Raw genomic sequence first — 54,589 nt, 5'->3', positions numbered from 1 at the left:
GATCGCGGGCATCGAGCGCACCCCCGAGTGGTGGCACCGGCTCTACGACAGCCTCGCCGGGGTGGACCCGGACCGGCTCTCCGGCCTGCCCGTGCCGCTTGCCGACGGGCGCACCGCGATCGGGCCGCGCCACCTCCTGCTCCCCGGCTCCGACACCCCCGAGGGCCTGGCCCGCCTCGGGCTCAAGGTGGCGCACCCCGACGCCGCGCACCCGCTGCTGGAGAAGCTCGGCGCGCTCCCGGCGACCCCGCGCGCGGTCCTGACGACCCCGCAGGTGCGGGCGGCGGTCGCGGCCTCCCTGGACGCGGGGGAGATCTGGGACGAGGACGCGCCGGACGCCGACGAGCTGGCCGAGATGGTCCTCACCCTGGTCCGCGACGCCGGCCTGGAACCCGGTGACGAGCCGTGGCTGGGCGCCCTCGCCCTGCCCGACGAGGACGGCGAACCGACCCCGGCGGGCGAACTGCTGCTGCCCGGGTCCCCGCTGGCATCGGTGGTCCGCGAGGACGAGATCCCGTACCTGGACGCGGGCTTCGCCGAGCGGTGGGACGCCGAAACCCTCACCGCCGTCGGGGTACTGGGCACCTTCCAGCTGGTCCGCGCCACCGACGTGGTCCTGGACCCCGACGAACTGGAGCCCCGCGACGGGGACTTCGCCGAGCCGGACGACGCGGGCCTGCTGGACGCCGTCGACGTGTGGTGCGAGGACCTGCTGGACCAGCTCCCGGACACCCCCCTGCCGCCGGTGGCCACCGAACTGATCGGCGTACGGGACCTGGACCTGGTCGATGACGACCGCTGGCCCGAAGCCCTGGCCATGCTCGCGCAGCCCCCGCTGCGCGACGCGCTGACCCAGCCCGTGCGGGTGCTGCTCCCCGACGGCACCACCCGCTCCGTGCGCCCGTACACCGCCTGGTGGCTGCGCGACCACCCGGTGCTCGACGGCCGCCGCCCGGCCGGTCTGCGCGCGGCGGGCGGCGACCCGCTGCTGGCCGGGCTGTACACGCCTGCCGACGCCACCGGCTTCGAGGACGAGCAGGTGCTGCGTGCCCTGGGCGTACGGACCACCGTGCACGCCCTGCTGGACGAGCCCGGCGGCGCGGCCGAGCTCCTGGGCCGGCTCGCCGACCCCGCCCGCGAGGTGTCGGACCGCCAGCTGCACGCCCTCTACGGGGCGCTGGCCGAGCTGGACCCCGAGCAGGTGACCCTCCCGGACGACTTGCGGGCGGTGGTGGACGGCGAGGTCCGGGTCGTGGACGCGGCCGACGCGGTGATCGCCGACGCCCCCGACCTGCTGCCGCTGACCGCGGGCCTGCCCCTGCTGCCGGTCGCCCCCGCGCGGGCCGCCGACCTCGCGGAGATGCTCCAGGTGCGCCGCCTGTCGGACACCGTCCCCGCGGAGGTCACCACGCCGGGCGAGGAGCACGAGGTCCCGGAGGCGGTACGGATCCTGCTGGGCCCCGCGACGCCGCGGACGTACGTCGAGCACGGGGAACTCGTCGCGGGCGGCACGGAACTCGACTGGCGCCGCACCCCGGACGGCACCCTCCACGCCGCCACCCTGGAGGGCGTCGCGGCCGGACTCGCCTGGTCGGCGGGCCAGTGGCCGCGCCGCTTCGAAGTCGCGGCCCTGCTGGAGGACCCCTCCCGCACGGCGGAACTGGCCCGCGACCGCTGGTTCGACTGACCGGGGTCGGGCCGGGGGCCAAGGGGTGTCCGGCGGAGCACGGCCGGGCCGCTGTCCGGCCCTGATCCGCCGGAGACCCCTAAGCCGGGAACCTGCGGTCGACCCAACGGAAGGTGAACTCGATCAGCGCGGACGCCACGACCGCGACGGCGACCGCCGTCCAGGGCAGCACCGTGCCCTCCAGCCGCAGCTGGAAGAAGGTCTGGAGCCAGGGCACGACCAGGACCAGGAGGAACGCCCCGCCCATCGCACCGACCAGGGCGATCCGCCACCACGTGTACGGGCGGGCGATGATCGCCAGCACCCACATCGAGGTCAGGAACAGGGTCAGCGTCGCGGCGCTGGTCTCGGCCTCGAGGCTGTCGGCGCCGGTGTAGTGGTGGCGGGCGATCAGGTACGTCACGAAGGTGGCGACCGCCGCGATCACCCCGCCCGGGATCGCGTACCGCATCACCCGTCGCACGAAGTGCGGTCTGGCCCGTTCCTTGTTGGGGGCGAGCGCGAGGAAGAACGCCGGCACGCCGATGGTGAGCGTCGACAGCAGCGTCAGGTGGCGCGGCAGGAACGGGTACTCGACCTGCCAGCACACCACCAGGATGGCCAGCAGCACCGAGTAGACGGTCTTCACGAGGAACAGGGTGGCCACCCGGGTGATGTTGCCGATGACCCGGCGGCCCTCGGCGACCACCGAGGGCAGGGTGGCGAAGCTGTTGTTCAGCAGCACGATCTGGGCGACCGCGCGGGTGGCCTCCGAGCCGGAGCCCATGCTCACCCCGATGTCGGCGTCCTTGAGGGCGAGGACGTCGTTTACGCCGTCGCCCGTCATGGCCACCGTGTGCCCCCTGTACTGGAGCGCGCCGACCATGTCCCGCTTCTGCTGCGGGGTGACCCGGCCGAAGACCGCGTTGCCGTCCAGGACCTCGGCCAGGCCCGCCGGTTCGGCCGGCATTTCGCGGGCGTCGACCGTGTTCTGTGCGCCGGGCAGCCCGAGCTTCCCGGCCACCGCGCCGACGGAGACGGCGTTGTCGCCGGAGATGACCTTGGCCTTGACGTCCTGGTCCGCGAAGTAGCGCAGCGTGTCGGCGGCATCGGGGCGCAGCCGCTGTTCCAGGACGACCAGGGCGGTGGGCCTGACCCCGTCGGCCACGGCCGGGTCGTCCAGTTCGCGGGCGGAGCGGGCCAGGAGCAGGACCCGCAGGCCCTGTTCGTTGAGGGCGTCGATCTCCTCCAGCGCCGGGTCCCCGGCCGGCAGCAGCACGTCCGGGGCGCCGAGCAGCCAGGTGTGGTTCTCGCCGTCGCCCTCGCTGAAGCTGGCGCCGCTGTACTTCCGGGCGGAGGAGAACGGCAGCGATTCGGTGCAGCGCCACTCCGCGCTGTCGGGGTAGGCGTCGATGATGGCCTGGAGGCTGGCGTTGGGACGCGGGTCGGACTCCCCGAGCGCGCCGAGCACCTTCCCGACGTACGCGCCGTCCTCGCCGCCGAGCGGGCGCAGTTCGCTGACGTCCATGCCGCCTTCGGTGAGGGTGCCGGTCTTGTCGAGGCAGACGACGTCGACACGGGCGAGGCCTTCGATGGCGGGCAGTTCCTGGACCAGGCACTGCTTGCGGCCGAGCCGGACGACCCCGATGGCGAACGCCACGGAGGTCAGCAGCACGAGCCCCTCGGGGATCATCGGCACGATGCCGCCGACGGTCCGGGCGATGGAGTCCTTGACGTCGGAGTTCTCGACGGTGAGCTGGCTGACGATGAGGCCGATCGAGGTCGGGATCATCATCCAGGTGACGTACTTGAGGATGGTGGAGATGCCGGTGCGCAGCTCGGACTGGACGAGCGTGAAGCGGGAGGCCTCTTCGGCGAGCTGGGCGGCGTAGGCCTCGCGGCCGACTTTGGTGGCGGTGAACGCGCCGCCGCCGGCGACCACGAAGGAGCCCGACATGACCTGGTCTCCGGGCCGCTTGAGCACCGGGTCGGCCTCGCCGGTGAGCAGGGACTCGTCGATCTCCAGGCTTTCGGCCTCGCCGAGGACGCCGTCGACGACGACCTTGTCGCCCGGTCCGAGCTCGATGACGTCACCGAGGACGATCTCCGAGGTGGAGATGTCGCCGGTCCTGCCGTCGCGGCGGACGCTGGGTCTGGCCTCGCCGATCACGGCGAGCCCGTCGAGGGTCTTCTTGGCCCGCAGCTCCTGGACGATGCCGATGCCGGTGTTCGCGATGATCACGAAGCCGAACAGGCTGTCCTGGATCGGTGCGACGCACAGCATGATCACCCACAGGACGCCGATGATGGCGTTGAAGCGGGTGAAGACGTTCGCGCGGACGATCTCGGAGGTGGAGCGCGAGGAGCGCACGGGCACGTCGTTGACGTCGCCGCGGGCCACGCGTTCGGCGACCTCCGCGGCGCTCAGGCCGCCCGCCTTGAACCGGGGCGCCGGTGGGCGCATCGGGTGGACCGGGTCCAGCTCGGCCCCCGCGTCGATGGCCGTGCCGAACGCGGGCGTGCCACCGCCGCTGCCGCCCGGCTCCGGTCCGTCGGTTTCGGTCTGCGCCCGCTGCGTCATGCTTTCGACGGTAAAGGGCCTGCGGACGCTCCACCCGCCGAGCGGTCGGAAGATCCGACTTCGGGATGAGCGGAATCGTCCCCTGGTGGCCCCGCGCCGTCAGTCCGCCGATGGACCGGGCGACGGGCCTCCGTCAGGCTTCGGGCCGGAGCTCCGCGGCCTCCGCGGCCTGCTGTTCCTTGTGCCGCTTGATGGCGGCCTCGCGGCCGCGGGCGTACCAGATGCCGAACAGGCCGAGGGCGGTGCCGGCGGCCGGGGTCCAGACCCACCACAACAGGTTCCGGTCCGCGAACCAACCGTAGAAGGGGAGCTGACCGAGGAAGAGGACGAACCAGATGACCGTGCCGCCGACGACGGTCGCGACGACGGGGCCCTCCAAGGGCTCGGGGGCCTCGTGCTGTGCGGTCCATTTCGCCATGCGGCCAGTCTAGGCGGGCCGGCCGGACCGGCCGAAGAGAGGCCGCCCCCCGGGGCACCCCGCTCGGTCTACGCGCGGAGATGGACGGCTCTTCCCTCATGTGTTCATACTGAAACGGTTTGCCTGCGACCGGTTTTATTCGTATGAATAACCAAATGACCCTTTGAGGACCGCATGAGCACCTCGGCACCCGCCGCGGCCCCCACCAACGCCACGGACCGCTTCTTCAAGATCTCCGAGCGCGGCTCGACCGTCGGCCGGGAGATCCGCGGCGGCCTCGCGACGTTCTTCGCGATGGCCTACATCATCGTGCTGAACCCGATCATCCTCGGCAGCGCGAAGGACATGTACGGCCACCAGCTGAACGGCGGCCAGCTGGTCACCGCCACCGTCCTGACGGCCGCGTTCTCCACCCTCCTCATGGGCGTCATCGGCAACGTCCCGATCGCGCTCGCGGCCGGCCTCGGCGTCAACACCGTCGTCGCCCTCCAGCTCGCGCCCCGGATGAGCTGGCCCGACGCCATGGGCATGGTCGTGCTCGCCGGCTTCGTGGTGATGCTGCTGGTCGCCACCGGCCTGCGCGAGCGGGTCATGAACGCCGTCCCGCTCGGCCTGCGCAAGGGCATCTCGATCGGCATCGGCCTGTTCATCCTGCTGATCGGCCTGGTCGACTCCGGCTTCGTCTCCCGCATCCCCGACGCCGCCCACACCACGGTGCCCCTCCAGCTCGGCACCGACGGCCACCTGCACGGCTGGCCCGTGCTGATCTTCGTGATCGGCGTGCTGCTCACGCTGACCCTGTTGATCCGCAAGACGCCCGGCGCCATCCTGATCTCCATCGTGGCCATGACCGTGATCGCGGTCGCCGTCCAGATCATCACCGACCTGCCGGCCACGGCCTGGGGCCTGACCGTGCCGCAGTGGCCGGGCAATCCGGTGGCCGCGCCCGACTTCGGACTCGTCGGCCAGGTCAGCCCGTTCGGCGGCTTCGGGAAGGTCGGCGTCCTCACCGGCATCCTGTTCGTCTTCACCGTGCTGCTGTCCTGCTTCTTCGACGCGATGGGCACCATCCTGGGCGTCGGCGACGAGGCCAAGCTGACGAAGCCGGACGGCACCTTCCCCGGCATCAACCGGGTCCTGCTCGTCGACGGCCTGGCCGTCGCCGCGGGCGGCGCCACCTCCTCCTCGGCCACCACCTGCTTCGTGGAGTCCACCGCCGGCGTCGGCGAGGGCGCCCGCACGGGCCTGGCCAACGTGGTGACCGGCGCGCTGTTCACCGTCTCGCTCTTCCTCACCCCACTGGCGACGATGGTCCCCTCCCAGGCGGCGACGCCCGCACTGGTGGCGGTGGGCTTCCTGATCCTGGCCGGCTCGGTCCGGGACATCGACTGGAGCGACTTCACCATCGCCGTCCCCGCCTTCCTGGCGATGGTGATGATGCCCTTCACCTACTCGATCACCAACGGCATCGGCATTGGCTTCATCAGCTTCTGCGCCCTGCGCCTGGCGACCGGCCGCGGCCGGGACGTCCCGGTGGCCATGTACGTGGTCGCGGCCGTTTTCGTCTTCTACTACGCGATGCCGGCCCTCGGCCTCACGTAGCAACGGCACCGTGCGGGCTAGGTGAGCCCGTAGAACTTCTCCGTCTCGTCGACCGCCGCTTTGAAGCGCTCGTCGAAGTCATCGCGAATGAGCGTCCGGACGACATAGTCCTGGACGCTCATTCCGCGTTTTGCGGCATGAGTCCGGAGGCGGTCGAGCAGTTCCCCGTCTATGCGCATGCTCAGCACATGAGTCCCCATGCCGCACAGAGTCGGTGCACCACTGCGGAACGCGGGTCACTTTCCGGAAGCAGCTCACCCGGACGAGTGACGGAACCCGCGCGGTGTCCGATGGTGTGACGCGTGACGCCCGGAAACCGGTGTTCTTTAGAGAGAGTAATGAGTTATTCTAAAGAACATGCACGACCTTTCCCATGGCGACGACGCTGCCGCCGTGAACGACCTCCGCTCCGCCGTCATGCGGCTGGGCCGCCGGCTCAAGCACCAGCGCGTCGACGAGTCACTGAGCCCGACCGAGATGTCGGTGCTCGGCACCCTCGCCCGCTGCGGCCAGGCCACTCCCGGCGAGCTGGCGCGGCGCGAGCACGTCCAGCCGCCGTCGATGACACGCATCGTCGCGCTGCTGGAGGCCAAGGGACTGGTACGGCTGGAGCCGCACCCGGACGACCGCCGCCAGAAGGTGGTCAGCCAGACGGAGGAAGCCGAAGCGATGCTCGAAGAGAGCCGTCGCAAGCGCAACGCCTTCCTGGCCGGGCTCGCGGCCGAGCTCACCGAGGACGAATGGGCCAAGCTGCGTGCCGCGGCGCCCGTCCTGGAGAAGCTCGCGCACTTGTAACCGTCAGACGCCAGGAGGCGAACGCTTTTGAGTACGGGAACCGGAGCAGACTCCGCACCCGGCCACACATCCACCACTACGCGACCCGCGAGCCGGAACTCCATGTTCAGCTCGCTGAAGATCCGGAACTACCGGCTCTTCGCCACGGGACAGGTCGTCTCGAACACCGGCACCTGGATGCAGCGCATCGCTCAGGACTGGCTGGTCCTGTCCCTCACCGGCTCGGCCTCCGCGGTGGGCATCACCATCGCGCTGCAGTTCCTGCCGATGATGGTGTTCGGCCTCTACGGAGGCGTACTCGCCGACCGGCTGCCCAAGCGGCCGCTGCTGCTGGCCACCCAGGGGGCCATGGGGCTGACGGGCGTCGCACTCGCCGCGCTCACCCTGGCCGGACACGTCCAGGTCTGGCACGTGTACCTCGCCGCCTTCCTGCTCGGCCTGATCACCGTCGTCGACAACCCGGCGCGCCAGACGTTCGTCCCGGAGATGGTCGGCAAGGACCAGCTCGCGAACGCGGTCAGCCTGAACTCCGCCAACTTCCAGTCCGCGCGGCTGGTCGGCCCGGCGATCGCCGGTGTGCTGATCACCGCCGTCGGCTCCGGCTGGGCCTTCCTGCTGAACGGACTGTCCTTCGCCGCGCCGATCGCCGCGCTGCTCATGATGCGTACGCGCGAACTCCACCCGGTGGAGCGGCAGCCGCGCGGGAAGGGCCAGCTGCGGGAGGGTCTGCGGTACGTCGCAGGGCGGCCCGAGCTGATCTGGCCCATCGTGCTGGTCGGCTTCATCGGGACGTTCGGGTTCAACTTCCCGATCTGGCTGTCGGCGTTCGTGAACAAGGTGTTCCACGGGGACGCCGGTACGTACGGCCTGTTCAACACCCTGATCGCGGCGGGCTCCCTGGCGGGCGCCCTGCTGGCGGCCCGGCGCGGCCACTCCCGGCTGCGGCTGTTGGTCGCGGCGGCGGTGCTCTTCTCCGTCCTGCTGGTCGTGACGGCGTTCGCGCCGGGGCTGTGGCTGTTCGCGGTGCTGCTCGTGCCGATCGGGATGTTCGGCCTGACGGTCAACGTCACCGCCAATTCGAGCGTGCAGATGGCGACCGACCCGGAGATGCGGGGCCGGGTCATGGCCCTGTTCATGATGGTCTTCACGGGCGGCACCCCGCTCGGGGCCCCGCTGGTGGGCTGGATCACCGACACGTACGGCGCCCGGATCGGCATGGCCGCGGGCGGCGCGGTCTCGCTGGCCGCCGCCCTCGCGATCGCCCTGGTCCTCTCCCGCGTCGGCAACCTCAGCGTCCGCCTCTCCCGCCGCGGCGTCACCTTCGTCCCCGCCCAGCGCGCCCTGGTCAAGGCGGCCTGACGCCCGTTCCCGGCGGGGCTGATCAGCCCCGCCGGGGCAACCCTGCCTCGGCGGGCAGGATCAGCACCGCCGCCGTTTGAGGCGGTCTTTCCAGCCCCGCCGGCGTTTGCGGCGCGGGGTCGGGGCGGAGCGCCGGGAGCCCGGCGCACCCGGGGCCGCTCCGTGCAACGGCGCCGCACCGGCAACGCGACCCGGCACCCGCACGCGCGACCGCGGCTAGGGTCACCCCATGAGGCTGTTCGCCGCCGTGCTGCCCCCCGCCCCCGCCGTCGCGGAACTCCGCGAAGCCGTCGGGGCGGCACGGGCCGCGTCACCCCCCGCCCCCCACCTCCGCTGGACCGCCGAAGCGTCCTGGCACTTCACGCTCGCCTTCATGGGCGAGGTCCGCGAGCCGCTCCTCCCCGAGCTGCACGCCCGCCTCGCCCGTGCGGCGGCCCGTACCGAGGCCTTCCCGCTCCGCATCCACGGCTGCGGCCACTTCGGCGACAGCGCCCTGTGGGCCGGCGCCGCCGGGGACCTCGACCGGATGCGGCTCCTCGCCGAGCGCGCCGACGCCGCCGCCCGCCGGGCCGGGGTCCCGATGGAGCAGCACCGCCGCTACACCCCGCACCTCACCCTCGCGCGGGGCTCGCACGGCGGCACGCTGCGCCCCCACCTCGACGCCCTCGCCCCCTTCGAGGGCACGCCCTGGCAGGTCGACACCCTCAGCCTCGTCCGCAGCCACCTCCCCACCAGCGGCGTCCCGGGCGAGGGCCCGCGCTACGAGGTCGTCGGCGCCTGGCCCCTCGCCGTCAGCGCCCCGCGTACGTGATCGTCACGTAGAGGCACTCGTCCAGCAGCTTCGCCGCGGAAGCCCCGGCTGCGCCGCCGGCCCGGCCTCGTCCGGCCCCCGCTCCGCCGGCGCGGCCCGCGCCCCCGCCGGGCCCGTCGCCAGGTGGCGGGCGAACGCCCGCGCGTCGGGGCCGCCGTACCGGCGGCGGCGATCGCCGCGTCCCACGGCACGACCGTGTCCGGCAGCAGCGCGAACAACGCCTTCGCGGCGGCCGTCGGCCCCAGCATGCGCCGTCCCCGGGGCAGCGCGGCCGGCTCCCCGTACGCGGCCGCCGGCACCCCGATCTGCGCGTCCGTCAGTGCCGCCGGCCGCTCACCGGGCAGCCGGTGCCCGGCCCGCCACCGGCGGTCCGGCTCGGCTGCGCGCGGGTGACGCAGGCGGCAGCCCCGGGAGTTCAGCCACCGGTGCGGCGCCTCCCGGTGCTCCGGCACCGCCGGATCCAGTCCCGGAGCGGTGTCCGCCCGCAGCGCGAGCCGGCTGCGGTGCACGCCGGGGAAGGCGCCGGACACCTCGGTCGCGGCCCGCAGCCGGGCGGCCCGGGCGCAGCGTCCACCCCGCCCTCCGGGTGTCCCCGGGCGACCCGCGCCGGCACGCACGGCCGCCAGGCGTCGGTGACCGGCTCGGCCGGCTCCGCCGAGATGTTCCTCCGTACGGGGCAGGGCGAGCGGGAGCCGCCGGACGCCCTCCACGGTCACCGTGCGAGCGGTCTCGCAGCCCCACGCCCGGGAGCCGCCGACCGCCGCGTTACGCTCGACGGGTGGATCCGAAGACCAGAAACCGTGTCATGGCCGGTGTGCTCGTGCTGATGTTCGTCGTCGTCGCCGTGGCGGCCGCCGTCGGCCAGTAACCCGCGCCCGCCGTTCGGCGCCCTCGCCCTCTTGCCTGGAGTCGACTCGAAGCAGTTGGCTTGGGTCCCATGAAGTACACGCAGCTCGGACGCACCGGACTCAAAGTCAGCCGACTCGTCCTCGGCACGATGAACTTCGGTCCGCTGACAGACGAACCGACCAGCCACGGCATCCTGGACGCCGCGATCGACGCGGGGCTGAATTTCGTGGACACCGCCAACGTCTACGGGTGGGGTGAGAACAAGGGCCGCACCGAGGCGATCATCGGAACCTGGTTCGCCCAGGGCGGCGGCCGCCGGGACAAGACGGTCCTGGCCACCAAGGTCTACGGGAACATGGCAGGCGACGGCGACCCCTGGCCCAACCACGACAAGCTGTCGGCCCTCAACATCCGGCGGGCCGTCGACGCGAGCCTCAAGCGGCTCCAGACCGACTACATCGACGTCTACCAGTTCCACCACGTCGACCGCCTGACGCCCTTCGAGGAGATCTGGCAGGCCGTCGACGTCCTGATCCAGCAGGGCAAGATCCTCTACGCGGGCTCCTCCAACTTCCCCGGCTACAAGATCGCCCAGGCCAACGAGACCGCCGCACGGCGCGGGTCGGTCGGGCTGGTCAGCGAGCAGTGCCTGTACAACCTCGCCGAACGGCGGGCCGAGATGGAGGTCATCCCGGCCGCCCGGGAGTACGGCCTCGGCGTCATCCCCTGGTCCCCGCTGCACGGCGGCCTGCTCGGCGGGGTCCTCAAGAAGCAGGCGACGGGCGGCCGCCGCGCCTCGGGCCGGCCGGCGGAGGCGCTGGCCGACAGCGCGGTAAGGGCGCAGGTCCAGGCGTACGAGGACCTCCTCGACAAGCACGGCCTGGAGCCCGGCGAGACGGCCCTGGCCTGGCTGCTGACCCGGCCAGGGGTGACCGGGCCGATCGTCGGCCCGCGCACCGCCGAGCAGCTCGACAGCGCCCTGCGCGCGCTGGAACTGGAGCTGGACCAGGAGCTGCTGACGGCACTGGACGAGATCTTCCCCGGCCCCGGCCCCTCCCCGGAGGCCTTCGCCTGGTAGCCGGCCGGCCCTGCCCGGTGGCCGTCGTCCCGTTCGGCACGGGCGGCGGCCGCCGCACGGTCGGCGCCCGGTCAGGCGCCGGCCGGCAGCCGGTAGGGGCCGCCGACGGACCAGGCCTGGTGCAGGGCCGCCGCGAACTCGCCCGCCAGCCGGTGCTCACCGGAGGCGTTGGGGTGGGTGCCGTCGTAGGTGTCGGCGCCCAGCTCGTACCCCTGCGGGCGGGCGGCCAGCAGGATCGGCGAGGCCGGGGTGGAGAGGTCCGCCACCGCCTTGGCGAGCAGTTCGTTGAAGCGGGCCACCTGGGCGGCGAAGGGCGCGTCGGAGTCGGCCCGGACGTTCGGGATGACGGGCAGCAGGACCATCCGGATGCCGGGGCGGGCGGCGCGGGCCCCGGCGATGAACCGGTGGACGTTGACGGCGGTCTGCGGCGCGTCGGTGTAGAAGCCGAGGTCTATCAGCCCGAGCGAGACGAGCAGCACGTCCGGCTCGGCGGCGGCGACGGCCGGACCGATCAGCGGGGCCATGTGCTGCCAGCCCTCGCCCCAGCCGGCCAGGTGGCACCGGGCGTGCTCCGGGAAGGCGGGGTCGGCGTACGCGTGGCTGACGGGCGCCCCGGCGGTCGTGTCGTACAGCGCGCTGCGCGGGCCGACGATGCGGAAGGAGTCGCCCAGGGTGGCGCACAGGTGCTGCCACATCCGGTAGCGCCAGGTGTAGTCGCCGGCGCGTCCGATGGTCATGGAATCGCCGACGAACATGAAACGCATCCGGTCATCATCGCGGATCACCGGACCGCGGCCGCTGTGATGCCCGCCACGCCGGGCGGCCTGGCAGGCTTGGGGAATGCGCCTGCTGCCGATCTTGACCGCGTTCACCGCCGCCGCCGTCCTCACCGGATCCCCGGCGGCCGCCGCCACCGGCGCCTCGGACTTCACCATCCAGGACCCGCGCATCACGGAGTCCAGCGGACTCGCGGCGAGCCGTGTCCACCCGGGCGTCTACTGGACGCACAACGACAGCGACGACGGCCCGTACGTGTACGCCGTGGACTCGGCGACCGGCAGGACGGTGGCACGGGTGACGCTGACCGGGATCGGGCGGCCGCGCGACGTCGAGGCGATCTCGCTGGGCCCGGACGGACAGCTGTACGTCGCGGACGTCGGGGACAACAAGGACGGCACCTGGGACCACGTCTGGATCTACCGCTTCCCGGAGCCGCGGGAGTTGGCGGACGCGACGGTCAAGGCGGAACAGTTCACGGTGCGCTACGCGGACGGCCCGCGCAACGCGGAGGCGCTGATGGTGCATCCGGTGACGGGCCGGGTCTACATCGCGAGCAAGAACGAGCGGACGGGCGGGCTCTACGAGGGACCGGAACGGCTGTCGGCCGACGGCACCAACGTGTTCCGGCGGATCGCGGACGTGCCGTGGGTGACGGACGGGGCGTTCTCGCCGGACGGCTCCCGGCTGACGCTGCGCGGCTACTTCTTCGCGAAGACCTACCCGTGGCAGGACGGGCGGCCGCAAGGCGCGGGGGAAGCGGTGTCCGCGCCCTGGCAGGGACAGGCCGAGTCGGTGACGTACACGGCGGACGGCTCGGCGCTGATGTTCGGTTCGGAGGGGGTGCACAGCCGGGTCGTCGCGGTCCCGGTCCGCCCGGCGGCACCCGACCCGAAGACGACCCCCGCGGGCCCCTCCGCGAGTCCCGCGCCGGGCTCCCCGGCCGCACCGGCGAAGCCGGGGTCCGGCACCTTCACGAAGGGTGCGATGGTCCTCGTCCTGGCCACGGCCCTGGTGCTCGGCGGCCGTCGGCTCGTCCGGCGCAAACGCTGAAGGGGCGCTGAGCCGGCCGCGTAGCCTGCCCGTATGGCCGATGACATGGTGGGGCTGAGCGGGCGGGTCACCGGGACGGTGGGCCCCGGCCTGGTGGGCGAGGTCATCGTCCGCATCCGGGGCGGAGCCGAGCACTTCCTGGCGTATCCGGCACTGGGCGAGCAACGGCCGCTGCCCGTGGGGACGGTGGTCACCGTGGTGGAACACCTGCCGCCGCGCACGGTGTACGTGAGCGCCGCCTACGTCAACTGAGCCGCGGCTCCACCTGCGCGTATCAAGATTGCGACAAGACTCCGCCGCCACCTTCACGCCGGATCCCGGCAGGCGCACACTCGCCTTCACCGGTGCCACAACGGCACCGCTCTAAGGGGGCGTTTGCCGATGGACATCGGCGTCGTGGCGGGAGCCGTTCTTGCCGCCGTACTTGTTCTGGTCGGGCTGTTCAAGCTCATGTGGCGGGTCGCCGAACCGAACGAAGCACTCGTCATCTCCGGCTCCGCACACAGGACCGAGGGTCTGGGCGACGGCATGGGGTTCCGGATCGTCACCGGGCGCGGAACGCTCGTACTGCCGGGGGTCCAGGCCGTACGGAAACTGTCACTGGACCTGAACGAGACCCAGCTCGTGGTGGACTGCGTCACCCACCAGGGGATCCCGCTGAAGGTGCGCGGCGTGGTCATCTTCAAGGTGGGGGACGACACCGTCTCGATCGCCAACGCCGCACGCAGGTTCCTGGACCAGCAGAAGATGATCCCCGAGCGCGTGCACATCGTCTTCGCGGGTCATCTGCGCTCGATCGTGGGCGGGCTGACCGTCGAGGACATGATCCGCGACCGCGAGAAGCTGACCGGTCAGACCAGGGCGGCCTGCGGGAGCGAGATGGAGAAGCTCGGCCTGATCGTCGACTCGCTCCAGATCCACGAGATCGAGGACCCGACCGGTTACATCAAGAACCTCGCGATGCCGCACGCGGCGGCCGTGCAGCGGGACGCGCGGATCGCGCAGGCCGACGCGAACCTGCTGGCGACGGAGGCCGAACAGGCCGCCTTCGCCCGGATGTCGGAGGCCACGCGGGACAGCGAAATCCTCCAGGCCGGCTACCAGGCCGAGCGGGACAAGGCCGCGGCCGCGGCCAAGCAGGCGGGCCCGCTCGCCGAGGCGGCCGCCCGCCAGGAGGTCGTCGTCCAGGAGACCAGGGTCGCGGAGCTGGAGGCCAACCGACGCGAGCAGCAGTTGCAGGCGGACGTGCGCAAGCCGGCGGACGCGAAGGCGTACGAGCAGCGCACGCTCGCCGAGGCGGACCGGGACTCGCGGATCTCGGCCGCGCAGGCGAAGGCGAAGGAGACGGAACTCGCGGCGGCGGCCGAGGCCACTCGGGTCAAGGCGGCCGCGGCGGCCGAGGCCGAGGCGGCGGAGACGCGCGGCCTGGCCAACGCGAAGGCCACCCGGGCGACGGGCGAGGCCGAGGCGGCGGCGACGCAGGCCAGGGGTCTCGCGGAGGCCGAGGCAGCGAAGGCCCGCGGTCTGGCGGACGCGGCGTCGGCGAAGGCGAAGGGCCTCGCGGAGGCGGAGGCCATCAAGGCACGGGCGGCGGCGCTGGCGGAGAACCAGGAGGCGGTGGTGGCCCAGCAGCTCGCCGAGAACTGGCCGAAGATCGTTGAGGCCGGGGCGGGTGCCTTCGGCAACGTGGAGCACATGGTGCTGCTGAACGGGGCGGAGGGCATGTCGGAGATGTTCGCGAAGGCCCTGACGATGGGCGGCACCGGCCTGGGCCTGGCCCGCCAGCTGCTGTCCTCGATGGCACAGTCCCCGAACCAGTCGGCCACGGTCGCCCCGGCCGCCGCGCCCCCCTCCGGGGAGGTCATCCCGATCTCGGACCAGGCCACCGGGAGCTGACGGCGGGGCCGGGGGCCGTGCCCGCTCGTGCGGCTCCGGGGGGGGGCGCACCTCGGCCGGGCCCCCGGGGACCGGTCGGCGCGGGACGGCACCGGCCGGCCGGCGCGCCCCCCTCCGGGGAGGTCATCCCGATCTCGTACGCCGCCGTGCGTGTGTGACGCGGCGGGCCGCGGGCCAGTCCCACAGCGTGGGGCCCGCCCCCTGCTCTGGCCGCACGTCGCGGGGCCGGCCCCGCCGAAGGCGGCCTCGTGGGGGCACCTCAGGGGCCTCCCGGACGGAGTCCGGGAGGGGGAGCCGGGGAAGATCCGGGCGCGGGTCCGGGGCGGAGACCCGGAAGCCCGGCGGAGCCGGGAGCGCTTGCGCCGCGGCGCCGCAGGCTAGGAGTGGCCCAGGTCGGACGGCGGGAGGTCGGACACCGGCACCGAGCCGTTGTCCGGCGCCGGCCGCAGCAGGAACTCGTCCGAGGCCATGGAGTCCAGCACCGGCGGCGCCGGCCGCAGCGGCTTCGGCATGACCGCGGCCTCCGAGTGGCCCCCGCAGCCGTAGGACAGCGACACCAGCCGCCCGTCCGCCGGACTGAACTCGTTCGCGCAGACTCCGAACGCCTGGCCCAGGGAGCCACCGATCGCCACGAGGAACCCGCACGACACGCACGACGCGGGCGCCGCCTGGGCCATCGGGGTCTTCGCCCCGAACCCCTCGTCCCAGCGGTCCGCCGCACTGTGCAGCCCGTACCGCGACAGGACCCGCGCCCGGCGCATGCCGAGCTCCTCGGCGACCGAGGTGATGGAGCCCCGTACCGGCACCACCGTCCGGTCGGTGACGTCCGCGTCCTCCGCCTCGACCAGCTCGGCCATCTCCTCGGAGACCACCGAGTTCGGCGGCGGCGCGTCCTCGCCCGACCAGCCCGGCTCCAGCCGCAGGTCGTCGGCCTCGGTGGGCAGCAGGTCGCCCGGGCCCAGGTCACCCGGCCGCAGCCGCTCGCTCCACGGCACCCATTCGGGGGCGAGCAGTGCGTCGTCGCCCGGGAGCAGCACCGTTTCGTCGAGGGTGACGAGCTTCGCGCGGGAGGCGCGCGTCACGGTGACGGCCCACCGCCAGCCGCGGTAGGCGGGGTCCTTGCACTCGAAGAAGTGGGTGACGACCCGGTCGCCCTCGGAGACGACCGAGAGGTGCTCGCCCACCACTCCGGGGGCGGCGGCCTCCTCGGCCGCCGCACGGGCGAGGTCTACCGCCTCGGCACACAGGCGGTCGGGGGTACGGCTTCGCGTCGTCGCAGCACTCACAGGTCTCGTTCTCTCCTACGCCGTCTCACGAGTGCGCCGTCCGTACTGTCGTCCACAACGACCCGTCGGTCTTGTCCGTACGTAGCGCGGGCGGAGCGGACCAGAGGGCCGCGTCGACGTCCGCACCCGATCGGCCTCGGGCGCACCTACCTGCAATCCATTCTGCGGGATCGCGAAGAGGCGCGCGGCCAAGAGCAACCGCCGGTGGCGCGCTACGCACGCTACCTCCTCCGGCGGCTTCGGCCCACATGCAAGGTCCGATTCGCGGACAACCCAAGACCGGCCAGGTGCCCGAAACGCGCCGGGAGGGGTCCGTGAGGGCCGAGTGGGGCACTATGGCCAGGTGGCACCCGTACGGTCGTCCGCCGACGGCCCGGGACCGGCCAGGCGGGCCGGCCGGGCCGTCGGCCGTGCCCTGCACCTCCCCTTCACCGGTACGGCGCGCGGGATCCGGCGGGCCACGCACGCGCACGGGGCGGGCGAATCGGGCCTCGGCAAGCTGATCGAGCTGCACGCCATCAACGGCGCCGGTGATGTGATGATCACGGTGGCCCTGGCGTCGACGGTGTTCTTCTCCGTCCCCACGGACGAGGCACGCGGCCGGGTGGCCCTGTACCTGGCCATCACCATGGCCCCCTTCACCCTGCTGGCCCCGGTGATCGGTCCGCTGCTGGACCGGCTGCCGCACGGGCGGCGGGCCGCGATGGCGGGCGCGATGCTGGCCCGGGCGCTGCTGGCGGTGATGATGTCGGGCGCGGTGGCCACGGGCGGCCTGGAGCTGTACCCGGCGGCGCTGGGCGTCCTGGTCGCGTCGAAGGCGTACGGAGTCGTGCGCAGCGCGGTGGTCCCGAGACTGCTGCCGCCGAAGTTCTCACTCGTCAAGGCGAACTCCCGGGTCACCCTGGCCGGGCTGCTGGCCACCGGCGCGGCGGCGCCGGTCGGGGCCGGGCTCCAGGCGATCGGACCGCCCTGGCCGCTGTACGGGGCGTGCGCCATCTTCATCTGGGGGACCTTCGCCGCGTTCACGCTGCCGCACAAGGTGGACGAGGCGAAGGGCGAACGGCGGGCGCGGCTGTCCACCCACGAGCCGCACTCGCGCAAGCCCGGGCTGCGCACGATCAGCCGCCCGGTGCTGTGCGGGCTGCTGGCGAACGCCGCGATGCGCGCGCTGTCCGGGTTCCTGATCTTCTTCCTGGCGTTCCTGCTGCGCGAGCACCCCCTGGCGGGACAGAGCGCGGCGGTGTCGCTGGGCATAGTCGGCGTGGCGGCGGGCGTCGGCAACGCGGGCGGCACGGCGGTGGGCGCGTGGCTGCGGGCACGGGCGCCGGAGACGATCATCGCGGCGGTGCTGTCGGTGACCCTGGGGGTCGCGGTGCTGGCGGCGGTGTTCTTCAGCGGGCTGTTCGTGGCGGTCCTGGGCGCCACGGCGGGCTTCTGCCAGGCCCTCGCGAAGCTGTCCCTGGACGCGATGATCCAGCGGGACGTCCCGGAGTCGGTCCGCACGTCGGCCTTCGCCCGGTCGGAGACGCTGCTCCAGATGGCGTGGGTGCTGGGCGGCGGGATCGGTATCCTGCTGCCGCTGAACGGCGTACTGGGCATGTCCGTGGCGGCGGCCATAGTCGCGTCGGGCACCACGATGGCCCTCCGCGGCATCCTCCCGACCCCCCGCCACCACCCCGACTCCCCCCGTGCTCGCGTGGCGTGAGAATCCCGCCCCGCCGGGCCAGTCCAGCCCCGCCGGCGTTTGAGGCGTCAGGGTCCTCCCGGACGGAGTCCGGGAGGGTCCGGGGCGGAGCCCCGGCAAGCCCGGGCGCAGCCCGGGGCCGCTCGCGCCGCGGCGCCGCGGACGGGCCCCGCCCCGCCGGGAGCCACGCCACATACCCCCGTGCGGCGGCGCAGCCCACCGGCCCGATAGCCTTCGGCTCATGACCGCACCGCTTTTCCCGGGTAGGGCCCACCGCAGCGTCGCGGCCCTCGGAGCCGTGTCCGCCGGCCTCCTCTTCCTCTCGGCCTGCGACACCACCAAGCCGACGCCGCTCGCGACCGTGACCGTCGGCAGCTCGACGGTGTCCTCCGAGGCCGCCTGCCGCCCCGGCAGCGGCGAGGAGCTCTCCGTGGAGAGGGTCCAGAACTGCCTCACCAACCTCAAGCAGGCCAAGACCATCGAGTACGGCCGCGGCGACACGCTGCGCCTCGGCGTCGAGCCCGACGTCGTCAAGGACGACAACAAGTGGCAGGCGGTCCTCGACGGACAGCCGATCACCGAGCCGTCCGCGAACACCTACCGCAGCTTCCAGGGCGCCGACGTCTTCGCCACCGGCGGCCAGGGCGAGGCCCCCGCCTCGAAGATGCTGGGCTTCGTCCAGTTCGACCCGAGCGGCAAGCCGCTCGCCGTCTGGACCTTCAAGGTCAAGCTCAAGTAGCCGCACCGTGCGCGCGCTCATCGTGACCGCCGTGGCCGCGGAGGCAGACTCCGTGACCGCCGGTCTCACCCCTCATCCGGACCCGGTCACCCCGGAGCCGCGCACCCTGCCCGGGGGTTATCCGATCCACCGCCGGGACCTGCCCGGTCTCGCCGCCGACGTACTCGTCGGCGGCGTCGGGCCGGCCGCCGTGGCGGCCGCCACGGCCACCGCGCTCGCGCTGGCCCACTACTCGATCGTGGTCTCCGCCGGCATCGGCGGCGGGTTCGCGCCCGCCGCCCCGCCCGGCTCCCTCGTCGTCGCCGACGCCCTCGTCGCCGCCGACCTCGGGGCCGAAACACCCGACGGGTTCCTGCCGGTGGAGGCGCTCGGCTTCGGCCGCAGCGTGCACCTGCCGCCCGCCGAGCTCGCCGCCCGGGCCGCCGAGGCCACCGGCGCACTGCTCGCACCCGTCCTCACCGTCTCCACCGTCACCGGCAGTGCCGCCCGGGCCGCCGAGCTCGCCGCCCGCCACCCCCTCGCCGGCGCCGAGGCCATGGAGGGCTTCGGCGTGGCCGAGGCCGCCGCCGCGCACGGGGTACCCGTCCTGGAGATCCGCGCGGTGTCCAACCCCGTGGGGCCCCGCGACCGGGACGCCTGGCGGATCGGGGACGCCCTGGCCGCGCTGGCCGACGGCTTCCGCGCGCTGGGACCCGTACTCGTCCACTGGGGAGAAGAACATGAGCGGCAGCACTGACAACGGCGGCGAGCCGGTGCGCATCGCCTATTCGCCGTGTCCCAACGACACCTTCGTCTTCGACGCCTGGGCGCACGGCCGGGTGGCCGGCGCGCCCGCCCTCGACGTCACCTTCGCGGACATCGACGTCACCAACGGCATGGCCGAACGCGGCGAGCTCGACGTGCTCAAGGTGTCCTACGCCGTGCTGCCCTGGGTGCTGGACGAGTACGCGCTGCTGCCCTGCGGCGGCGCGCTCGGCCGCGGCTGCGGTCCTCTCGTGCTCACCCGTGAACCCGGCCCGGACCTCGCCGGCCTCGCCGGGAAGACGGTCGCCGTGCCGAGCGAGCGCTCCACCGCCTACCTGCTGTTCCGGCTCTGGGCGGCGGACGTGCTGCCCGCGCCGGTCGGCAAGGTCGTGGTCCTGCCGTTCCACGAGATCATGCCGGCGGTGCGCGACGGCCGGGTGGACGCCGGACTGGTCATCCACGAGGCCCGGTTCACCTATCAGGATTACGGGCTGCACTGCCTGGCCGACATGGGCGTCCACTGGGAGTCCACCACCGGCCTGCCCATCCCGCTCGGCGCGATCATCGCCAAGCGCTCGCTGGGCGCGGACGCGCTGCGCGCGCTGGCCGAGTCGGCCCGTACGTCGGTGCGGATGGCCTGGGACGACCCCGAGGCGTCCCGCCCGTACGTACGCGCGCACGCGCAGGAGCTGGACCCGAAGGTCGCCGACCAGCACATCGGGCTGTACGTCAACGAATTCACCGCGGACCTGGGCGACGACGGGTACGCGGCCGTCCGCGGGCTGCTGACCAGGGCCGCCGCGGAGGGTCTGGTTCCGGCCATCGCGCCCGACGCGCTGCGCTTCCCGTAGCCACGAACGCCGGTGCCCCGCTCCCTCTTGCGGGGGCGGGGCACCGGCGTCACGTCACCTCGGACGTCGGGTCACCTCACACGTCGAGCTGGTCGGCGACCGCCCGCAGCAGTCCCGCGATCTTCGTGCCGTGCGTCTTGTCGGGGTAGCGGCCCCGCTCCAGCATCGGAGTGATGTTCTCCAGCAGGGTCGTCAGGTCCTGCACGATGGAGGCGAGCTCGTCCGGCTTGCGGCGCTGCGCGGCCGCGACGGAGGGTGCCGGATCCAGCACCGTCACCGAAAGTGCCTGGTCACCGCGCTGTCCGGCGACCACGCCGAACTCCACGCGCTGGCCGGGCTTGAGGGCGTCCACCCCGGCGGGGAGCACCGACGAGTGGACGAAGACATCGCCGCCGTCGTCGCGGGAGAGGAAGCCGAAGCCCTTCTCACTGTTGAACCACTTGACCTTGCCGGTAGGCACGTCCGTCCTCTGTTCTTGTGCGTGTCGGGTCCGGAGAGCCGTGCGACGGCTCCGGACAGCAGTGCAGCGGGTCCACTGACCCGCCACCTCCAGGCTAATGGTCGGGAAACGGGTGACAAGTCGTAACCCGGTCCTTCCCGCACCGCTGCTTCGGCCAGGGAACTACCCTGGTGAGGTGACTGCTACTCCTCATACCGATCACGACGACGACGCGCCCCGGCCGGGCGACGGACTGATCAGGGCCGGCGGCATCCTGTTCATCGTCGGTGCCGTCGCCACGCTCGTGACGATGGCGCCGCTGTTCCTCGGCACCGCCCCGTTCCCGCCCTCCGCGTGGGCGGTGTGCATGCTGATGGGCGTCGGGTTCGCCGTCGCGGCGGCGGGCGTGGTCCGCTCCGCCTCCGCACAGCGCAGGGCGGCCCGGGAGTCCCGGACCGCCGGCTGAGGTCAGACCTCGCGGGTACGGACGTACTCCGCGAGCCACTCCGGCAGCGCGGTCAGGTCCGCCAGTACGACGTCGGCGCCGGCCGCGCGCAGCTCCGGCTCGGGGCAGGGGCCGGTCGGCACGGACACCGACACCGCACCGGCGGCGCGCGCCCCGCGTACGTCGCCGACGTGGTCGCCGACGTAGACCTGCGCCCCGTACTCGCGCAGGGCCTCGGCCTTCGCCTCGGCCCAGAGCCAGCCGATGACGGCGTCGGGCTCGATGCCGAGGTGCTCCAGGTGCATGCGGGCGTTGGGCTCGTTCTTCGCCGTCACGACGATCGCCCGCCCGCCGAGCCCCTGCACGGCCTTGATCGCCTCGCGGGCGCCGGGCATCGCGGGGGTGGTGTGGATGGCGTGGGTCGCGTATATCTCCCGGTACCGGTCGACCATCGCCGGGATCTCCTCCTCGGGGAACCACCGGGCGATCTCCTCCTCCAGCGGCGGCCCGAGCCGGGTGACGGCCTCGTCGGCGTCGATGAAGGTGCCGGTCTCCGCGGAGAGCGCCAGGTAGTTGGCTCTGATGCCGGGGCGGGAGTCGATGAGAGTCATGTCGAGGTCGAAACCGACCGTCAACGGCGGGACGGGGGGTGCGGTGGGGGGCGTCTCGGAACTCATGGGAGCCATTGTGCCGAGACGGGTCGGACCGGAGGGTACGCAGCCTGGGCCCCGGGTGGCCGGGGGATGAAATATGCCCACTTGTCACGCCGAACCCCCCCTGCCGCTATAGGCCACCTCAAGCGATCCATGACGCCGTGTCGAACTAACCGGAAACCCCACCCCCACTTACCGGCCGTTAAGTCCGAATTCCACCCCCTGTTCCAGCCCCTCCGGTGTCTGAGGCGTGGGGGTCCCCCCGGACGGAGTCTGGGGGAGGGTGCGGGGCGGAGCCTGGCGCAGCCGTGGCTCGCGCAGCGCGACGGCACCGCAGCAGGCCGCCTCAGACCCGCCGCGCCCGCCACGCCAGGTACACGGCGGCCAGCACCCCCGCGCCCCGCGCGAGCCACGGCCACATGTCCTGGAACACCGCCCCCAGCTCCTGGTCCCCCAGCGCCTCCCCCCACCGCCCGGTGTGCCGGCCCCACAGCCACACCACCGCCCCCGCGAACACCGCGCCCGGCACCCCGAACACCACCCCCTTGCGCTCCGTCGGCCCGAGCACCCGGGACGCGTACGCGAGCAGGAAGCCGGCCGCCAGGACCAGCCAGTACCCCGTCACCGCCCCCGCGACCAGCACCACCGCCGCCAGCAGCAGGAACGCGTTCGGCTTCGGCCGGACCGGCGCCACCACCACGGCCCCGGCGGGCGCCGGGACCGCCGCCACCGCCTTGCGCCGCTCCCGCAGGGCCCGTGCGACCACCCGTACCCGGGACGCCGGAGCGGCCGGCACTCCGGCGACGGGGGCCGCCTCCTCGGGCTCCTCCTCGTCCTCCGAGAACCGGTCCGGGAACTCGATCCCCCCGGCGAACCCCTCCACCTGCGGCCCCGAGCCGTACCCGCCCGGCCCGAGCCGCCACCAGTCCGGCTCGGCGCCGTCACCGTCGCCGAGCTCGTCCAGCCCGGCCAGGTGCGGCGGCACGTTCTCCGCCGGCCTGGGCTCCGGCACCTGCTTGCGCAGCCCCCGCACGACCCCGCGGCCCCCGCCGCGCTGCTCCGGCACCGCCGGAACCACGGTCACCGCCGCGCCCGCCGCCTCCCCCGCAGGGCCCGGCAGCGCGGACAGCACCTCCTCCGGCGTGCCGATCCGCTCCAGGATCCGCCGCACCGCCGCCGGCGTCTCCGGCTCGTACTTGGCGCGCCGCCGGTCGATCTCGTCCCGCAGCCCCGCCACCAGCCGCATCCGGTCCCCCGACGACAGCTGCCGCCGCTGCGCCAAGTCCCCGACCCTGCTCAGGTATTCGTAGACCAGCTGGTCGCTCTCGATCCCCACGCCCCGCCTCCTCCCGTCCCGCCTGACCCGAAGGTAGCGCGTACGCCGTGGAGCCGCTGGCGGCGCAACGGAGACCGCAGCGGATACCGTTGACCGGATGGGGACCGGCCGACGGACCGGCCGACGCGACCAGGAGGCGACCGTGCCCGACCCAAGCACCGCGGAGAGCACCGCCCGGGCCCGCACCGCGGAAGCCCGTACCACCGCGGCCACCGCCCCGCGCTCCCTCGCCGAGGCGCTCCGCGGCCGCGACGACGTGGCCCTGGCCGCGCTGCTGCACGGCCGCCCGGACCTGCTGACCCCCGTCCCCGGCGACGTCACCCAGCTGGCCACCCGGGCCGGCACCCGGGCCTCCGTGGTCCGCGCCCTGGACCGCCTCGACCGGTTCGCCCTCCAGACGGCCGAGGCCCTCGCGGTCGCCCCCGATCCCTGCCCGTACCCGGCGCTGGAGTCGCTGCTGGCCGGCGACACCGGCAGCACCGGCGAGGACAACGGCGCCCGCGCCGCCCTCCCCCGGGCCCTCGGCACCCTGCGCGACCAGGCCCTGGTGTGGGGCGACGACGACCGCATCCGCCTGGTCCGCACCGCCCGCGAGCTGCTCGCCCCGTCCCCGGCCCGCCCCTCCCCCACCGGGCTGGGGCCGACCGTCGCCGAAGCCACCTCCGGGATGTCACCGACCCGGATCCAGGAGATCGTGGCGACCGCCGGGCTGCCCGCCACCCACGACCCCGTCTCCGCCGTGTCCGCGCTGACCGCCCTGTTCACCGACCCCGGGCGGATGTCGGCGCTGCTGGACGAGGCCCCGGCGGAGGCCCACCAGGTACTGGGGCGGCTCGTGTGGGGGCCGCCGTACGGAGAGGTGACCCCCGACCCGACGCCACCGGTGCGCTGGCTGCGCGACCGCGGCCTGCTGCTGCCCGCCTCGGCGCGCACCGTCGTACTGCCCCGCGAGGTGGCCCTGCACCTGCGCGGCGGGCTCGCGCACCGGGTGACGGAGCCCGTCGCACCGGCAGTGCGGGTGCACCGCGAGCACCGTCCACAGCTTGTGGACGCGAACGCGGCGGGTCAGGCGCTGGCGGCGCTGTCGACCGTCGAGGAGCTGGTGAAGTCCTGGGAGCACACCGGCCCGCCCGTGCTGCGGGCCGGCGGCCTGTCCGTACGGGACCTCAAGCGGACGGCGGCGACCCTGGACACCACCGAGCAGTCGGCGGCGTTCTGGGCCGAACTCGCCTACGCGGCCGGGCTGGTGGCCGGTGACGCCGAGGCGGACGAGCGGTACGCGCCCACCCCCGCCTTCGACGGCTGGCTCGAACTTCCGCCCGCCGAGCGCTGGTCGGCGCTGGCCCGGGCGTGGCTGCCGGCCACCCGGACGGCCGGGCTGGTCGGCGAACAGGACAGCAGGGGGCGCACGTTGTCGGCGCTCGGCCCCGAGCTCGACCGCTCCGCCGCGCCCGAGGTCCGCCACCGGGTCCTCGGCCTCCTCGCCGAGCTGCCCGAGGGCGGCTCCCCCGACCCGGGCGCGCTGCTCGCCCGGCTCGCGTGGGAGCGCCCGCCGCGCGGCAAGAGCGACCTGCGCGCCCGCCTCGCGCAGTGGACGCTGACCGACGCGGAGGTCCTCGGCGTCACCGGCCGGGGCGCGCTCAGCGCGTTCGGCCGCGCCCTGCTGGAGGGCCGCGACCCGGCGCCGGAGCTCGCCCCCCAGCTGCCGGAGCCCGTGGACCACGTCCTGCTGCAGGCCGACCTGACGGCCGTGGCCCCCGGCCCGCTGCGGCGGCCGCTCGGCGACACCCTGGCGGTGCTCGCGGACGTCGAGTCCAAGGGCGGCGCAACGGTGTACCGCTTCACGCCGGGCTCGGTGCGCCGGGCTCTCGACGCCGGGCACACCGCCGTCGACCTGCACGCCTTCCTCGCCGAGCACAGCCGTACCCCGGTCCCGCAGCCGCTGTCGTACCTCATCGACGACGTGGCCCGGCGCCACGGGCACCTGCGGGTCGGGGCCGCCTCCTCGTACCTGCGCTGCGACGACGACGGCATGCTGAACGAGATCCTGGCCGACAAGCGCTCGGCCGGGCTGGGGCTGCGGCGGCTCGCCCCGACGGTGCTGGCCGCGCAGGCCGAACCGAAGGCACTGCTGGCCGGGCTGCGCGCGATGGGCTACGCGCCGGCCGCGGAGTCCCGTACGGGCGACGTCCTGGTGGCCCGGGCCGATGCGCACCGCGCCCCGGCGCGCACGGCGCCCGCCCCGGTGCCGGACGGCCCGCCGGTGCCGGACGCGATCCTGCTCGGGGCGGCGGTACGGGCGATCCGCGCGGGTGACCTGGCGGCGACGGCGGTGCGCAAGGACCCCGCCCCCTCGGGCGGCGCCCCCGGCGACCTCCCGCGCACGAGCGCGGCGGAGACCCTGGCGACGGTGCAGGCGGCCGCGCTGACCGGCTCGGCGGTCTGGATCGGCTACGTGAACGCGGAGGGCGCGGCGAGCCAGCGGGTCATCGCCCCGGTCCGGGTGGAGGGCGGCTTCGTCACCGGCTACGACCACACGGCGGACGAGGTCCGCACCTTCGCCCTGCACCGCATCACGGGCGTGGCGGAACTGGCGGAGGACCAGGTCTAGGCGAGATCTGGCCGCCCTCCTCCGCAAGACACCCGACGACCACCGCCACCGCCACCGCCTCCCGCGTCGTGGCGGCCGCACCGGCCCACTGCGCCCCGCCGGGCCCTTCGACGCAGTACGGCCCCGTATGCCCCGGGCCGGCCGCCGTCGGACCCCGGCCGGGCCCGGCGGAAAAGCGCTGGCCCGGTCGGCCGGGCGGGCCGCACCCTGGGGCCATGTCCGTACAGCCCCCTCGCGCGGTCCGCGCCGCCCACACCGACTCCACCATCACGGTCTACCAGGCGTACGCGCCCGCCCTGGGACTGCCGGCGGCCCGGGACGGGCGGTTCCCGGCCGCCTGGAAGCGCGAGCGCATGACCTGGATCAAGCCCTCCTTCCTGTGGATGATGTACCGCTGCGGCTGGGCCACCAAGGCCGGCCAGGAGACGGTGCTGGCCGTCGAGATCACCCGCGAGGGCTTCGACCGGGCCCTGGCCGGGGCCTGCCTGTCCCACTTCGAGCCCGGCACCCACACCGACCGCGCGGCGTGGCGGGACGCGCTCTCCCGCTCGCCGGCCCGCGTGCAGTGGGATCCCGAGCGCGACCTGCACCTGAACCCGCTGCCGTACCGCTCCCTCCAGCTGGGCCTGTCCGGCCCGGCGTCCCGCGCCTACGCCGACGCCTGGACGGTCTCCATCCGCGACGTCACCCCGCTCGCGCGGGAGGTCCACGGCCTGGTCCGCTCCGGCCGGACCGACGCGGCGCGCGCCCTGCTCCCGGCCGAGCCCCCGTACCCGACCGGCCCCCTCCCCCACCTGGGCGCGTAAAGCGGCCGCCCCGGCAGCCCGCGAACCGCCCCGACCGCGGGGCGATGCGGCAGACTGGAGGTTTGGCCGTCCGCGTCCGGGCGGTCCACCCCACGCAGGAAAGGGACGCGTGTGAACGGGCCTCTCATCGTCCAGAGCGACAAAACCCTCCTCCTGGAGGTCGACCACGAGCTGGCCGGAGCCGCGCGCCGCGCCATCGCACCGTTCGCCGAGCTGGAGCGTGCCCCCGAGCACATCCACACCTACCGGATCACCCCGCTCGGGCTGTGGAACGCCCGCGCCGCCGGGCACGACGCCGAGCAGGTCGTGGACGCGCTCGTCGAGTTCTCGCGCTACCCGGTGCCGCACGCGCTGCTGGTCGACGTCGCCGAGACGATGGCCCGCTACGGGCGGCTCACCCTGTCCAAGCACCCCGTCCACGGGCTGGTGCTGACCAGCACCGACCGGCCCGTGCTGGAGGAGATCCTGCGGTCCAAGCGGATCATCCCCCTGGTCGGGGCCCGGCTGGACCCGGACACCGTGGCCGTGCACCCCTCCGAGCGCGGGCAGATCAAGCAGACCCTGCTCAAGCTGGGCTGGCCGGCCGAGGACCTCGCCGGGTACGTGGACGGCGAGGCGCACGCCATCGACCTGGTCGAGGACGGCTGGGCGCTGCGGCCGTACCAGCAGCAGGCCGTCGAGGGGTTCTGGCACGGCGGCTCCGGTGTCGTCGTGCTGCCCTGCGGCGCCGGCAAGACGCTGGTCGGCGCGGGCGCCATGGCGATGGCCAAGGCGACCACGCTGATCCTCGTCACGAACACCGTCTCGGCCCGGCAGTGGAAGCACGAGCTGGTCAAGCGGACGTCGCTGACGGAGGAGGAGATCGGCGAGTACTCCGGCACCCGCAAGGAGATCCGGCCCGTCACCATCGCCACCTACCAGGTGCTGACGACCAAGCGGAAGGGCGTCTACCCGCACCTGGAACTGTTCGACTCCCGGGACTGGGGCCTGATCCTCTACGACGAGGTGCACCTGCTGCCCGCGCCGGTCTTCAAGTTCACCGCCGACCTCCAGGCCCGGCGCCGGCTCGGCCTGACCGCGACCCTGGTCCGGGAGGACGGCCGCGAGTCGGACGTGTTCTCCCTGATCGGGCCCAAGCGCTTCGACGCCCCATGGAAGGAGATCGAGGCGCAGGGCTACATCGCGCCGGCGGACTGCGTGGAGGTGCGGGTGAACCTCACCGACTCGGAGCGGCTCGCGTACGCGACCGCCGAGACGGAGGAGAAGTACCGCTACTGCGCGACGACCGCGACCAAGCGGAAGGTCACGGAGGCGCTGGTGCGCAAGCACCAGGGCGAGCAGACCCTGGTCATCGGGCAGTACATCGACCAGCTCGACGAGCTGGGCGAGCACCTCGACGCGCCCGTCATCAAGGGCGAGACCTCCAACGCGCAGCGCGAGAAGCTCTTCAACGCCTTCCGTGAGGGCGAGATCAGCGTGCTGGTCGTCTCGAAGGTCGCGAACTTCTCCATCGACCTGCCCGAGGCCACCGTCGCGATCCAGGTGTCCGGCACCTTCGGCTCGCGCCAGGAAGAGGCGCAGCGCCTCGGCCGGGTCCTGCGCCCGAAGGCGGACGGGCACGAGGCGCGGTTCTACTCGGTCGTCGCGCGCGACACGATCGACCAGGACTTCGCCGCGCACCGCCAGCGCTTCCTGGCGGAACAGGGTTACGCCTACCGGATCATGGACGCCGACGAGCTCCTGGCGAGCGACTGACCTCGCCCCGGAAGCCGCCCGTGCGGGCGTCCCCCTCCGCGACGGGTGACCTCGGCGAGGGCACCCGCGCGGCCGGCTCCCGTCGGCGTCCGCCCGCGCGCGTCAGGAACGCCAGCAGCGGTACGCACCAGACCCACAGGTGCGGCAGCTCCGGCCACAGGGCCCGGCCACCGGCGGCGAGGTGGCGGGTCCAGAAGTCGGCGGAGGCCTGCGGCAGGACGAGCAGGCCCAGCAGGCCGGTGCCGGCGAAGGCGGCGAGCGCCGTCAGGCCGGTCCGGAACCGGCCGGTCAGCAGCAGGTACGGGATGAGGACCGCCGGGGTCAGGCTGATCCCGGCGGCGGTGCCCAGCGCGAAGCCCTTGCCGAGCGCCCCGTGCGGCCGGCCCAGGTCCCAGACGGCTACGCAGGCCAGCGCCAGGTTGATCTGACCGGGCAGCGGGCTCTGGAACAGCGGCTCCACCCACAGCCCGGCGACGGTGGCGGCCAGGACGTGCCCGGGCCGGGCCCGCAGTCCCGCGAGGCGGCAGGACGACAGGATCAGCAGGGCGAGCAGGCCCGCGCTCCCCAGGACGAGCACGGCCTTGAGCACACCGGGCGGCAGCCAGGCGGCAGGCGTGAACAGGATCGCGGCGAAGGGCGGATAGGCGGTGGGCGGCCGCCACTCGGCGGCGGAGAACCCGTGGACGAGGGCGTCGGCCATCGGGATGCGCGGGGCGATGCAGAGCACCCCCAGCGCGAGCAGCGAGCCGGTGATCAGCAGGCGGTAGAGGGGCGACGGCGAGCGGGCGGGCTCGGGGCTCGGGGTCACGCGCGTGACCCTAGTGGATCAGTGACCCGACGCCGCCGGGATCAAGCCGGTTCGCCGCGCGTGCCGACCGCCGCGGTCCGCCGGGGCACGCGGGCGCGGCCGGGCCACGCCCGATGTGCCCCCGGGCCCCGCCCGGCTCAGCGGCGTATGAGGCCCGTCTCCTCGGAGTACTCGCCCAGGACGACGACGCTCACGGCGGTCGCGGCGAAGACCTTGGCGGCGTGCAGGAAGCTGCCGACACGGTGGCGGGCGGGGTGGTCGGAGATGGCGGTGGCGCCGCGAGGGCGGCCGCCCCGGATCGGTGTGAAGGTTGCGGTGCTCATGTATCCATGGTGCGTTTTCTCCGGGGATGTCACATCACCCTGGGGGCGGAATCCCCGGGCCCCGCGCCTCCTCCTCCCGGCCCATGCCGGCCCCTGGGGTCCTACCTCAGGTCTGACACTCCCCCGTACGACACCCACACGGAGTACCGGCCACCGGCCGCCGCCAGGATCCCGGCAGCGGTGACGCTCCCGGGCCGCGGAGCGCTCTTCTCCGCAGGGCCTTAATCCATTCGCGCACCGGCCGCCCGGTGGCTACACTCGCCGCTCTTGCCGCCTCCCCGCGCCCCACCGGGAGAGCGCCCGCCGGCCGGTACCGGCGGGCACGTGTCCGTACCGCACCGCTCCCCCTGAGCGAGCTCCCGCAGTCCGCAGACCAGCCGTTGGAGGCAATCCGTGCCCGCGCACGCCCCCGGACCCGCCGGCCCCGCCCGAGCCGAAGCCCCCGCCGCGGCCCCCGCCGGGCCCCATGCCGCGGACCCGGTAGGGACCCGAGCCCACGTCCGCCCCGCCGCGGCCCCCGCCGACACCCACCCCGAGGGGGCCCGCCCCCTCGCCCGCGAGCAGGCCCACCTCACCGCCTCCCGCGCCGCGCTCCGCGCCATGCGCGCGGACGTCGAGTCCCTCGACATCCGCGACGTCACCGCGAACTGGGTCAACGCCGCCGTCCTCCAGGGCCAGATCGACGACCGCATCAAGGCCCTCGCCGACCTCGCCCACACCCCCCTCTTCTTCGGCCGCCTCGACTACCTGCACGCGCCGGGCGGCGACCTCGCCGAGGGCGCCGAAGGCGAGAAGTTCTACATCGGCCGCCGCCACGTCCACGACGCCGACGGCGACCCCATGGTCATCGACTGGCGCGCCCCCGTCTCCCAGCCCTTCTACCGCGCCTCCAAGGCCGACCCGCAGGACGTCGCCCTGCGCCGCCGATTCGGCTACACGGGCGGCGAGCTCACCGCGTACGAGGACGAGCACCTCAGCGACCCCGCCGAGAGCGCCGCCGTCAGCAAGCTGCTCCAGCAGGAGATCGAGCGCCCGCGCGTCGGCCCGATGCGTGACATCGTCGCGACGATCCAGCCCGAGCAGGACGAGATCGTCCGCTCCGGTCTCTCCGGCTCCGTCTGCGTCCAGGGCGGCCCCGGCACCGGGAAGACGGCCGTCGGCCTGCACCGGGTCGCGTACCTGCTGTACGCGCACCGCGAGCGCCTCGCCCGCACCGGCACCCTCGTCATCGGGCCGAACCGTTCCTTCCTGCACTACATCGAGCAGGTCCTGCCGGCGCTGGGCGAGCTGGAGGTCAAGCAGGCCACCGTCGACGACCTGGTCGCCCGCGCAGGCCTGGAAGTACGCGCTGCGGACACCGCCGAGACCGCCGTGGTCAAGGGCGACGCGCGGATGGCCGAGGTGCTGCGCCGCGCCGTCCGCTCGCACGTCAGCGCGCCGGTCGAGCCGCTGATGGTGGTGCGCGGGTCGCGCCGCTGGCGGGTACCCGCGTACGAGCTGGAGGAGATCGTCTCCGAGCTCCTCGACCGGGCCATCCGCTACGGCGCCGCCCGCGACGCGCTGCCGCAGCGGATCGCGCACACCGTCCTCGTCCGCATGGAGCAGGCGGGCGAGGCCCCCGACGACCGGGTGCAGGACGCGGTGGCCCGAAACCCCGCGGTCAAGGCGGCGGTACGGGAGATCTGGCCGCCGGTGGAGCCGGCCAAGCTGGTGCTGCGGCTGCTGTCGGACGCGGAGTTCCTCGCCGCCCACGCGACCGGGGTGCTGACGGACGACGAGCAGAAGCTGCTGCTGTGGCAGAAGCCGTTCCGCAGCGTGAAGTCGGCGAAGTGGACGGCCGCCGACCTGGTCCTGATCGACGAGGCGGCGGACCTGGTGGAGCGCACGCACTCGCTGGGCCACGTCGTGCTCGACGAGGCGCAGGACCTCTCCCCGATGCAGTACCGGGCGGTGGGGCGGCGCTGCACGACGGGTTCGGCGACCGTACTGGGCGACCTGGCGCAGGGCACCACCCCGTGGGCCACCCGCGGTTGGGACGAGGCGCTGACGCACCTGGGCAAGCCGGAGGCGGTGCTGGAGGAGCTGACGGCCGGGTTCCGCGTGCCGCGCGAGGTGATCGCGTACGCGTCCCGGCTGCTGCCCGCGATCTCGCCCGGGCTGGCGCCGGTGTCCTCGGTACGTGAGACGCCGGGCTCGCTGGTCGTCTCGGCGGTGGCGGGGCCGGAGCTGACGTCGGCGGTGGTCGCGGCGTGCGCGGAGTCCCTGCGGTACGAGGGCTCGATCGGCCTGATCGCGGCGGACGCCCGGATCCCGGAACTGGCGCGGGCCCTGGAGGCGGCGGGGCTGCCGTACCTGGCGCCGGGCGAGGAGACGACGGAGCGGGCCAGGCTGACACTGGTGCCGGCCTCGCTGGCGAAGGGCCTGGAGTACGACTACGTCGTACTGGACGAGCCGGCGGCGGTCGTCTCGGGCGAACCGGACGAACGCACCGGCCTGCGCCGCCTCTACGTCTGCCTCACCCGCGCGGTCTCGGGCCTCCGCGTCCTGCACGCGGCCCCCCTCCCGGCGGCCCTGGCCTGACCCGGCCGCCGGGCGCCCCCCTCCCGGCGGCCCTGGCCCGGCCCCGCCGGGCGTCGCTGACCGGACCGCCCGGCAGGGTCAACCGCCGGTCTGCTGCCGGAGCGCGGTCCGCAGCCGGTCGCGGGCCCGGGTCTGGGCGGCGATGCGTTCTTCGAGGACGGCCAGGCGGTCCCGCGCGACCCGCAGGCCCTTGGCCGAGGGCGGTGCGGAAGCGACATCGCCGTCCAGGCACGGCAGGAACGCGCGCACGTCATCGAGGGTGAGCCCGGCGGACAGCAGGTAGCGGATGTTACGGACCCGCACCACCGTCCGCTCGTCGTAGCGGCGGTAGCCGTTGGCGGCCCGTTCGGCGGAGATCAGCCCGGCCTGCTCGTAGTGCCGCAGCGCACGAGCGGTCGCCCCCGTCGCCCTGGCCAGCTCACCTATGCGCACCCGTGCCACCTCCCGGGCCACTCCTATCACGCCACGACCGCTCCGCCGTCGACGGGGAGTACGACTCCGGTGACGAACGACGCGGCCGGGGCGGCGAGCCGGGTGACCGCCCAGGCCACTTCCTCGGGGCGGCCGATCCGGCCCAGCGGCGTGTGCGCCAGCTGCCACTCCCGCACCGCGGCCATCCGCTCGGACGTCAGGCCCTGGTGTTCTCCGATGGGGGTGTCGATCGCGCCGGGGGCGACCGCCACCACCCGGACCCCGCGGGGTGCCAGCTCGACCGCCCAACTGCGGGTCAGCGATTCCAGGGCGCTTTTGGTCGCCGCGTAGAACGAGCTCCCGGGCCAGCCCCGCTGCCCCAGCGACGTACTGACGTTGACGATCACTCCGCACGAGCTCTCCAGCGGCGGCAGCGCGGCACGGGCCAGCAGAACGGGAGCGACGAGGTTCGTGGCGAGCTGATCCGTGATCAGCTCCGGACCGAGCGTGCCGAGGGCGCCGGTGCGCACGATGGCGGCATTGTTGACCAGGACGTCCAGTCGCCCATGTGCCGCCAGGACGTCCCGGACGATCCGCTCGGGCGCCCCTTCGGCAGTGATGTCGACGGACAGCGGCACGATCCGGTCGTGCCCTGCCGCCGTCTCCCTGAGCGGTTCGCTCCGCCGTCCGATCGCGACCACCTGGGCGCCCTCGGCGGCGAAGGCACGGGCGGTCGCCCGGCCGATGCCCGTGCCGGCTCCGGTGACGACGACGATCCTGCGGCTCTGCGGTGCGGTGCTGTTCATGCCGGTCATCGTGCAACCCTGCCGCCAGCGGCAAGGTCAACCCCGGCGCCGCCGCCGGGCGGGCCGGCGCTGCGCTCGGCCCTGACCGGACGGCGCGGCTCCCCGGCGCAGTGCACGAGCTCCCGCCCCGCGGCGCGGGCTACGCGAGGGCCGCCCGCCAGGTGGCCACCGCCGAGGGTGTGACCGGGCCCGACCAGCCCGCGGGGCGGGCCGCGCCGCCGATGTGGAAGGCGTCGAGGCCCGCCGCCCGCAGCGCCGGCAGGTGGTGCAGCGCCAGGCCGCCACCGACCAGGATCCGCGCCCCGTACCCCGGTGCGCCCTGCCGCGCCGCCTCCGCCGCCAGGACCGGCAGCCCCGTGTCCACTCCGGCCGCAGACCCGGCCGTCAGGAACGTGTCCAGCCCGGGCAGCTCCGCGAGGGCCTTGCGGGCCTGGTCCCGGTCGGCCGCGCGGTCGATCGCCCGGTGGAAGGTCCAGCGGCAGCCGTCCAGCGCCGCCACCACCGCCTCGACGGCGGCCAGGTCGGGCCCTCCGTCCTGGTCCAGGAAACCGAGGACGAACTCCTGCGCGCCCTCCGCCCGCAGCTCCCGCGCCTGCTCGACGAGGAGGTCGATACGGCCGGCGGCGAACCCGTCCGACCGGCGGAGCATCACGCGCAGCGGGATGTCGACCGCCGCCCGGATCGCCGCGAAGGTCCCGCGCGGCGGGGTGAGCCCGTCGGCGGCCATGTCGGTGACCAGTTCGAGTCGGTCCGCCCCACCGGCCTGGGCCGCGACCGCGTCCTCCACGTCGAGGGCGATCACCTCCAGGAGCGCACGGTTGCTCATTCGATCGATCCCATCCTCGGAAAATAGGTCTAGTCCAATCTCAGGGTACGGGCCCGCGCCCACCCACCACCAGCACCATCCACGCCACCCCCACAATGTGCCCATGACCTCAGACCTCCGCGACCGCTGGCACGCCACCACCGCCGCCGCCGGCGCCGCCCCCGGGACCGACGCCGCGCCGTACGCCGAGCGCCTCCTCACCGCCTGGGCGGAGCCGCAGCGCCGGTACCACACCACCGCGCACCTGGCCGACGTACTCGCACGCATCGACGTACTCGCGCCGCACGCCCAGGACCCCGCCGCCGTCGAGCTCGCGGCCTGGTTCCACGACGCCGTCTACCGTCCCGACCGGTCCGAGAACGAGGAGCGCAGCGCCGCCCTCGCCGAGCGCGCCCTGCCCGAGCTGGGCATCGACGCCGCCCGCACCGCCGAGGTGGCCCGGCTGGTCCGCCTCACGGTCAGCCACGACCCAGCGCCCGGCGACACCAACGGCGAGGTGCTCTGCGACGCCGACCTCGCCGTCCTCGCCGGCGGCCCGGACGCGTACGCCGCCTACGTCGCCGCCGTCCGCGCCGAGTACGGCTTCGTCCCCGACGACGCCTTCCGCGCCGGCCGCGCCGCCGTACTGCGCCAGCTGCTCGGCCTGCCCCGGCTCTTCCGCACCCCCTACGGCAGCGCGCACTGGGAGGCCCCGGCCCGCCGCAACCTGGCCGCCGAGCTGGCCACCTTGACCGACGGAACCTGACGTAAGAAACAGGGGGCGGGAATGCGCCATCGTTCCGGCCGGTTTGTACACCACATGCCCGCAGCCTCCGAACGCTCCCGCATGCCCGTCGCCGTCTACGTCCTCGGCCTGTCCGTCTTCGCACTCGGGACCAGCGAGTTCATGCTGTCCGGGCTCCTGCCACCCATCGCCGACGACATGGGCGTCACCATTCCGCAGGCGGGCCTGCTGATATCCGCCTTCGCGATCGGCATGGTCGTCGGGGCGCCGCTGCTGGCCGTCGCCACCCTGCGCCTGCCGCGCCGCACGACCCTGGTGAGCCTGATCTCCCTCTTCGGTCTGGGACAGGTCGCGGGCGCGCTGGCCCCCTCGTACGAGCTGCTCTTCGCCTCCCGCGTGGTCTCGGCGCTCGCCTGCGCCGGGTTCTGGGCGGTCGGCGCGGCCGTCGCCATCGCCATGGTCGACAAGGACCAGCGCGCCCGCGCGATGTCCGTCATGATCGGCGGGCTGTCGATCGCCAACGTCCTCGGCGTGCCCGCCGGGGCCTTCCTCGGCGAGCAGCTCGGCTGGCGCTCGGCGTTCTGGGCCGTCGGCGCGGCCTCGGCCGTCGCCCTCGCCGGGATCCTGGCGCTGATCCCGCGCATCCCGCTGCCCGCCGAGAAGCCGCGGCTGCGCAGCGAGCTGCGGATCTACCGGGACCGGCAGGTGTGGCTGTCGGTGTGCGTCACGGCGCTCGCCGCGGGCGGCGTCTTCTGCGCGTTCAGCTACCTGTCCCCGCTGCTCACGGACGTGGCCGGGCTGGAGGCCGGCTGGGTGCCGTGGATCCTGGGCCTGTTCGGGGTGGGGGCGCTGGTCGGTACGACGATCGGCGGGCGGGTCGCGGACGCGCACCTGTTCGGGGTGCTGCTGTGGGGCATCGCCGGCTCAACGGTGTTCCTCCTCGCCCTGGCCCTGCTGGCGTCCTTCGCGGTGGCGGCGGTCGCCCTGTCGTTCCTGATCGGCGTCTCGGCCTTCTTCACCGCCCCGGCGCTGAACGCCCGGCTGTTCAACGTCGCCGGGGCCGCCCCCACCCTGGCCGGGGCCACGACCACGGCCGCGTTCAACCTCGGCAACACGGGCGGCCCGTGGCTCGGCGGCACGGTCATCGACGCCGACTTCGGCTTCGCCGCCACCGCCTGGGCCGGTGCTGCGATGACGGCCACCGCCCTCGCCCTGACGGCTCTGGCCCTCCGCCTGGACCGCCCCACCCGCTCCCGCGTGGTGGCGGCGTCGACGCCCCGCGCCAATGCCCTGACGCGGCGCTAGTGCCGCGGCCGGGGACAGCCCCCGAGCCCCCGCGCCTGGATCGACCGGCGGACCGGGCCGGGTACCGCAGGCCCGCCGGGGACGGCCCGCACCCGCGCCACGGGGGTCCGGGGCGAAGCCCATGGGAACGGTGGAAGGGCGGGTAGGGGACAACCCGCAGGGCCACCCCGACCGACGACCGGCCAAGCGCGCCACCACTGCGGGGGCCGGCCCCCGGACCCCCGCGCCGCACACGCCGGCGGGGCCGGACGTGGCTCCGCCCCGGACCGGGGTCCGGGGCGGAGCCACGGGGAACGGGACAGCCCCCCAGGGCACCGTCAGGCCGGGCGGCCCTTGGGGCGGCGGAGGCCCGCGCGGGTGAGCCGGTGCAGCAGCTCCTTGCTGCCCACCTCCACCGCACCCGCCGCCACCGCGTCCGCGTACCGGTACGACGGCACGTCGTAGTGGTCCCGCTCGAACGCCCGCGCCGGGCAGCCGATCGACTCCGCGAAGGCGTGCAGCTCCTCGAACGAGACGTCGCTGACCAGGTGCGACCACATCCGCCCGTGCCCCGGCCAGGTCGGCGGGTCTATGTACACCGTCACCCGCCGCTCACCGCCGGCCGAGCACGGGGCCGAGTCCGCCCACCGCCGACACCCGCACGCCCGCCTCCGAGCACACCCAGTGCGGGTCCGGCCCGAGCTCCGGCTCCACGTCCAGCGCGTGCGGTTCGCCGTGCGCGCACACCGGACACAGCGGCCAGCGCCCGTACTTCTCCAGCAGCGCGTCCTGCACGTCCTGCGCGACGAGTCCGGCGAGGTAGCCGACCCCCTCCGGCCACTGCTCGACCCACCACCGGCGGTGCGTGACCGCGTCCTCGACGAGGGACACGACATCGGCCTCGGCGACCTCGCCCGCGACGAGATCGGCGAGTACAAGGGCACGGGCGGCGTGCAGCGCCTGCTCAAGGGGGGTCGCTTGGTCCATGGGCCCATTGTGAACCCGTACGGGCGAGTACGGGAAAGCCCGCACGGATGCGGCCACCGCCCGGGCATGGCGCCTTGACCCCCACCCCCGACGAAAATACGTTGCCGACCTCAGCCCCTCGCCCCCTCGACCCCCTCGGCCCCCACCGCTAGGACCCGCCCATGACCGCCCATGCGGAACTGCGTGCCCAGCTCGACTCCCTCACCACCGAGGCCTTCCGCCCCGACCTCGCCGAGATCGACCGGCTGCCCACCCCCGACATCGTCCGTCTCATGAACGCAGAGGACGCCACCGTCCCGGCCGCCGTCGCCGACCGGCTCCCCCAGATCGCCGCTGCCGTCGACGCGATCGCCGACCGCATGGCACGCGGCGGCCGGCTCCTCTACGCGGGCGCCGGCACCGCGGGCCGCATGGGGGTACTCGACGCCAGCGAATGCCCGCCGACCTTCAACACCGACCCCGGCCAGGTCATCGGCCTGATCGCGGGCGGCCCCACCGCCATGGTCAAGGCCGTCGAAGGGGCCGAGGACTCCCCCGGCCTCGCCGCCGACGACCTCACCGCCCTCGGCCTCACCGCCACCGACACCGTCATCGGCATCTCCGCCTCCGGCCGCACCCCGTACGCGATCGGCGCCGTCGAGTTCGCCCGTACGCGCGGCGCGCTCACCGTCGGGCTGTCCTGCAACGCCGGCTCCGCCCTCGCCGCGGCCGCCGACCACGGCATCGAAGTCGTCGTCGGCCCCGAATTCCTCACCGGCTCCACCCGGTTGAAGGCGGGCACCGCGCAGAAACTCGTACTGAACCTCATCTCGACCGTCACCATGATCCGTCTCGGCAAGACGTACGGGAACCTGATGGTCGACGTCCGCGCCACCAACGAGAAGCTGCGCGCCCGCTCCCGCCGCATCGTCGCCCTCGCCACCGGCGCCCCGGACGACGAGATCGAGGCCGCGCTCGCCGCCACCGGCGGCGAGGTCAAGAACGCCGTCCTCGTCATCCTCGGCGGAGTCGACGGCCCCACCGCCGCCGCCCTCCTCACCGAAGCGGACGGCCACCTGCGCGCCGCCCTCACCCGGACCCGCTGACCCGTCCCCCGCGCCCCACCGACCAGCAGCGAGGCGAACCACCACGATGTCCCCCGACACGCACCGCGCCACGGCCGCCGCGATCCTCCCCCTGGTCGGCGGCCCGGGCAACGTCACCTCCGTCGCGCACTGCATGACCCGGCTGCGCATCGGCCTGCGCGACCGCTCCCTCGTCCAGGACGAAGCGCTCAAGGCCGTCCCGGGCGTCCTCGGCGTCGTGGACGACGACACCTACCAGATCGTGCTCGGCCCGGGCGCCGTCGCCCGCGTGACCCCCGAGTTCGAGGCGCTGGTCCAGCGGACCCGCCCCGTCACCGCCGACGTCACCGCCGAGGCCCTCCAGGCGCGCGGAACGGCACTGCGGGAAGCCCGCAAGGCGCGCAACTCCACCCCCGTCAAACTGCTCCTGCGCCGCATCGCGAACATCTTCGTCCCGCTCATCCCGGCCCTCATCGGCTGCGGCATCATCGCCGGGCTGAACGGCCTGCTCACCAACTCCGGCCTGCTGCCCGCCGTCGTCCCCGCCCTCGCCGCGATCGCCTCCGGCTTCATGTCCCTGATCGCCGTCTTCGTCGGCTACAACACCGCCAAGGAGTTCGGCGGTACGCCCGTACTCGGCGGCGCGGTCGCCGCGATCATCGTCTTCCCGGGCGTCGCGAAGATCGAGGCGTTCGGCCGGCACCTCGCCCCCGGCCAGGGCGGCGTGCTCGGCGCGCTGGCCGCCGCTCTGCTCGCCGTGTACGTCGAGAGGTGGTGCCGCACCTGGGTCCCGCAGGCCGTGGACAACCTGGTCACGCCCACCCTCACCGTCCTCCTGCCCGGTCTGGTCACCCTCTACGGCCTGATGTACCTCGCCGGCCAGGTCGCCGAGGGCATCGGCTGGTTCGCCGACCGGCTCCTGGCCACCGGCGGCGCGCTCGCCGGGCTCGTGCTGGGCGGCCTCTTCCTGCCCCTGGTCATGCTCGGCCTGCACCAGGCGCTGATCCCGATCCACACCACCCTCATCGAGCACTCCGGCTACACCGTGCTGCTGCCGATCCTCGCCATGGCGGGCGCCGGGCAGGTCGGCGCGGCCATCGCCGCCTACTACCGGCTCCCGCGCAACCGTTCGCTGCGCACCACCATCAAGTCGGCGCTGCCGGCCGGCTTCCTCGGCGTCGGCGAGCCACTGATCTACGGGGTCTCCCTGCCGCTGGGCCGCCCGTTCGTCACCGCCTGCGTCGGCGGGGCGGCGGGCGGCGCGTTCGTCGGCCTCTTCAACCAGCTGGGCGCCGGCTTCGGCTCGACGGCCATCGGCCCCTCCGGCTGGGCCCTGTTCCCGCTGCTGGACGGCCCGTCGGGGCTGGGCCCGGCCATCGGCGTCTACGCGGGCGGTCTGGCGGTCGGCTACGCGGTGGGCTTCGTCGCCACGTACTTCTTCGGCTTCACCCCGCAGATGCTGACGGACCTCGACACCGGCGCCGGCCCGGACGCTCCCCCGGCCGCCGGCCCGGCGCAGGAACCGGCGCTGGCCCGAGCCGACGGCTCCGGCCCCGCTGCCGTCACACGCTCGGGCTGACGGGGACGGAAGCCGTCCCGCGGGTGCGCATATGCCAGCAGCCCGTGCACATGTACGTCTCCTCCCCCTATGCCGAATACGCGGCGGTAGCATCGGAAGTAGCATGGGTGGCATGAGCGAGCCTACCCAGAAGTACTCCATCTCGATGCCCCGCGACGTCGCAGAGGCCGCTCGCGCCCGCAGCGGCCCTTCGGGCCTGTCCGCCTACGTCACCGCCGCCGTGGCCCGCCAGATCGAACGGGACAACCTGAACGAGCTCATCGCCGTGGCCGAGGCGGAACACGGCCCCATCACCGAAGAGGAACTCCGGGCCACCCGCGAAATCCTCCAGCGCGCCCGCGAAGAGCAGTCCGGCGAGGGCAACGAGCACAGGAGCGTCGCATGACGCCACAGCCGGCCACGCCGGGCGGCACGCTCGTGCTCGACTGCGAGGGACTCTCCAAGGCCGTCCTGCGGGACCGCCTGGTCACTCGGTGGCTGACCCTCGCCCGGGCCGACGACATGCGGGTGATCACCAGCTCGGCCACCCTCGTGGAGGTGGTGCACCCTGCGATCAACGTGCCGGCCCTCAAGTGGACCCTGTCCCGCATGGTGGTCGAGCCGGTCACCGAGGAGATCGCCCACCAGGCCACGAGCCTGCTGCGCGCGGCCGGCCTCCACGGCCACAAGTACGCCATCGACGCCATGCTGGCCGCCACCGCCCTCGCGGCACCGGGGCCCGTCACCGTCCTCACCTCCGACCCCGAGGACCTGACCGCCCTCTGCGGCAAACGGCTCCTCGCAGTCAAGGTCTGATGGCCCCAACGGCCCGCGTAGGGTGCTCGGATGATCGAGATACGCAACGCGGGCCCCTCCGACGGTGACGCGCTCGGGGAGGTCCACGCCGCCTCCTGGGAGGCGGCGTACGCCCCCTTCTTCGAGCCGGAGTGGGCCGCCCGCGAGGTCCGCGCCCGCCGCACCCGCTGGCACGCCCGCGTCGCCGACGGCACCGGCACGATCCTGCTCGCCGCACTCGACGGCCGCCCGCTGGCACTGTCCTTCACCGTCCCGTCCCCCGACCGGCCGGGCCTCGCCGAGATCCGCACGTTCTTCGCCCACCCCGACGCCTGGGGCACCGGCATCGCCGCCGCCCTCATGACGGCGACGCTGGACCGCCTGCACGGGGCCGGGTACGGCGGGGCCCACCTGTGGACCCTGCGCGACACCCCGCGCTCCCGCCGCTTCTACACCAAGTCCGGCTTCACCGAGTCCGGCGCCGTACGCCCCCACGATTTCGGCGACGGCGCCCCCCTCGCCCAGGTCGAGTACGTCCGCAGCCCCTGATCACGCCCCGCGCACCCCTGCCGCAGTGCGCAGGTACGCCACCAGGTCGTCCACCGAGTACCCCAGCTTCGGCCCCCGTTCGGCGGCCATCAGCAGCAGCTGGCCCACGATCTCGGCGCCCCAGCCGTCCGTGCCGTCCTGCGACCACTCCCACAGCCGCTCGATCCCGAGTCCCGACATCAGCAGTCCGTGTCCGGCCCGGATCTCCCCGCACAACGGGGCCACCGCGTCGAGCAGCCGGGCCCCCGGCCGCTCGCAGCGGAGCCCGAAGCAGCCGCCGAAGTCCTCCACCACGCACCCGGTCGGCGGCCGGGCCTTGATGGCGTCATAACGCCGGTCATCGAACCCCGGGCACTCGTCGGCCGGACTGTGGACCAGCGAGAACCGCTGCCAGCCGGGCGGCGGAGGCGGCTGCGGACGCCAGGCCTTGATGCCGAACGCCTCCTGGACCAAGGCCGTCGCCTCGTCCGCCGTGTCGGCCGTCTCGCTCACCCTCCGCTTCCCGTCGTCCCCGACAGCGGTCCACAACCCGTTGCGCGCGTCCTGCGCGACCCGCACCGAAAGGCCCATGCCCGCACGCTTCCACCCGGCTCTGAACATCCCCTTCTCCAGCCAGCAGAGCTTCCACGCCAGCTCGAACTCCCACCCGCGCGCGGCCTCCGCCAGCCCCTTCAAGACGGCTTCGCACCGCGCGCGTTCGTCACCGGTCACGGGCGGGCCCGCTCGTGCAGTACGGCGACCAGCCGCAGCGCGGTGTCCAGGTTGCAGCGCCCGAGGTCGACCAGCGGAAGCCCGTACGTCCCGGCCGCCGACACCCCGTCCACGCCGAGCGAAGGGAACACCACGCCCACATCACCGAGGGCCTCTTTCAACTGCCCCACGGCTTCCTCCGCTGCCAGCATGCGTTCCTTGGGCGAGAGCACCATGACACGTTCCTTTCGCTCTGAGTAATCGCGTCCTGCACACAGAGTGGCTACTCGGTAGCTAGCCTTTCAACGTCGGGCGGTGCACAAACGCACCTGTTGGACCAGGAGTTGCCATGCCGGGACCGAAAAACCTCGACCCCTCCTGCTCACCCCGCACCCTGCTGGGCGCCGAACTCCGCGTGGCGCACGAACGCGCGGGCCACACCCAGGCCGAACCGGCCGAACGGCTCTTCGTCAGCGGCTCGTTCATCGGCCAGCTCGAAGCCGGGACGCGCCGGATGCCCTCGATGTCGCCCGCCAGATAGACGACATCCTCAACACGGACGGCTTCTTCGCCCGCAACTGCGAGGCGGCGGCCAAGTCCAAGTACCCGGACCACTTCGCGGCGGCGGCCGAGGCGGAGGCTCTGGCGAAGACCCTCCGCGCGTACGCACCGCTGATCATCCCGGGTCCGTTGCAGACGGAGGCATACGCGCGTGCCGTCTTCCGCGCGTATCAGCCGACGGCCACCCCCACATCGTCCCCGTCCGGGACTCCAAGCAGCCCGAAGGCCCGCACGTGGTGTTCCACGCACGGGCCTGGGCCGACTTCGTGGGGTCGCTCAGAGACCGTGGGTGAAGAGCAGCTCGTTGGCGCTGCCCTTGCCGACGGAGCTCAGCACGTCCTTGCTGGACCCGACGCTCAGGAACTCGGCGATCTCCGCCGGGGTCGCGGCCGGGTGCGCCTGCTTGTAGAGCACCGCGACGCCGGCGACGTGCGGCGAGGCCATCGACGTACCGTTCTCGGCCACGCTGCCGCCGCCGAGCTTCGCGGAGGTGATGTCCTGGCCCGGCGCGTACAGGGTGAGGCACGTACCGAAGTTGGAGAAGTCGGTCTCCTCGTCGTACTTGTTCGTCGCGCCGACCGTCACCACGCGCGCCGCCGAGGCGGGTGAGACGAGGCAGGCGTCCTTCGAGGAGTTGCCCGCCGCGACGACCGGCAGGACGCCCGCGTCGGAGAGTGCCGTGGCGGCGTCGTTGAGGGCCGCCGACCTGTCACCGCCGAGGGAGGCGTTCAGGACGGCGGGCTGCTTGGCGTTCTTGGCCACCCAGTCGAGGCCGGCGATGATGCCCGAGAACGTGCCCGTGCCGTCGCATCCCAGGACCCGGACGGAGACGAGGTTGGCCTTGCGCGCGACGCCGTACGTCTTGCCGGCGACCGTTCCCGCGACGTGCGTGCCGTGGCCCTGGCAGTCCATGCCCTGCTTGCCGTCGCCCATGGCGTCGAAGCCGAAGGTCGCGCGTCCGCCGAACTCGTCGTGGTTGTAGTCGATCCCGGTGTCCAGGATGTAAGCCGTCACGCCGGCCCCGTTGCCCGCGGTGGTGTAGCTGCCGTCGAGCGGCAGGACCTTCTGGTCGATCCGGTCCAGACCCCAGAGGGAGGTCGGGGCGCTCAGCGCCAGGCCGTCGTCCTGGTCCGAGAGGGTCGACACCGCCGACACCTTGGTGTCCTCCTCGACCGACTTCACCCCGAGGGCCACCCGGGCGATCCGCAGCTGGAGCGGGGTCATCTTGACGGCGAAGCCGTTCATGGCCGCGCTGTAGAGGAACGTGGCCTTCAGGCCCAGCTTCTTCGTCAGCGCGGCCGCGTCCACGCCCTTCTCCAGGGTCACGATGTACTGGCCGGGCACCGCGTTCGCCGAGGCGATCAGCGGGGCCGGGGTCGGCTCGGGGGCGGCGGCGGACGCGGTGCCGGCGAACGCCGGGGTCGTCGCGAGGAGCGCGGCGGTCGTCACACGGGCGAGCAGGCGCATGGAAGGAACTCCCGGGGAGTCGGCGGAAGGGTGAGCCCGCCACCTCACGGACGAGACGTCGCGGAGCTGAGCGCGGCTCCCCCTGCATCGGGCACCGATCGGCGCGACTTGAGGGTGCGCTCCCGGTTGGCCGAACAGGCCGAACCGGGCGCGGGTGTCCATCGCACAAACTGCGGAAACGATCAGCCCCCTTGCCGCACCCGGCCCTCCCAACTGAACGCCGACATCCCGCCCGTCCCCCGGAAGTTCGCCCGTACGGCCCAGCTCGCGCGGCGCGCACGAGGGGGCGCATTCGGCGTTCACCACCGGCGGGCGGGGCCACGCCGCGGCGCGTCGTTGACCGGGACACCCGCGCGTGATGGCGTCGCCCCCATGCGCAATCGACCGGGTTGGACCCGCCGGACGGCCGTCGCCGTCACCGCCCTCGCCGCCGTGACCGCCCTTCCCGTCACCGCCGCCACCGCCGCCGACGCGCCGCAGCCCGCGCCCGTCGCGGCTGCGGCCGAGTGGCCGACGTACCTCGTGACCGTGCGGCGGGGCCTGGACCCGGCCCTCGTGGCGGGTCATCACGGGGTCACGCCGGTCCACGTCTTCCACACCGCGATGAACGGATTCGCCGCCCCGCTCTCCCCCGCCCAGGTCACCGCCCTGCGGGCGAACCCCCTGGTGGAGTCCATCGAGGAGGACGGCATCGGCTCCTCGTTCGGCACCCCCGCCTGAACCGGCCGGCCTCAGGTCTGGTCGGCCTCCAGCGTGTCCGCGTGCCGGTGGGCGACCTTCCAGTCGCCGTCCTCGCGGCGGTAGACCTGGGTCGCGCGCAGGACGTACCGGCGCGGCTCGCCGTTGACGGAGGCCCGCGTGCGCTCGTACCCGACGGTGTAGGCCATGTCGCCGGCCACGTCGGCCGCGATGATCTCGTGCTCGTACGAGGTGCAGTCCGAGAACGACTCCGCCAGCTTGTGGAAGAGCGCGCTGACCTCCTCGTACCCGACGGCAGACATCCAGGCGCCCAGCACCGAGACCGGCTCCTGCCGGGACCAGATCGCGAAGCGCGGCCCGGCGTCCCCGTTGTGCAGGGCCACCTCGGCGTCCCGCAGCCGGGAGCGGGCCCAGTCCAGGAACGCGTCACGTTCGTCGCTCATCGCCGGCCTCCCGGGGCTCGCCTCCCCTCCCTCCCCACCGTACGCCGGGGCCGGCGGAGCCCTTCGGGGGGAGACTGGTGGGAAGGGAGACGCCGGGGGCGGCTCCCGACGACCGATCGTGGAGGCGTCATGGCTCACGCCGAACAGATCCTGTGGCGGTCACACGCGTCGAACCGGTGGATGCAGGCGACGGCCCTCGTCCTCGGACTCATCGCGGTCGGGTTCGCGGCCGCCGGGCTGGCCGGGTCGGTGGTGATGGTGTGGGTGCCGATCGTGGTGCTGCTCCTGTCGTCCCTGCTGCTCCTGGTGTTCGCCTCCGTGACCGTACGGGTGACCGGGCGGGCGCTGGAAGTGGCGTACGGCCCCGTCGGGCGGCCCGTGCGGCGCTGGTCCCCGGCCGAGATCGACGCCCCGGCCCGCGTGGAGGAGCGCCGGCCCTCGCAGGTCGGCGGCTGGGGCTACCGCGTGAGCAGGCTCGGTACGACGGTGATGGTCCGGGGCGGCCCCTGCCTCGTGATCCGCTCCCACGGCCGGGACTTCGCGGTCAGCATCGACGACGCCCAACGCGGCGCCGCCCTGCTGAACTCCCTGCCGCGGCCGTCTCCCTGACCTGCCGCTCCTGCGGTGACCGGCGGATGAGTGAGCACTCATTGCCGTCGCGGGACCGCCGGCGCCGGGCAGTCGCCGCGACCTGGCACCGGCGAGATCGTCCGGCACACCGCCATGAAACCACCAGGCCGGGGTCGTGCTCGGCGGGGCACGAGGACGTGCGCCCCCACGGCCGGGGGCCGGCCGCAGGGGTTGGGGACTGGTCCTAGCCGCGGTAGACGCGCAGTTCGGTCACCTCGTAGGACATCTCCGTGACCTCCGGATCCGGCGCCGGATGGTAGTTGCCCGCGCACACCGACAGGTTGACGATGAGGTACGCCCGCCAGCCGCGGCCCACGCCCCGGCGGTCGGAGAAGACCTGGGCGCCGTTGACCCGCCAGACGACCGAGTTGCGCCCGAACTCCACGCTCAGGTCCACCCACGCACCGGGCCGGACCGAGGGGTCGCGGTGGTAGCGGTGCGCCTCGCGGACGTGGTTGGAGAGTTCCAGCAGGTCGGGGTTGTCGGGGTGGTACTCGAAGACGTCGATCTCCTGGCCGCCGTCCCGCCAGGTCCAGATCGCGGGCCAGGCCCCCAGCTCCGCCGGGAGCCGTACCCGCGCCTCCAGCACGTCGCCGGTGCGCACCATGAAGCCCTCGTCGCTGCCCTCGGTGGTGAGCAGGCCGGTGTCCCAGTTGCCGTCCGGGCGGCGGGTGGCGCGGAAGACGCCGCCGCGGCTGTAGGCGGGGTCCTCGACGAGGTGGTCGAGCTTGTTGTCGCCGGGGTTGACGGGGCCGCCGTCGGGATACGCCCAGGAGCGTCCGGCGACCCATTGGGTGGGGGAGGCGAAGTCGGCGGTGAAGACGGGGGCGCGGCGGGGTGCGGGTACCGTCGCTCCGCCACCGCCCCCCGGGGCGAAGCGGGACGTCAGGCGCCCCAGCCAGCCGAGCAGGTCCGTGTCCATGCAGGGTGTCTGCCCGGCAGCGGAGCGGGCCATGCCGGATTCCTCGCGCTGGGTAGTCGCACGGTTGCTTTCAGCAACTGGGGTCGCGGGCCGCCGCGAGGAACGCGCGGATGAGCTCCGGTGACTTCACTCCGCGCTCCTGTTCCACGCCGCTGGAGACGTCCACGCCCCATGCGCCGGTCGCCAGCAGGGCCGCCCGCACGTTGGCGGGGTCGAGGCCGCCCGCCAGCAGCCAGCGGCCGCGGGGCGCGGTGAACTCGCCGGAACCCCAGTTCCACGGCTTGCCGGAGCCGGGGTCGGGGGCGTCGATCAGCAGCAGGTCCTCGCCGTATTCGCCGGTCCGCGCGACGGCGGTGGCGGTGGCGCGGATGAGGGTCCGGGCCGGGTCGCGCAGGGCCTCGTAGTACTCGGGCCCCTCGTCGCCGTGGAGCTGCACGCCGCGCACGGCGCTCTCCCGCGCCAGCCGCCGGACCTCCGCCACGGACTGGCCGCGGAACACCCCGACGGTGAGCACGCCCTCGGGCACCCGCGCGGCCAGCTCGCGCGCGGTGGCGGCGTCGACGGTCCGGGGGCTGCCGGGGGCGAAGACGAACCCGACGGCATCGGCCCCGGCCGCCACGGCCACGTCGACGTCGTGCGCGGTCTTCAGCCCGCAGATCTTGACGAAGGGTGCGCTGCTTTCGCTCATGCCCCCGAGTCAACCAAACTCGCCCGCCCGGCGGCGATCCGTCCCAGGGGCCGGGCAGGCGACCACCTGCGCCACGGTGCTCGGGCTGTCGCAGGCGCAGCCGGCCGGGCGGGCTGGTCTCACGCAGGCGAATCTCCCGGGTGGAGGGCGCCGACGCCGTACCCACGTTGCCGCTGCTGCTGCGCCTCGCGCGGGCCCTGGACGCGTCGCTGGACATCGCCCTGGGCGAAGGCCGGGAAGAGGTCAGGTTCGTCGGGCGGCCCGCCGCCTGAGCGGCGCGCCGCGGGAACGCCCGAGGGCGGCACCCCTCATCGGGGTGCCGCCCTCGGAACGTGGAGCGTACTGGACAGCCGATCAGCCGGGGCCGATCAGAAGTCCATGTCACCGCCCGGCATGCCGCCCGGCGCACCGGCGCCGGCCTTCTCGGGCTTGTCGGCGATGACGGCCTCGGTGGTCAGGAACAGCGCGGCGATCGACGCGGCGTTCTGCAGCGCGGAGCGCGTGACCTTCGCCGGGTCGATGATGCCCTCGGCGATCATGTCCACGTACTCGCCGGTCGCGGCGTTCAGGCCGTGGCCGATCGGGAGGTTGCGCACCTTCTCGACGACGACGCCACCCTCGAGACCACCGTTGACGGCGATCTGCTTGAGCGGGGCCTCCAGCGCGAGCTTCACGGCGTTGGCGCCGGTCGCCTCGTCACCGGTGAGCTCCAGCTTCTCGAAGACCGAGGAGGCCTGGAGCAGGGCCACGCCACCACCGGCGACGATGCCCTCTTCGACGGCCGCCTTCGCGTTGCGAACGGCGTCCTCGATGCGGTGCTTGCGCTCCTTGAGCTCGACCTCGGTCGCGGCACCGGCCTTGATGACGGCCACGCCGCCGGCCAGCTTCGCGAGGCGCTCCTGGAGCTTCTCGCGGTCGTAGTCCGAGTCGGAGTTCTCGATCTCGGCGCGGATCTGGTTGACGCGGCCCTGGACCTGGTCGCTGTCACCGGAGCCGTCGACGATGGTCGTCTCGTCCTTGGTGATGACGACCTTGCGGGCGCGGCCGAGCAGGTCGAGACCGGCGTTCTCCAGCTTGAGGCCGACCTCCTCGGAGATGACGGTGCCGCCCGTGAGGATGGCGATGTCACCGAGCATGGCCTTGCGGCGGTCACCGAAGCCCGGGGCCTTGACGGCGACGGACTTGAAGGTGCCGCGGATCTTGTTGACGACCAGGGTCGACAGGGCCTCGCCCTCGACGTCCTCGGCGATGATCAGCAGCGGCTTGCCGGACTGCATGACCTTCTCCAGGAGCGGCAGCAGGTCCTTGACCGAGCCGATCTTGGAGTTGACGATCAGGATGTACGGGTCGTCGAGCGACGCCTCCATACGCTCCATGTCGGTGGCGAAGTACGCCGAGATGTAGCCCTTGTCGAAGCGCATGCCCTCGGTGAGTTCCAGCTCCAGACCGAAGGTCTGGGACTCCTCGACGGTGATGACGCCTTCCTTGCCGACCTTGTCCATGGCCTCGGCGATGAGCTCGCCGATCTGGGTGTCGGCGGCGGAGATGGAGGCCGTCGAAGCGATCTGCTCCTTGGTCTCGACATCCTTGGCCTGCGCGAGCAGGGCGGCGGAGACGGCCTCGACGGCCTTCTCGATACCACGCTTGAGGGCCATCGGGTTGGCGCCGGCGGCCACGTTGCGCAGGCCCTCGCGGACCAGTGCCTGGGCCAGCACGGTGGCGGTGGTCGTACCGTCGCCCGCGACGTCGTCCGTCTTCTTGGCGACTTCCTTGACCAGCTCGGCGCCGATCTTCTCGTACGGGTCCTCGAGCTCGATCTCCTTGGCGATGGAGACACCATCGTTGGTGATCGTGGGGGCGCCCCACTTCTTCTCAAGGACGACGTTGCGACCCTTGGGGCCAAGGGTGACCTTGACGGCGTCGGCGAGCTGGTTCATGCCACGCTCGAGACCGCGCCGGGCCTCCTCGTTGAATGCGATGATCTTGGCCATCTGAAGTGGTCCTCCAGGACTGGGGTGGATTGCTCCTGGACCGCGCCCGCGCCCGCGACGGACGGCCGACGAGCCCGACGGTTCCTTCCCGCCGGACCCTTGGGCCTCACCGACCCGGTCCTCGTTTTAGTAGCACTCTCACCTGGAGAGTGCTAACGCCAATGATTAGCACTCGACCCCGTCGAGTGCAAGCGGCTTCGGGCAACGCCGGGCGAAGTCCCCGGCCGGGACGCACGTGGGGCCCACGTCCCGTGTCCGGGATGTGGGCCCCACGTGCGTGTGTGGTCCTTGAGACCTGTTGCGTCGGTGGTCGATCGCGCCGGGTCAGCCGAGTGCGAGCTTGACCATGTCCGCCTGAGGACCCTTCTGGCCCTGCGAGATCTCGAACTCGACCCGCTGACCCTCTTCAAGGGTGCGGTACCCGTCCATCTGGATGGCGCTGTAGTGGACGAACACATCCGCACCACCGTCGACCGCGATGAAGCCGTAGCCCTTCTCCGCGTTGAACCACTTGACGGTGCCCTGAGCCATGCCTAACTCCCCTATTACTGGCCCTTGCGCAGGACCGCACTTCGCGGACCCGGGTCAGAACTTGCGCCGGAACGCCTCGACCGCGGCTGAATGTATCCGCACCGGTGCTGTCTGCAACAGGTCAATCCGACGAGAATTCCGGACAAGAAGGAATATGGAAATCACGTGAAATTTAGGCATATTCCCGGGCAACTCGGGCCCGACATCCGGCATCAAAGGCCCATACCAGGCGTGCATGTTGACTCAATGTCAACCATCCGGCGGCCCGCTCATATGCGGCGGGCAAGAACAACGGAGGGGACTTCCCAAACTCTACCGCGCCCAACCAACCAGAATTGCCCCCTCCGCTTTTACCGGAGGGGGCAATTCAGGTGTGACTCCGCTGGGAAGGCGGGCGTGGGCAGCCGGGCGTCAGCAGCCGCCGGCCACGGCGGGGATGATCGAGACCCCCGCGCCGTCCGGCGTCGCCGTCTGCAGGCCGCCCTCGAAGCGCACGTCGTCGTCGTTGACGTAGACGTTCACGAACCGGCGCAGCTTGCCCTGGTCGTCCAGGACGCGGGCCGCGATGCCCGGGTGGTTCTTCTCCAGGGACTCGATGACCTCGGAGAGGGTCGTGCCCTCGGCGGAGACCTCGGCCTTGCCACCGGTGTAGGTGCGCAGGATGGTGGGGATGCGGACGTTGACGCTCATGGCGCTATTGCCTTTCCGGGAACAGGAGGGGTGGATCGGGCCTCAGGCCAGGCCGGCGGCGCGGAACGCGTCCAGGCTGGGACGGATGGTGGCGGTCTGGCCGCTGTCCGAGGCCACCGCCTCCAGGGTCTTGAGACCGTCGCCGGTGTTGAGGACGACCGTGGTCAGCGAGGGGTCGAGCTGCCCGTTCTCGATGAGCTTCTTCGTCACGCCGACGGTCACGCCGCCCGCGGTCTCGGCGAAGATGCCCTCGGCCCGCGCGAGGATCTTGATGGCCTCGACCACCTGCTCGTCGTTTACGTCCTCGACGTAACCGCCGGTGCGCCGGGCGATGTCCAGGACGTACGGACCGTCCGCCGGGTTGCCGATCGCCAGGGACTTGGCGATCGTGTTCGGCTTCTGCGGGCGCACCACCTCGTGTCCCGCCTTGAAGGCGGTCGACACGGGCGAGCAGCCCTCGGCCTGCGCGCCGAAGATCTTGTACGGCTTGTCCTCGACCAGCCCGAGCTTGATCAGCTCCTGGAGCCCCTTGTCGATCTTCGTCAGCTGCGAGCCGGACGCGATGGGGATCACGATCTGGTCCGGCAGCTGCCAGCCGAGCTGCTCGCAGATCTCGTACGCCAGCGTCTTGGAACCCTCGCCGTAGTACGGGCGCAGGTTGACGTTGACGAAGCCCCAGCCCTCGCCCAGCGGGTCGCCGATGAGCTCGGAGCAGAAGCGGTTGACGTCGTCGTAGTTGCCCTCGATGCCGACGAGGTCGCCGCCGTAGACACCGGCCATGACGACCTTGCCCTGTTCCAGGTCGTGCGGGATGAACACGCAGGAGCGGAAGCCGGCCCGGGCGGCCGCGGCGCCGACGGCGCCGGCCAGGTTGCCCGTGGAGGAGCAGGAGAGGGTGGTGTAGCCGAACGCGCGGGCGGCCTCGACGGCGATGGCCACGACGCGGTCCTTGAAGGAGTGCGTCGGGTTGCCGGAGTCGTCCTTGACGTAGAGCTTGCCGGTGACGCCCAGCTCCTTGGCCAGGTTGGCCGCGTCCACCAGCTTGGTGAAGCCCGGGTTGAGGCTCGGCTTGGAGGCCACGTCCGCGGGGACGGGCAGCAGCGGGGCGTAGCGCCAGATGTTGTCCGGCCCGGCCTCGATCGCGGCGCGCAGGGCCTCGGGGTCGCCGGTCGGGAGGTCGTAGGCGACTTCCAGAGGTCCGAAACACTCGACGCACGCGAAGATGGGTCCGAGCTCGAAGCGGGTACCGCACTCGCGACAGGAAAGGCCGGTGGCGGGTCCGAGATCAACAGAGGTGGCGACAGTCTGTGCAGCCATGATGGCGAGGCCCTTTCTCCTCATCTTCCCCATGGCGCACTTCGCCATGAGACGGAATTGGCACCTTCCCTAGCCGGGGACCTCGCGGGGGTGCGTCGAAAACGCATCGCGAGAACCGACTGGAGGGTTGCCGGGGCTTCAACGGGCCGTGTCCCTCTGCCCCTCTGGATGAGCGGTATGGCACCGGGCCGCGCGCTCTATGGCGCTCCCGGGCATTTGTGCGCGAGGACCCCGGCATGCCGTGGTCCTTCGCGTTGTTCAAGACTGTAACCGAAGGGGCGGCCGGTTGAGACAGCCGTCCGAACCGCGAGATGGATCACAAACCGGTCCAAACAAGCGACGATGCAGGGAGTACCGAGGGTGCTGGAAGAGGTGGAGCGCTGGCTGGCAGACCGCTCCTGGTCCGCCGCCGACCGGCCGCTCGACCGGCTGCTCGACCGCAAGCGCGCGTCGGGCGCCACGGTCAGCGTGGTGCTGCCCGCGCTCGACGAGGAGGCCACGGTCGGCGCCATAGTCGAGGTGATCCGCCGCGACCTGATCGAGGGGCTGCCGCTCCCCCTGGTGGACGAGCTGGTGGTGGTCGACTCCGGGTCGAGCGACCGTACGGCCGAGGTGGCCGCGAAGGCCGGGGCGCGGGTGGTGCACCGCGACGCGGTGCTGCCGCGGCTCCCGGCGGTGCCCGGCAAGGGCGAGGTGCTGTGGCGCTCGCTGCTCGCCACCACCGGGGACATCGTCTGCTTCGTGGACGCCGACCTGCGGGACTTCTCGTCCGCCTTCGTCTCCGGCATCGTCGGCCCGCTGCTGACCGAACCGGACGTGCAGTTCGTCAAGGCGATGTACGACCGGCCGCTCGGCGACGCGCCGGGGCAGGGCGGCCGCGTCACGGAACTGGTGGCCCGGCCCCTGCTGAACCTGCACTGGCCGCAGCTGGCCGGCTTCGTCCAGCCGCTGGGCGGCGAGTACGCCGTACGGCGCTCCCTGCTGGAACGTCTCCCCTTCCCCGTCGGCTACGGCGTGGAGCTGGGCCTGCTGGTCGACGCGCTGCACACGGTCGGGCTGGACGCACTGGCCCAGGTGGACGTCGGCGTACGGCTGCACCGCCACCAGGACGGGCAGGCACTCGGCCGGATGGCCGCGGCGATCTACCGCACGGCGCAGCTGCGGCTCTCGCGCGGGCACTCCCCCGGCTACCGCTGGGGGTACCCCCCGGTACGCCCCGCCCTGACCCAGTTCGAGCGGGGCCCGGACGGCTTCGTGGCGCGCACGCACGCCGTGGACACCGAGGAACGGCCGCCGATGCTGGAGGTCGAGGAGTACGCGGTCCGCCGCGTGGCGTGATGCGGCGTGGCGTGACGCCGCGGCGGGTTTGAGGCGCCTGCGGCGGGGTTAGGTTCGCGGCATGGCTTCCCAGGTACTCGTCGCCGCGAACCGCGGCCCCCTTTCGTACGCCCACGCCCCCGACGGCACCCTCAGCGCCCGGCGCGGCGGCGGCGGTCTCGTCTCCGGCCTCTCCGCGGCGCTCGCGGAGCAGCCGGACGCGGTGTGGATCTGCGCCGCGCTGTCGGAGGGTGACCGGGAAGCGGTGCGGAGGGGGGTTTCCGAGCCCGGCGTCCGGATGCTGGACATCGATCCCGCGGTGTACGACGCCGCGTACAACGGCATCGCGAACTCGGTGCTCTGGTTCACCCACCACCACCTGTACGACATCCCGCGCGAGCCGGTCTTCGACGCGGAGTTCCGGCGGCGCTGGGACGCGTACCTCCTGTACAACCGGGCCTTCGCGGACGCGCTGGCGGCGGAGGCCGGCGAGGGCGCGGCGGTGCTCGTCCAGGACTACCAGCTGGCGCTGGTGCCGGGCATGCTGCGCGTGCTGCGGCCCGACCTGCGGATCGCGCACTTCACGCACACCCCGTGGGCCTCGCCCGACGTCCTGCGGATGCTGCCGCGGTACGTGCTGGAGGAGCTGACCTGGGGGATGCTCGGGGCGGACCTGCTGGGCTTCCACACCGCGGAATGGGCGCGGGCGTTCCTGGCGGCGATGCCGTTCGACGGGGCGGAGGGCAGCGCGGAGGAGGTCCGGGAGGGGCGCGTGGAGCACCGGCGGGAGTCGGTGTGGCCGCGGCGCACGACCGAGGTCCGGGCGTTCCCGCTGGGCGTGGACGGCGACGACCTGCGGGCGCTGGCGCACCGGCCGGAAGTCGACGACAAGCTGGCCGGGCTGCGGGCGGAGGTCGGGGACCGCAAGACGATCGTCCGGGTGGACCGGACGGAGCTGTCCAAGAACATCCTGCGCGGCCTGTTGGCGTACCGGGAGCTGCTGACGACGCACCCGGAATGGCGCGAACGGGTGGTGCACATGGCGTCGGCGTACCCCTCGCGGCAGGACCTGGCGGTGTACCGGGAGTACACGGCGGCGGTGCGGGAGCTGGCGGCGGAGATCAACGCGGAGCTGGGGACGGCGCAGTGGCAGCCGGTGCTGGTGTCGGTGGAGGACGACTTCGCGCGCTCGCTGGCGGCGTACCGGATGGCGGACGTGGCGCTGGTGAACCCGGTGCGGGACGGGATGAACCTGGTGGCGAAGGAGATCCCGGTGGTGTCGGAGGCGGGGTGCGCGCTGGTGCTGTCGACGGGGGCGGGGGCGTACGAGGAGCTCCGCTCGGACGCGCTGACGGTGAACCCGTACGACGTGTCGGAGACGGCGGCGGCGTTGCACGCGGCGCTGGCGATGCCGGAGGCGGAGCGGGCGGAGCGGACGAAGCGCCTGGCCGCGGCGGCCACGGCCCTGCCGCCGGCGGCCTGGTTCGAGACCCAGCTCTCGGCCCTCCGCGAACCCTGACGGCCCGGCCCGCGCGTCCTGCCCGCGCCCGGGCCGGGGCCTGACCGGCTGCGGCGCCGCCGCGCAAGCGCCCCCGGGCTCCGCCCGGGCCTCGCGGGGCTCCGCCCCGCACCCCGCGCCTCAAACGCCGGCGAGGCTGGATTCTGCGGACAGGCTCCGCGCAGCGGATACCCGC

57 protein-coding genes, 1 pseudogene and 1 riboswitch (1 of these 59 cut by a window edge) are annotated in these 54,589 nt (G+C 73.4%); of the genes and pseudogenes, 33 read left to right on the top strand and 25 right to left on the bottom strand.

Features of this window, described 5'->3' with window-relative positions; translation table 11 throughout:
* A protein-coding gene (locus tag ACWGH1_RS11145) for a sacsin N-terminal ATP-binding-like domain-containing protein (protein WP_453353922.1) crosses the window boundary here: on the top strand, nt 1-1,687 show its 3' portion. Its footprint begins 1,442 nt before the window's first position; the window shows 1,687 of its 3,129 coding nt (coding positions 1,443-3,129); the start codon falls outside the window, past its left edge; the stop codon is at nt 1,685-1,687.
* A 79-nt stretch (nt 1,688-1,766) separates the two neighbouring features.
* Here the strand turns inward: ACWGH1_RS11145 and ACWGH1_RS11140 are convergent, their stop codons facing one another.
* Both ACWGH1_RS11140 and ACWGH1_RS11135 read right to left on the bottom strand, forming a co-directional pair.
* A complete protein-coding gene (locus tag ACWGH1_RS11140; RefSeq protein WP_453353923.1) occupies nt 1,767-4,247 on the bottom strand; it encodes an HAD-IC family P-type ATPase in 2,481 nt (826 codons plus the stop codon).
* A gap of 133 nt (nt 4,248-4,380) precedes the next feature.
* Complete coding sequence (locus ACWGH1_RS11135) at nt 4,381-4,665, bottom strand: DUF2530 domain-containing protein (protein WP_453353924.1); 285 nt, start codon at nt 4,663-4,665, stop codon at nt 4,381-4,383.
* Between the two features lie 174 nt (nt 4,666-4,839).
* Between ACWGH1_RS11135 and ACWGH1_RS11130 the strand changes: the two genes are divergently transcribed.
* Nucleotides 4,840-6,267: an NCS2 family permease gene (locus ACWGH1_RS11130; RefSeq protein WP_453353925.1), complete on the top strand. Its 1,428-nt coding sequence runs from the start codon at nt 4,840-4,842 to the stop codon at nt 6,265-6,267.
* Nucleotides 6,268-6,284: 17 nt separating this feature from the next.
* Here the strand turns inward: ACWGH1_RS11130 and ACWGH1_RS11125 are convergent, their stop codons facing one another.
* Complete coding sequence (locus ACWGH1_RS11125; RefSeq protein WP_030156886.1) at nt 6,285-6,467, bottom strand: hypothetical protein; 183 nt, start codon at nt 6,465-6,467, stop codon at nt 6,285-6,287.
* 157 nt (nt 6,468-6,624) lie between these two features.
* On the opposite strand from ACWGH1_RS11125, the gene ACWGH1_RS11120 reads away from it, so the two are divergent.
* The 5 genes from ACWGH1_RS11120 to ACWGH1_RS11100 all read left to right on the top strand — a co-directional run bounded on the left by ACWGH1_RS11120 (nt 6,625) and on the right by ACWGH1_RS11100 (nt 11,159).
* Entirely contained in the window at nt 6,625-7,062 is a 438-nt protein-coding gene (locus ACWGH1_RS11120) for a MarR family winged helix-turn-helix transcriptional regulator (RefSeq protein WP_190182830.1), read from the top strand.
* Nucleotides 7,063-7,089: 27 nt separating this feature from the next.
* Nucleotides 7,090-8,421 carry an MFS transporter gene (locus tag ACWGH1_RS11115; protein WP_453353926.1) on the top strand — a complete coding sequence of 444 codons (1,332 nt, stop codon included), beginning with the start codon at nt 7,090-7,092 and terminating at the stop codon, nt 8,419-8,421.
* 229 nt (nt 8,422-8,650) lie between these two features.
* Complete coding sequence (gene thpR / locus ACWGH1_RS11110) at nt 8,651-9,232, top strand: RNA 2',3'-cyclic phosphodiesterase (RefSeq protein WP_453408633.1); 582 nt, start codon at nt 8,651-8,653, stop codon at nt 9,230-9,232.
* Between the two features lie 123 nt (nt 9,233-9,355).
* Nucleotides 9,356-9,625 carry a hypothetical protein gene (locus tag ACWGH1_RS11105; protein ID WP_453408632.1) on the top strand — a complete coding sequence of 90 codons (270 nt, stop codon included), beginning with the start codon at nt 9,356-9,358 and terminating at the stop codon, nt 9,623-9,625.
* 544 nt (nt 9,626-10,169) lie between these two features.
* Complete coding sequence (locus ACWGH1_RS11100; protein ID WP_453354425.1) at nt 10,170-11,159, top strand: aldo/keto reductase; 990 nt, start codon at nt 10,170-10,172, stop codon at nt 11,157-11,159.
* Between the two features lie 71 nt (nt 11,160-11,230).
* Here ACWGH1_RS11100 and ACWGH1_RS11095 read toward each other — a convergent pair whose 3' ends face one another.
* A complete protein-coding gene (locus tag ACWGH1_RS11095; protein WP_453354426.1) occupies nt 11,231-11,923 on the bottom strand; it encodes a GDSL-type esterase/lipase family protein in 693 nt (230 codons plus the stop codon).
* A 76-nt stretch (nt 11,924-11,999) separates the two neighbouring features.
* Between ACWGH1_RS11095 and ACWGH1_RS11090 the strand changes: the two genes are divergently transcribed.
* From ACWGH1_RS11090 to ACWGH1_RS11080, 3 genes are all read left to right on the top strand, one after another.
* Complete coding sequence (locus ACWGH1_RS11090; protein ID WP_453354427.1) at nt 12,000-12,989, top strand: WD40 repeat domain-containing protein; 990 nt, start codon at nt 12,000-12,002, stop codon at nt 12,987-12,989.
* Between the two features lie 45 nt (nt 12,990-13,034).
* Nucleotides 13,035-13,241 (top strand): hypothetical protein, encoded by a 207-nt coding sequence (locus ACWGH1_RS11085; RefSeq protein WP_453354431.1) that lies wholly within the window; start codon nt 13,035-13,037, stop codon nt 13,239-13,241.
* 129 nt (nt 13,242-13,370) lie between these two features.
* Nucleotides 13,371-14,885 carry an SPFH domain-containing protein gene (locus ACWGH1_RS11080; protein WP_453354428.1) on the top strand — a complete coding sequence of 505 codons (1,515 nt, stop codon included), beginning with the start codon at nt 13,371-13,373 and terminating at the stop codon, nt 14,883-14,885.
* A 377-nt stretch (nt 14,886-15,262) separates the two neighbouring features.
* Here ACWGH1_RS11080 and ACWGH1_RS11075 read toward each other — a convergent pair whose 3' ends face one another.
* Complete coding sequence (locus tag ACWGH1_RS11075) at nt 15,263-16,171, bottom strand: DUF3027 domain-containing protein (protein WP_453354429.1); 909 nt, start codon at nt 16,169-16,171, stop codon at nt 15,263-15,265.
* 325 nt (nt 16,172-16,496) lie between these two features.
* Here ACWGH1_RS11075 and ACWGH1_RS11070 point away from each other — a divergent pair, with 325 nt between their 5' ends.
* From ACWGH1_RS11070 to ACWGH1_RS11055, 4 genes are all read left to right on the top strand, one after another.
* Entirely contained in the window at nt 16,497-17,876 is a 1,380-nt protein-coding gene (locus ACWGH1_RS11070; protein ID WP_453354430.1) for an MFS transporter, read from the top strand.
* A 220-nt stretch (nt 17,877-18,096) separates the two neighbouring features.
* Nucleotides 18,097-18,594 carry a DUF2771 domain-containing protein gene (locus tag ACWGH1_RS11065; protein ID WP_453408631.1) on the top strand — a complete coding sequence of 166 codons (498 nt, stop codon included), beginning with the start codon at nt 18,097-18,099 and terminating at the stop codon, nt 18,592-18,594.
* A gap of 7 nt (nt 18,595-18,601) precedes the next feature.
* Nucleotides 18,602-19,330 (top strand): futalosine hydrolase, encoded by a 729-nt coding sequence (locus ACWGH1_RS11060; protein WP_453408630.1) that lies wholly within the window; start codon nt 18,602-18,604, stop codon nt 19,328-19,330.
* Entirely contained in the window at nt 19,314-20,189 is an 876-nt protein-coding gene (locus ACWGH1_RS11055) for a 1,4-dihydroxy-6-naphthoate synthase (protein ID WP_453357719.1), read from the top strand. The genes ACWGH1_RS11060 and ACWGH1_RS11055 overlap by 17 nt, the downstream gene beginning before the upstream one ends.
* A gap of 76 nt (nt 20,190-20,265) precedes the next feature.
* Here ACWGH1_RS11055 and ACWGH1_RS11050 read toward each other — a convergent pair whose 3' ends face one another.
* Nucleotides 20,266-20,649 carry a cold-shock protein gene (locus ACWGH1_RS11050; RefSeq protein WP_030961842.1) on the bottom strand — a complete coding sequence of 128 codons (384 nt, stop codon included), beginning with the start codon at nt 20,647-20,649 and terminating at the stop codon, nt 20,266-20,268.
* A 175-nt stretch (nt 20,650-20,824) separates the two neighbouring features.
* Between ACWGH1_RS11050 and ACWGH1_RS11045 the strand changes: the two genes are divergently transcribed.
* Nucleotides 20,825-21,094, top strand: coding sequence for a hypothetical protein (locus ACWGH1_RS11045; RefSeq protein WP_453352549.1), 270 nt, complete (start codon nt 20,825-20,827; stop codon nt 21,092-21,094).
* A 2-nt stretch (nt 21,095-21,096) separates the two neighbouring features.
* Here ACWGH1_RS11045 and ACWGH1_RS11040 read toward each other — a convergent pair whose 3' ends face one another.
* Together ACWGH1_RS11040 and ACWGH1_RS11035 are read right to left on the bottom strand one after the other, a co-directional pair.
* A complete protein-coding gene (locus ACWGH1_RS11040; protein WP_453352550.1) occupies nt 21,097-21,759 on the bottom strand; it encodes an HAD family hydrolase in 663 nt (220 codons plus the stop codon).
* A 313-nt stretch (nt 21,760-22,072) separates the two neighbouring features.
* Complete coding sequence (locus tag ACWGH1_RS11035) at nt 22,073-23,062, bottom strand: hypothetical protein (protein WP_453352551.1); 990 nt, start codon at nt 23,060-23,062, stop codon at nt 22,073-22,075.
* 97 nt (nt 23,063-23,159) lie between these two features.
* Between ACWGH1_RS11035 and ACWGH1_RS11030 the strand changes: the two genes are divergently transcribed.
* The 3 genes from ACWGH1_RS11030 (at nt 23,160) to ACWGH1_RS11020 (ending at nt 28,234) form a co-directional block, all read left to right on the top strand.
* On the top strand, nt 23,160-25,673 hold the full coding sequence (locus ACWGH1_RS11030; protein ID WP_453352552.1) for a helicase-associated domain-containing protein: 2,514 nt from the start codon (nt 23,160-23,162) through the stop codon (nt 25,671-25,673).
* Nucleotides 25,674-25,888: 215 nt separating this feature from the next.
* Nucleotides 25,889-26,479 (top strand): DUF4291 domain-containing protein, encoded by a 591-nt coding sequence (locus ACWGH1_RS11025; RefSeq protein WP_453352553.1) that lies wholly within the window; start codon nt 25,889-25,891, stop codon nt 26,477-26,479.
* 111 nt (nt 26,480-26,590) lie between these two features.
* A complete protein-coding gene (locus tag ACWGH1_RS11020) occupies nt 26,591-28,234 on the top strand; it encodes a DNA repair helicase XPB (protein ID WP_361314698.1) in 1,644 nt (547 codons plus the stop codon).
* Here the strand turns inward: ACWGH1_RS11020 and ACWGH1_RS11015 are convergent.
* Entirely contained in the window at nt 28,200-29,042 is an 843-nt protein-coding gene (locus ACWGH1_RS11015; RefSeq protein ID WP_453352554.1) for a glycosyltransferase family 87 protein, read from the bottom strand. The genes ACWGH1_RS11020 and ACWGH1_RS11015 overlap by 35 nt on opposite strands.
* Before the next feature lie 137 nt (nt 29,043-29,179).
* Entirely contained in the window at nt 29,180-29,365 is a 186-nt protein-coding gene (locus ACWGH1_RS11010) for a hypothetical protein (RefSeq protein ID WP_453352555.1), read from the bottom strand.
* A gap of 600 nt (nt 29,366-29,965) precedes the next feature.
* Here ACWGH1_RS11010 and ACWGH1_RS11005 point away from each other — a divergent pair.
* Nucleotides 29,966-31,945, top strand: coding sequence for a HelD family protein (locus ACWGH1_RS11005; RefSeq protein ID WP_453352560.1), 1,980 nt, complete (start codon nt 29,966-29,968; stop codon nt 31,943-31,945).
* Nucleotides 31,946-32,023: 78 nt separating this feature from the next.
* Here the strand turns inward: ACWGH1_RS11005 and ACWGH1_RS11000 are convergent, their stop codons facing one another.
* The 3 genes from ACWGH1_RS11000 to ACWGH1_RS10990 all read right to left on the bottom strand — a co-directional run bounded on the left by ACWGH1_RS11000 (nt 32,024) and on the right by ACWGH1_RS10990 (nt 33,988).
* Nucleotides 32,024-32,377: a MerR family transcriptional regulator gene (locus tag ACWGH1_RS11000; protein WP_453352556.1), complete on the bottom strand. Its 354-nt coding sequence runs from the start codon at nt 32,375-32,377 to the stop codon at nt 32,024-32,026.
* Nucleotides 32,378-32,403: 26 nt separating this feature from the next.
* Nucleotides 32,404-33,171, bottom strand: coding sequence for an SDR family NAD(P)-dependent oxidoreductase (locus ACWGH1_RS10995; RefSeq protein ID WP_453352557.1), 768 nt, complete (start codon nt 33,169-33,171; stop codon nt 32,404-32,406).
* A gap of 130 nt (nt 33,172-33,301) precedes the next feature.
* Nucleotides 33,302-33,988, bottom strand: a complete 687-nt coding sequence (locus ACWGH1_RS10990) for a copper homeostasis protein CutC (protein WP_453352558.1) — start codon at nt 33,986-33,988, stop codon at nt 33,302-33,304.
* A gap of 103 nt (nt 33,989-34,091) precedes the next feature.
* On the opposite strand from ACWGH1_RS10990, the gene ACWGH1_RS10985 reads away from it, so the two are divergent.
* Together ACWGH1_RS10985 and ACWGH1_RS10980 are read left to right on the top strand one after the other, a co-directional pair.
* Complete coding sequence (locus tag ACWGH1_RS10985) at nt 34,092-34,733, top strand: HD domain-containing protein (RefSeq protein ID WP_453352559.1); 642 nt, start codon at nt 34,092-34,094, stop codon at nt 34,731-34,733.
* Nucleotides 34,734-34,814: 81 nt separating this feature from the next.
* Nucleotides 34,815-36,017, top strand: a complete 1,203-nt coding sequence (locus ACWGH1_RS10980) for a Cmx/CmrA family chloramphenicol efflux MFS transporter (RefSeq protein ID WP_453352561.1) — start codon at nt 34,815-34,817, stop codon at nt 36,015-36,017.
* A 317-nt stretch (nt 36,018-36,334) separates the two neighbouring features.
* On the opposite strand, the gene ACWGH1_RS10975 is transcribed toward ACWGH1_RS10980, so the two are convergent.
* Both ACWGH1_RS10975 and ACWGH1_RS10970 read right to left on the bottom strand, forming a co-directional pair.
* On the bottom strand, nt 36,335-36,601 hold the full coding sequence (locus ACWGH1_RS10975) for a DUF4031 domain-containing protein (protein ID WP_453353712.1): 267 nt from the start codon (nt 36,599-36,601) through the stop codon (nt 36,335-36,337).
* 7 nt (nt 36,602-36,608) lie between these two features.
* The gene (locus tag ACWGH1_RS10970; RefSeq protein ID WP_453353711.1) at nt 36,609-36,983 is read right to left on the bottom strand and encodes a hypothetical protein; all 375 of its coding nucleotides are present in this window, start codon (nt 36,981-36,983) and stop codon (nt 36,609-36,611) included.
* A gap of 161 nt (nt 36,984-37,144) precedes the next feature.
* Here ACWGH1_RS10970 and murQ point away from each other — a divergent pair, with 161 nt between their 5' ends.
* The 5 genes from murQ (at nt 37,145) to ACWGH1_RS10945 (ending at nt 40,949) form a co-directional block, all read left to right on the top strand.
* Nucleotides 37,145-38,068 carry an N-acetylmuramic acid 6-phosphate etherase gene (murQ, locus tag ACWGH1_RS10965; protein WP_453353710.1) on the top strand — a complete coding sequence of 308 codons (924 nt, stop codon included), beginning with the start codon at nt 37,145-37,147 and terminating at the stop codon, nt 38,066-38,068.
* A gap of 46 nt (nt 38,069-38,114) precedes the next feature.
* On the top strand, nt 38,115-39,626 hold the full coding sequence (locus tag ACWGH1_RS10960; RefSeq protein WP_453353709.1) for a PTS transporter subunit EIIC: 1,512 nt from the start codon (nt 38,115-38,117) through the stop codon (nt 39,624-39,626).
* Between the two features lie 112 nt (nt 39,627-39,738).
* Nucleotides 39,739-40,011 carry a CopG family transcriptional regulator gene (locus ACWGH1_RS10955; protein ID WP_453353708.1) on the top strand — a complete coding sequence of 91 codons (273 nt, stop codon included), beginning with the start codon at nt 39,739-39,741 and terminating at the stop codon, nt 40,009-40,011.
* Nucleotides 40,008-40,421: a PIN domain-containing protein gene (locus ACWGH1_RS10950; protein ID WP_453353707.1), complete on the top strand. Its 414-nt coding sequence runs from the start codon at nt 40,008-40,010 to the stop codon at nt 40,419-40,421. Before ACWGH1_RS10955 ends, ACWGH1_RS10950 begins: the two co-directional genes overlap by 4 nt.
* A gap of 30 nt (nt 40,422-40,451) precedes the next feature.
* Complete coding sequence (locus ACWGH1_RS10945) at nt 40,452-40,949, top strand: N-acetyltransferase family protein (RefSeq protein WP_453353706.1); 498 nt, start codon at nt 40,452-40,454, stop codon at nt 40,947-40,949.
* Here ACWGH1_RS10945 and ACWGH1_RS10940 read toward each other — a convergent pair whose 3' ends face one another.
* Nucleotides 40,950-41,660, bottom strand: coding sequence for a hypothetical protein (locus ACWGH1_RS10940; RefSeq protein WP_453353705.1), 711 nt, complete (start codon nt 41,658-41,660; stop codon nt 40,950-40,952).
* The gene (locus ACWGH1_RS10935) at nt 41,657-41,875 is read right to left on the bottom strand and encodes a hypothetical protein (protein WP_453353704.1); all 219 of its coding nucleotides are present in this window, start codon (nt 41,873-41,875) and stop codon (nt 41,657-41,659) included. The genes ACWGH1_RS10940 and ACWGH1_RS10935 overlap by 4 nt, the downstream gene beginning before the upstream one ends.
* Nucleotides 41,876-41,988: 113 nt before the next feature.
* Between ACWGH1_RS10935 and ACWGH1_RS10930 the strand changes: the two are divergent.
* Nucleotides 41,989-42,383, top strand: a pseudogene (locus tag ACWGH1_RS10930) (Scr1 family TA system antitoxin-like transcriptional regulator); the annotation flags it as partial.
* Nucleotides 42,344-42,493 (top strand): DUF397 domain-containing protein, encoded by a 150-nt coding sequence (locus ACWGH1_RS10925; RefSeq protein WP_453353713.1) that lies wholly within the window; start codon nt 42,344-42,346, stop codon nt 42,491-42,493. The pseudogene ACWGH1_RS10930 and the gene ACWGH1_RS10925, both read left to right, overlap by 40 nt.
* Here ACWGH1_RS10925 and ACWGH1_RS10920 read toward each other — a convergent pair.
* A complete protein-coding gene (locus ACWGH1_RS10920) occupies nt 42,477-43,667 on the bottom strand; it encodes a S8 family peptidase (protein ID WP_453353703.1) in 1,191 nt (396 codons plus the stop codon). The genes ACWGH1_RS10925 and ACWGH1_RS10920 overlap by 17 nt on opposite strands.
* A 372-nt stretch (nt 43,668-44,039) precedes the next feature.
* Here ACWGH1_RS10920 and ACWGH1_RS10915 point away from each other — a divergent pair, with 372 nt between their 5' ends.
* Nucleotides 44,040-44,387 (top strand): protease inhibitor I9 family protein, encoded by a 348-nt coding sequence (locus ACWGH1_RS10915; RefSeq protein WP_453353702.1) that lies wholly within the window; start codon nt 44,040-44,042, stop codon nt 44,385-44,387.
* 11 nt (nt 44,388-44,398) lie between these two features.
* On the opposite strand, the gene ACWGH1_RS10910 is transcribed toward ACWGH1_RS10915, so the two are convergent.
* Nucleotides 44,399-44,809: a nuclear transport factor 2 family protein gene (locus ACWGH1_RS10910; RefSeq protein WP_453353701.1), complete on the bottom strand. Its 411-nt coding sequence runs from the start codon at nt 44,807-44,809 to the stop codon at nt 44,399-44,401.
* Nucleotides 44,810-44,938: 129 nt separating this feature from the next.
* On the opposite strand from ACWGH1_RS10910, the gene ACWGH1_RS10905 reads away from it, so the two are divergent.
* Nucleotides 44,939-45,418: a hypothetical protein gene (locus ACWGH1_RS10905; RefSeq protein WP_453353700.1), complete on the top strand. Its 480-nt coding sequence runs from the start codon at nt 44,939-44,941 to the stop codon at nt 45,416-45,418.
* A 205-nt stretch (nt 45,419-45,623) separates the two neighbouring features.
* Here ACWGH1_RS10905 and ACWGH1_RS10900 read toward each other — a convergent pair whose 3' ends face one another.
* Nucleotides 45,624-46,394: a beta-glucanase gene (locus tag ACWGH1_RS10900; RefSeq protein ID WP_453353699.1), complete on the bottom strand. Its 771-nt coding sequence runs from the start codon at nt 46,392-46,394 to the stop codon at nt 45,624-45,626.
* 37 nt (nt 46,395-46,431) lie between these two features.
* The gene (locus tag ACWGH1_RS10895) at nt 46,432-47,049 is read right to left on the bottom strand and encodes a phosphoribosylanthranilate isomerase (RefSeq protein ID WP_453353698.1); all 618 of its coding nucleotides are present in this window, start codon (nt 47,047-47,049) and stop codon (nt 46,432-46,434) included.
* Between the two features lie 140 nt (nt 47,050-47,189).
* Between ACWGH1_RS10895 and ACWGH1_RS10890 the strand changes: the two genes are divergently transcribed.
* The gene (locus tag ACWGH1_RS10890) at nt 47,190-47,321 is read left to right on the top strand and encodes a hypothetical protein (protein WP_453408629.1); all 132 of its coding nucleotides are present in this window, start codon (nt 47,190-47,192) and stop codon (nt 47,319-47,321) included.
* Between the two features lie 96 nt (nt 47,322-47,417).
* Here ACWGH1_RS10890 and groL read toward each other — a convergent pair whose 3' ends face one another.
* The 4 genes from groL to thrC all read right to left on the bottom strand — a co-directional run bounded on the left by groL (nt 47,418) and on the right by thrC (nt 51,578).
* Entirely contained in the window at nt 47,418-49,040 is a 1,623-nt protein-coding gene (gene groL, locus ACWGH1_RS10885; protein WP_361314643.1) for a chaperonin GroEL, read from the bottom strand.
* Nucleotides 49,041-49,364: 324 nt separating this feature from the next.
* The gene (locus tag ACWGH1_RS10880) at nt 49,365-49,571 is read right to left on the bottom strand and encodes a cold-shock protein (protein ID WP_030009783.1); all 207 of its coding nucleotides are present in this window, start codon (nt 49,569-49,571) and stop codon (nt 49,365-49,367) included.
* A gap of 411 nt (nt 49,572-49,982) precedes the next feature.
* Entirely contained in the window at nt 49,983-50,261 is a 279-nt protein-coding gene (locus ACWGH1_RS10875) for a ubiquitin-like small modifier protein 1 (protein WP_453355093.1), read from the bottom strand.
* A gap of 42 nt (nt 50,262-50,303) precedes the next feature.
* On the bottom strand, nt 50,304-51,578 hold the full coding sequence (gene thrC / locus ACWGH1_RS10870; protein ID WP_453355092.1) for a threonine synthase: 1,275 nt from the start codon (nt 51,576-51,578) through the stop codon (nt 50,304-50,306).
* Between the two features lie 17 nt (nt 51,579-51,595).
* Nucleotides 51,596-51,753, bottom strand: a riboswitch (SAM riboswitch).
* 185 nt (nt 51,754-51,938) lie between these two features.
* On the opposite strand from thrC, the gene ACWGH1_RS10865 reads away from it, so the two are divergent.
* Complete coding sequence (locus ACWGH1_RS10865; RefSeq protein ID WP_453355094.1) at nt 51,939-52,916, top strand: glucosyl-3-phosphoglycerate synthase; 978 nt, start codon at nt 51,939-51,941, stop codon at nt 52,914-52,916.
* 61 nt (nt 52,917-52,977) lie between these two features.
* Nucleotides 52,978-54,414, top strand: a complete 1,437-nt coding sequence (locus ACWGH1_RS10860; RefSeq protein ID WP_453355091.1) for an alpha,alpha-trehalose-phosphate synthase (UDP-forming) — start codon at nt 52,978-52,980, stop codon at nt 54,412-54,414.
* Nucleotides 54,415-54,589: the final 175 nt, after the last annotated feature.

This window comes from Streptomyces sp. NPDC054883, assembly GCF_053610645.1.
Note: the sequence above shows the minus strand (reverse complement) of the source record. Positions and strands in the feature narration are given on the sequence as shown.

Coding starts and splice junctions, on each gene's coding strand:
- ACWGH1_RS11140 (WP_453353923.1), bottom strand. CDS start 4,247: ATGACGCAGCGGGCGCAGACCGAAACCGACGGACCGGAGCCGGGCGGC.
- ACWGH1_RS11135 (WP_453353924.1), bottom strand. CDS start 4,665: ATGGCGAAATGGACCGCACAGCACGAGGCCCCCGAGCCCTTGGAGGGC.
- ACWGH1_RS11130 (WP_453353925.1), top strand. CDS start 4,840: ATGAGCACCTCGGCACCCGCCGCGGCCCCCACCAACGCCACGGACCGC.
- ACWGH1_RS11125 (WP_030156886.1), bottom strand. CDS start 6,467: ATGGGGACTCATGTGCTGAGCATGCGCATAGACGGGGAACTGCTCGAC.
- ACWGH1_RS11120 (WP_190182830.1), top strand. CDS start 6,625: ATGCACGACCTTTCCCATGGCGACGACGCTGCCGCCGTGAACGACCTC.
- thpR (WP_453408633.1), top strand. CDS start 8,651: ATGAGGCTGTTCGCCGCCGTGCTGCCCCCCGCCCCCGCCGTCGCGGAA.
- ACWGH1_RS11100 (WP_453354425.1), top strand. CDS start 10,170: ATGAAGTACACGCAGCTCGGACGCACCGGACTCAAAGTCAGCCGACTC.
- ACWGH1_RS11095 (WP_453354426.1), bottom strand. CDS start 11,923: ATGCGTTTCATGTTCGTCGGCGATTCCATGACCATCGGACGCGCCGGC.
- ACWGH1_RS11090 (WP_453354427.1), top strand. CDS start 12,000: ATGCGCCTGCTGCCGATCTTGACCGCGTTCACCGCCGCCGCCGTCCTC.
- ACWGH1_RS11085 (WP_453354431.1), top strand. CDS start 13,035: ATGGTGGGGCTGAGCGGGCGGGTCACCGGGACGGTGGGCCCCGGCCTG.
- ACWGH1_RS11080 (WP_453354428.1), top strand. CDS start 13,371: ATGGACATCGGCGTCGTGGCGGGAGCCGTTCTTGCCGCCGTACTTGTT.
- ACWGH1_RS11065 (WP_453408631.1), top strand. CDS start 18,097: ATGACCGCACCGCTTTTCCCGGGTAGGGCCCACCGCAGCGTCGCGGCC.
- ACWGH1_RS11055 (WP_453357719.1), top strand. CDS start 19,314: ATGAGCGGCAGCACTGACAACGGCGGCGAGCCGGTGCGCATCGCCTAT.
- ACWGH1_RS11040 (WP_453352550.1), bottom strand. CDS start 21,759: ATGGCTCCCATGAGTTCCGAGACGCCCCCCACCGCACCCCCCGTCCCG.
- ACWGH1_RS11030 (WP_453352552.1), top strand. CDS start 23,160: ATGGGGACCGGCCGACGGACCGGCCGACGCGACCAGGAGGCGACCGTG.
- ACWGH1_RS11025 (WP_453352553.1), top strand. CDS start 25,889: ATGTCCGTACAGCCCCCTCGCGCGGTCCGCGCCGCCCACACCGACTCC.
- ACWGH1_RS11010 (WP_453352555.1), bottom strand. CDS start 29,365: ATGAGCACCGCAACCTTCACACCGATCCGGGGCGGCCGCCCTCGCGGC.
- ACWGH1_RS11005 (WP_453352560.1), top strand. CDS start 29,966: ATGCGCGCGGACGTCGAGTCCCTCGACATCCGCGACGTCACCGCGAAC.
- ACWGH1_RS10995 (WP_453352557.1), bottom strand. CDS start 33,171: ATGACCGGCATGAACAGCACCGCACCGCAGAGCCGCAGGATCGTCGTC.
- ACWGH1_RS10990 (WP_453352558.1), bottom strand. CDS start 33,988: ATGAGCAACCGTGCGCTCCTGGAGGTGATCGCCCTCGACGTGGAGGAC.
- ACWGH1_RS10985 (WP_453352559.1), top strand. CDS start 34,092: ATGACCTCAGACCTCCGCGACCGCTGGCACGCCACCACCGCCGCCGCC.
- ACWGH1_RS10980 (WP_453352561.1), top strand. CDS start 34,815: ATGCCCGTCGCCGTCTACGTCCTCGGCCTGTCCGTCTTCGCACTCGGG.
- ACWGH1_RS10970 (WP_453353711.1), bottom strand. CDS start 36,983: ATGGACCAAGCGACCCCCCTTGAGCAGGCGCTGCACGCCGCCCGTGCC.
- murQ (WP_453353710.1), top strand. CDS start 37,145: ATGACCGCCCATGCGGAACTGCGTGCCCAGCTCGACTCCCTCACCACC.
- ACWGH1_RS10960 (WP_453353709.1), top strand. CDS start 38,115: ATGTCCCCCGACACGCACCGCGCCACGGCCGCCGCGATCCTCCCCCTG.
- ACWGH1_RS10955 (WP_453353708.1), top strand. CDS start 39,739: ATGAGCGAGCCTACCCAGAAGTACTCCATCTCGATGCCCCGCGACGTC.
- ACWGH1_RS10950 (WP_453353707.1), top strand. CDS start 40,008: ATGACGCCACAGCCGGCCACGCCGGGCGGCACGCTCGTGCTCGACTGC.
- ACWGH1_RS10945 (WP_453353706.1), top strand. CDS start 40,452: ATGATCGAGATACGCAACGCGGGCCCCTCCGACGGTGACGCGCTCGGG.
- ACWGH1_RS10935 (WP_453353704.1), bottom strand. CDS start 41,875: ATGGTGCTCTCGCCCAAGGAACGCATGCTGGCAGCGGAGGAAGCCGTG.
- ACWGH1_RS10920 (WP_453353703.1), bottom strand. CDS start 43,667: ATGCGCCTGCTCGCCCGTGTGACGACCGCCGCGCTCCTCGCGACGACC.
- ACWGH1_RS10915 (WP_453353702.1), top strand. CDS start 44,040: ATGCGCAATCGACCGGGTTGGACCCGCCGGACGGCCGTCGCCGTCACC.
- ACWGH1_RS10910 (WP_453353701.1), bottom strand. CDS start 44,809: ATGAGCGACGAACGTGACGCGTTCCTGGACTGGGCCCGCTCCCGGCTG.
- ACWGH1_RS10905 (WP_453353700.1), top strand. CDS start 44,939: ATGGCTCACGCCGAACAGATCCTGTGGCGGTCACACGCGTCGAACCGG.
- ACWGH1_RS10900 (WP_453353699.1), bottom strand. CDS start 46,394: ATGGCCCGCTCCGCTGCCGGGCAGACACCCTGCATGGACACGGACCTG.
- ACWGH1_RS10895 (WP_453353698.1), bottom strand. CDS start 47,049: ATGAGCGAAAGCAGCGCACCCTTCGTCAAGATCTGCGGGCTGAAGACC.
- groL (WP_361314643.1), bottom strand. CDS start 49,040: ATGGCCAAGATCATCGCATTCAACGAGGAGGCCCGGCGCGGTCTCGAG.
- ACWGH1_RS10880 (WP_030009783.1), bottom strand. CDS start 49,571: ATGGCTCAGGGCACCGTCAAGTGGTTCAACGCGGAGAAGGGCTACGGC.
- ACWGH1_RS10875 (WP_453355093.1), bottom strand. CDS start 50,261: ATGAGCGTCAACGTCCGCATCCCCACCATCCTGCGCACCTACACCGGT.
- thrC (WP_453355092.1), bottom strand. CDS start 51,578: ATGGCTGCACAGACTGTCGCCACCTCTGTTGATCTCGGACCCGCCACC.
- ACWGH1_RS10860 (WP_453355091.1), top strand. CDS start 52,978: ATGGCTTCCCAGGTACTCGTCGCCGCGAACCGCGGCCCCCTTTCGTAC.